At 61.5% G+C, this 55,061-nt stretch carries 58 protein-coding genes (2 of these 58 only partly in view); 22 read left to right on the top strand and 36 right to left on the bottom strand.

Translation table 11 applies throughout. The features are described from left to right. From ACYYKW_RS02755 to ACYYKW_RS02740, 4 genes are all read left to right on the top strand, one after another. Positions 1–459: the 3' end of a putative 2-aminoethylphosphonate ABC transporter permease subunit gene (locus ACYYKW_RS02755; protein WP_464989353.1), read on the top strand. 1,266 nt of this gene lie to the left of the window's left edge; 459 of the gene's 1,725 nt are visible here — the last part of the coding sequence; the start codon falls outside the window, past its left edge; it ends in the stop codon at positions 457–459. 36 nt (positions 460–495) lie between these two features. Continuing rightward, complete coding sequence (locus ACYYKW_RS02750; protein ID WP_093097383.1) at positions 496–1,521, top strand: putative 2-aminoethylphosphonate ABC transporter substrate-binding protein; 1,026 nt, start codon at positions 496–498, stop codon at positions 1,519–1,521. Between the two features lie 143 nt (positions 1,522–1,664). After that, complete coding sequence (locus tag ACYYKW_RS02745; protein WP_464989352.1) at positions 1,665–2,798, top strand: TIGR03364 family FAD-dependent oxidoreductase; 1,134 nt, start codon at positions 1,665–1,667, stop codon at positions 2,796–2,798. Further along, positions 2,795–3,352, top strand: a complete 558-nt coding sequence (locus ACYYKW_RS02740) for a phosphonate degradation HD-domain oxygenase (RefSeq protein ID WP_464989351.1) — start codon at positions 2,795–2,797, stop codon at positions 3,350–3,352. The genes ACYYKW_RS02745 and ACYYKW_RS02740 overlap by 4 nt, the downstream gene beginning before the upstream one ends. A gap of 174 nt (positions 3,353–3,526) precedes the next feature. Here ACYYKW_RS02740 and ACYYKW_RS02735 read toward each other — a convergent pair whose 3' ends face one another. Further along, positions 3,527–4,912 (bottom strand): GTPase/DUF3482 domain-containing protein, encoded by a 1,386-nt coding sequence (locus ACYYKW_RS02735; protein WP_464989350.1) that lies wholly within the window; start codon positions 4,910–4,912, stop codon positions 3,527–3,529. After that, the gene (locus ACYYKW_RS02730; protein WP_464989349.1) at positions 4,905–6,278 is read right to left on the bottom strand and encodes a DUF2868 domain-containing protein; all 1,374 of its coding nucleotides are present in this window, start codon (positions 6,276–6,278) and stop codon (positions 4,905–4,907) included. The genes ACYYKW_RS02735 and ACYYKW_RS02730 overlap by 8 nt, the downstream gene beginning before the upstream one ends. An 85-nt stretch (positions 6,279–6,363) precedes the next feature. On the opposite strand from ACYYKW_RS02730, the gene ACYYKW_RS02725 reads away from it, so the two are divergent. Next, positions 6,364–6,876 (top strand): dihydrofolate reductase, encoded by a 513-nt coding sequence (locus ACYYKW_RS02725; RefSeq protein ID WP_464989348.1) that lies wholly within the window; start codon positions 6,364–6,366, stop codon positions 6,874–6,876. A 90-nt stretch (positions 6,877–6,966) separates the two neighbouring features. Here ACYYKW_RS02725 and ACYYKW_RS02720 read toward each other — a convergent pair whose 3' ends face one another. Beyond that, on the bottom strand, positions 6,967–8,358 hold the full coding sequence (locus ACYYKW_RS02720; protein WP_090287212.1) for an L-cystine transporter: 1,392 nt from the start codon (positions 8,356–8,358) through the stop codon (positions 6,967–6,969). A gap of 239 nt (positions 8,359–8,597) precedes the next feature. Here ACYYKW_RS02720 and ACYYKW_RS02715 point away from each other — a divergent pair, with 239 nt between their 5' ends. After that, on the top strand, positions 8,598–9,653 hold the full coding sequence (locus ACYYKW_RS02715; RefSeq protein WP_464989347.1) for a haloacid dehalogenase-like hydrolase: 1,056 nt from the start codon (positions 8,598–8,600) through the stop codon (positions 9,651–9,653). A gap of 166 nt (positions 9,654–9,819) precedes the next feature. Here ACYYKW_RS02715 and ilvD read toward each other — a convergent pair whose 3' ends face one another. From ilvD to ACYYKW_RS02685, 6 genes are all read right to left on the bottom strand, one after another. Then, positions 9,820–11,661, bottom strand: a complete 1,842-nt coding sequence (gene ilvD / locus ACYYKW_RS02710; protein WP_090287208.1) for a dihydroxy-acid dehydratase — start codon at positions 11,659–11,661, stop codon at positions 9,820–9,822. A gap of 266 nt (positions 11,662–11,927) precedes the next feature. After that, on the bottom strand, positions 11,928–13,160 hold the full coding sequence (locus tag ACYYKW_RS02705; RefSeq protein ID WP_464989346.1) for an MFS transporter: 1,233 nt from the start codon (positions 13,158–13,160) through the stop codon (positions 11,928–11,930). Continuing rightward, a complete protein-coding gene (locus tag ACYYKW_RS02700) occupies positions 13,153–14,130 on the bottom strand; it encodes a diiron oxygenase (protein WP_464989345.1) in 978 nt (325 codons plus the stop codon). Before ACYYKW_RS02700 ends, ACYYKW_RS02705 begins: the two co-directional genes overlap by 8 nt. Beyond that, entirely contained in the window at positions 14,127–15,200 is a 1,074-nt protein-coding gene (locus tag ACYYKW_RS02695) for a SagB family peptide dehydrogenase (protein ID WP_464989344.1), read from the bottom strand. Before ACYYKW_RS02695 ends, ACYYKW_RS02700 begins: the two co-directional genes overlap by 4 nt. A gap of 444 nt (positions 15,201–15,644) precedes the next feature. Beyond that, the gene (locus ACYYKW_RS02690; RefSeq protein WP_093429813.1) at positions 15,645–16,841 is read right to left on the bottom strand and encodes a class I SAM-dependent rRNA methyltransferase; all 1,197 of its coding nucleotides are present in this window, start codon (positions 16,839–16,841) and stop codon (positions 15,645–15,647) included. Positions 16,842–17,004: 163 nt separating this feature from the next. Beyond that, a complete protein-coding gene (locus ACYYKW_RS02685; RefSeq protein WP_464989343.1) occupies positions 17,005–17,544 on the bottom strand; it encodes a type 1 glutamine amidotransferase domain-containing protein in 540 nt (179 codons plus the stop codon). A gap of 228 nt (positions 17,545–17,772) precedes the next feature. Here ACYYKW_RS02685 and ACYYKW_RS02680 point away from each other — a divergent pair, with 228 nt between their 5' ends. Genes ACYYKW_RS02680 through ACYYKW_RS02670 form a run of 3 tightly spaced genes read left to right on the top strand, consistent with a single transcriptional unit; the run spans position 17,773 to position 19,790 of the window. After that, positions 17,773–18,585 carry an HDOD domain-containing protein gene (locus tag ACYYKW_RS02680; protein WP_464989357.1) on the top strand — a complete coding sequence of 271 codons (813 nt, stop codon included), beginning with the start codon at positions 17,773–17,775 and terminating at the stop codon, positions 18,583–18,585. Between the two features lie 12 nt (positions 18,586–18,597). Next, positions 18,598–19,410: a bifunctional DNA-formamidopyrimidine glycosylase/DNA-(apurinic or apyrimidinic site) lyase gene (mutM, locus tag ACYYKW_RS02675; RefSeq protein ID WP_464989342.1), complete on the top strand. Its 813-nt coding sequence runs from the start codon at positions 18,598–18,600 to the stop codon at positions 19,408–19,410. Positions 19,411–19,466: 56 nt separating this feature from the next. Beyond that, complete coding sequence (locus tag ACYYKW_RS02670; RefSeq protein WP_090287190.1) at positions 19,467–19,790, top strand: multidrug transporter; 324 nt, start codon at positions 19,467–19,469, stop codon at positions 19,788–19,790. Positions 19,791–19,919: 129 nt separating this feature from the next. Here the strand turns inward: ACYYKW_RS02670 and ACYYKW_RS02665 are convergent, their stop codons facing one another. The 5 genes from ACYYKW_RS02665 to ACYYKW_RS02645 form a co-directional block, all read right to left on the bottom strand. Next, positions 19,920–20,171 (bottom strand): YfhL family 4Fe-4S dicluster ferredoxin, encoded by a 252-nt coding sequence (locus tag ACYYKW_RS02665; protein ID WP_003195146.1) that lies wholly within the window; start codon positions 20,169–20,171, stop codon positions 19,920–19,922. A gap of 102 nt (positions 20,172–20,273) precedes the next feature. Further along, positions 20,274–20,753, bottom strand: a complete 480-nt coding sequence (gene coaD / locus ACYYKW_RS02660; RefSeq protein WP_042606545.1) for a pantetheine-phosphate adenylyltransferase — start codon at positions 20,751–20,753, stop codon at positions 20,274–20,276. Between the two features lie 115 nt (positions 20,754–20,868). Further along, complete coding sequence (locus tag ACYYKW_RS02655) at positions 20,869–22,464, bottom strand: GMC family oxidoreductase (protein WP_464989341.1); 1,596 nt, start codon at positions 22,462–22,464, stop codon at positions 20,869–20,871. Between the two features lie 134 nt (positions 22,465–22,598). Further along, positions 22,599–23,144 (bottom strand): twin-arginine translocation pathway signal protein, encoded by a 546-nt coding sequence (locus tag ACYYKW_RS02650; protein WP_093097417.1) that lies wholly within the window; start codon positions 23,142–23,144, stop codon positions 22,599–22,601. A 29-nt stretch (positions 23,145–23,173) separates the two neighbouring features. Beyond that, the gene (locus ACYYKW_RS02645; protein ID WP_464989340.1) at positions 23,174–24,604 is read right to left on the bottom strand and encodes a coniferyl aldehyde dehydrogenase; all 1,431 of its coding nucleotides are present in this window, start codon (positions 24,602–24,604) and stop codon (positions 23,174–23,176) included. Positions 24,605–24,751: 147 nt separating this feature from the next. Between ACYYKW_RS02645 and ACYYKW_RS02640 the strand changes: the two genes are divergently transcribed. Next, on the top strand, positions 24,752–25,423 hold the full coding sequence (locus ACYYKW_RS02640) for a TetR/AcrR family transcriptional regulator (protein ID WP_007913599.1): 672 nt from the start codon (positions 24,752–24,754) through the stop codon (positions 25,421–25,423). 30 nt (positions 25,424–25,453) lie between these two features. Next, positions 25,454–26,308, top strand: coding sequence for a sulfurtransferase (locus ACYYKW_RS02635; RefSeq protein ID WP_464989339.1), 855 nt, complete (start codon positions 25,454–25,456; stop codon positions 26,306–26,308). Positions 26,309–26,406: 98 nt separating this feature from the next. On the opposite strand, the gene ACYYKW_RS02630 is transcribed toward ACYYKW_RS02635, so the two are convergent. From ACYYKW_RS02630 to ACYYKW_RS02615, 4 genes are all read right to left on the bottom strand, one after another. Then, entirely contained in the window at positions 26,407–27,402 is a 996-nt protein-coding gene (locus tag ACYYKW_RS02630) for a hydrolase (protein WP_464989338.1), read from the bottom strand. 67 nt (positions 27,403–27,469) lie between these two features. Beyond that, positions 27,470–28,084: a 16S rRNA (guanine(966)-N(2))-methyltransferase RsmD gene (gene rsmD / locus ACYYKW_RS02625; RefSeq protein WP_090287180.1), complete on the bottom strand. Its 615-nt coding sequence runs from the start codon at positions 28,082–28,084 to the stop codon at positions 27,470–27,472. Next, the gene (locus ACYYKW_RS02620) at positions 28,084–29,574 is read right to left on the bottom strand and encodes a M16 family metallopeptidase (RefSeq protein WP_464989337.1); all 1,491 of its coding nucleotides are present in this window, start codon (positions 29,572–29,574) and stop codon (positions 28,084–28,086) included. The genes rsmD and ACYYKW_RS02620 overlap by 1 nt, the downstream gene beginning before the upstream one ends. Then, positions 29,567–30,922, bottom strand: a complete 1,356-nt coding sequence (locus ACYYKW_RS02615; RefSeq protein WP_093097431.1) for a M16 family metallopeptidase — start codon at positions 30,920–30,922, stop codon at positions 29,567–29,569. Before ACYYKW_RS02615 ends, ACYYKW_RS02620 begins: the two co-directional genes overlap by 8 nt. A gap of 344 nt (positions 30,923–31,266) precedes the next feature. Here ACYYKW_RS02615 and ftsY point away from each other — a divergent pair, with 344 nt between their 5' ends. The 4 genes from ftsY (at position 31,267) to rpoH (ending at position 35,420) form a co-directional block, all read left to right on the top strand. Continuing rightward, on the top strand, positions 31,267–32,760 hold the full coding sequence (gene ftsY / locus ACYYKW_RS02610; protein ID WP_464989336.1) for a signal recognition particle-docking protein FtsY: 1,494 nt from the start codon (positions 31,267–31,269) through the stop codon (positions 32,758–32,760). Then, positions 32,757–33,428, top strand: a complete 672-nt coding sequence (gene ftsE / locus ACYYKW_RS02605; RefSeq protein ID WP_003229148.1) for a cell division ATP-binding protein FtsE — start codon at positions 32,757–32,759, stop codon at positions 33,426–33,428. The genes ftsY and ftsE overlap by 4 nt, the downstream gene beginning before the upstream one ends. Then, positions 33,425–34,450, top strand: a complete 1,026-nt coding sequence (ftsX, locus tag ACYYKW_RS02600) for a permease-like cell division protein FtsX (protein ID WP_093097439.1) — start codon at positions 33,425–33,427, stop codon at positions 34,448–34,450. Before ftsE ends, ftsX begins: the two co-directional genes overlap by 4 nt. Positions 34,451–34,565: 115 nt before the next feature. Continuing rightward, positions 34,566–35,420, top strand: a complete 855-nt coding sequence (rpoH, locus tag ACYYKW_RS02595) for an RNA polymerase sigma factor RpoH (RefSeq protein WP_007913617.1) — start codon at positions 34,566–34,568, stop codon at positions 35,418–35,420. Between the two features lie 207 nt (positions 35,421–35,627). Here the strand turns inward: rpoH and mtgA are convergent, their stop codons facing one another. Further along, positions 35,628–36,350 carry a monofunctional biosynthetic peptidoglycan transglycosylase gene (gene mtgA / locus ACYYKW_RS02590; RefSeq protein WP_093097442.1) on the bottom strand — a complete coding sequence of 241 codons (723 nt, stop codon included), beginning with the start codon at positions 36,348–36,350 and terminating at the stop codon, positions 35,628–35,630. A gap of 74 nt (positions 36,351–36,424) precedes the next feature. Here mtgA and ACYYKW_RS02585 point away from each other — a divergent pair, with 74 nt between their 5' ends. From ACYYKW_RS02585 to trmB, 4 genes are all read left to right on the top strand, one after another. Then, positions 36,425–36,805: a DUF423 domain-containing protein gene (locus ACYYKW_RS02585; protein WP_093097444.1), complete on the top strand. Its 381-nt coding sequence runs from the start codon at positions 36,425–36,427 to the stop codon at positions 36,803–36,805. A gap of 71 nt (positions 36,806–36,876) precedes the next feature. Continuing rightward, entirely contained in the window at positions 36,877–37,077 is a 201-nt protein-coding gene (gene thiS / locus ACYYKW_RS02580; RefSeq protein WP_172833235.1) for a sulfur carrier protein ThiS, read from the top strand. A gap of 189 nt (positions 37,078–37,266) precedes the next feature. Continuing rightward, positions 37,267–38,061: a thiazole synthase gene (locus ACYYKW_RS02575; RefSeq protein ID WP_090287163.1), complete on the top strand. Its 795-nt coding sequence runs from the start codon at positions 37,267–37,269 to the stop codon at positions 38,059–38,061. A 9-nt stretch (positions 38,062–38,070) separates the two neighbouring features. Continuing rightward, entirely contained in the window at positions 38,071–38,796 is a 726-nt protein-coding gene (gene trmB / locus ACYYKW_RS02570; RefSeq protein ID WP_093097446.1) for a tRNA (guanosine(46)-N7)-methyltransferase TrmB, read from the top strand. 129 nt (positions 38,797–38,925) lie between these two features. On the opposite strand, the gene ACYYKW_RS02565 is transcribed toward trmB, so the two are convergent. The 9 genes from ACYYKW_RS02565 to ACYYKW_RS02525 form a co-directional block, all read right to left on the bottom strand. Beyond that, on the bottom strand, positions 38,926–39,249 hold the full coding sequence (locus tag ACYYKW_RS02565) for a DUF3392 domain-containing protein (RefSeq protein ID WP_003229134.1): 324 nt from the start codon (positions 39,247–39,249) through the stop codon (positions 38,926–38,928). A gap of 27 nt (positions 39,250–39,276) precedes the next feature. Continuing rightward, positions 39,277–40,482 (bottom strand): radical SAM family heme chaperone HemW, encoded by a 1,206-nt coding sequence (gene hemW / locus ACYYKW_RS02560; RefSeq protein ID WP_464989335.1) that lies wholly within the window; start codon positions 40,480–40,482, stop codon positions 39,277–39,279. Further along, positions 40,479–41,075: an RdgB/HAM1 family non-canonical purine NTP pyrophosphatase gene (gene rdgB / locus ACYYKW_RS02555; RefSeq protein WP_464989334.1), complete on the bottom strand. Its 597-nt coding sequence runs from the start codon at positions 41,073–41,075 to the stop codon at positions 40,479–40,481. The genes hemW and rdgB overlap by 4 nt, the downstream gene beginning before the upstream one ends. Next, positions 41,072–41,506, bottom strand: coding sequence for a DUF4426 domain-containing protein (locus ACYYKW_RS02550; protein ID WP_464989333.1), 435 nt, complete (start codon positions 41,504–41,506; stop codon positions 41,072–41,074). Before ACYYKW_RS02550 ends, rdgB begins: the two co-directional genes overlap by 4 nt. Before the next feature lie 25 nt (positions 41,507–41,531). Continuing rightward, positions 41,532–42,152, bottom strand: a complete 621-nt coding sequence (gene metW, locus ACYYKW_RS02545) for a methionine biosynthesis protein MetW (RefSeq protein WP_090287153.1) — start codon at positions 42,150–42,152, stop codon at positions 41,532–41,534. Between the two features lie 7 nt (positions 42,153–42,159). Next, the gene (metX, locus tag ACYYKW_RS02540) at positions 42,160–43,299 is read right to left on the bottom strand and encodes a homoserine O-succinyltransferase MetX (protein WP_464989332.1); all 1,140 of its coding nucleotides are present in this window, start codon (positions 43,297–43,299) and stop codon (positions 42,160–42,162) included. 266 nt (positions 43,300–43,565) lie between these two features. Further along, positions 43,566–44,156, bottom strand: coding sequence for a YggT family protein (locus tag ACYYKW_RS02535; RefSeq protein WP_090287149.1), 591 nt, complete (start codon positions 44,154–44,156; stop codon positions 43,566–43,568). 11 nt (positions 44,157–44,167) lie between these two features. After that, a complete protein-coding gene (gene proC, locus ACYYKW_RS02530; protein ID WP_093097457.1) occupies positions 44,168–44,986 on the bottom strand; it encodes a pyrroline-5-carboxylate reductase in 819 nt (272 codons plus the stop codon). A 23-nt stretch (positions 44,987–45,009) separates the two neighbouring features. Further along, entirely contained in the window at positions 45,010–45,696 is a 687-nt protein-coding gene (locus ACYYKW_RS02525) for a YggS family pyridoxal phosphate-dependent enzyme (RefSeq protein WP_464989331.1), read from the bottom strand. 56 nt (positions 45,697–45,752) lie between these two features. Between ACYYKW_RS02525 and ACYYKW_RS02520 the strand changes: the two genes are divergently transcribed. Continuing rightward, positions 45,753–46,787 carry a type IV pilus twitching motility protein PilT gene (locus tag ACYYKW_RS02520; RefSeq protein ID WP_090287143.1) on the top strand — a complete coding sequence of 345 codons (1,035 nt, stop codon included), beginning with the start codon at positions 45,753–45,755 and terminating at the stop codon, positions 46,785–46,787. Positions 46,788–46,924: 137 nt separating this feature from the next. Here the strand turns inward: ACYYKW_RS02520 and ACYYKW_RS02515 are convergent, their stop codons facing one another. Continuing rightward, a complete protein-coding gene (locus ACYYKW_RS02515) occupies positions 46,925–47,542 on the bottom strand; it encodes a C40 family peptidase (protein ID WP_090287140.1) in 618 nt (205 codons plus the stop codon). Positions 47,543–47,790: 248 nt separating this feature from the next. Between ACYYKW_RS02515 and ACYYKW_RS02510 the strand changes: the two genes are divergently transcribed. Continuing rightward, on the top strand, positions 47,791–48,225 hold the full coding sequence (locus ACYYKW_RS02510; RefSeq protein ID WP_464989330.1) for an NINE protein: 435 nt from the start codon (positions 47,791–47,793) through the stop codon (positions 48,223–48,225). 93 nt (positions 48,226–48,318) lie between these two features. Here the strand turns inward: ACYYKW_RS02510 and ACYYKW_RS02505 are convergent, their stop codons facing one another. The 7 genes from ACYYKW_RS02505 to gshB all read right to left on the bottom strand — a co-directional run bounded on the left by ACYYKW_RS02505 (position 48,319) and on the right by gshB (position 54,433). Continuing rightward, entirely contained in the window at positions 48,319–49,590 is a 1,272-nt protein-coding gene (locus ACYYKW_RS02505) for a dihydroorotase (protein WP_336356896.1), read from the bottom strand. Further along, positions 49,587–50,591: an aspartate carbamoyltransferase catalytic subunit gene (locus ACYYKW_RS02500; protein WP_007913665.1), complete on the bottom strand. Its 1,005-nt coding sequence runs from the start codon at positions 50,589–50,591 to the stop codon at positions 49,587–49,589. The genes ACYYKW_RS02505 and ACYYKW_RS02500 overlap by 4 nt, the downstream gene beginning before the upstream one ends. A 27-nt stretch (positions 50,592–50,618) precedes the next feature. Further along, positions 50,619–51,125: a bifunctional pyr operon transcriptional regulator/uracil phosphoribosyltransferase PyrR gene (gene pyrR, locus ACYYKW_RS02495; protein WP_464989329.1), complete on the bottom strand. Its 507-nt coding sequence runs from the start codon at positions 51,123–51,125 to the stop codon at positions 50,619–50,621. 80 nt (positions 51,126–51,205) lie between these two features. Beyond that, positions 51,206–51,643, bottom strand: a complete 438-nt coding sequence (ruvX, locus tag ACYYKW_RS02490) for a Holliday junction resolvase RuvX (RefSeq protein WP_041476809.1) — start codon at positions 51,641–51,643, stop codon at positions 51,206–51,208. Then, the gene (locus ACYYKW_RS02485) at positions 51,643–52,215 is read right to left on the bottom strand and encodes a YqgE/AlgH family protein (RefSeq protein WP_090287133.1); all 573 of its coding nucleotides are present in this window, start codon (positions 52,213–52,215) and stop codon (positions 51,643–51,645) included. The genes ruvX and ACYYKW_RS02485 overlap by 1 nt, the downstream gene beginning before the upstream one ends. Positions 52,216–52,408: 193 nt before the next feature. Then, positions 52,409–53,308: an energy transducer TonB gene (locus ACYYKW_RS02480; protein ID WP_090288664.1), complete on the bottom strand. Its 900-nt coding sequence runs from the start codon at positions 53,306–53,308 to the stop codon at positions 52,409–52,411. Positions 53,309–53,461: 153 nt separating this feature from the next. Further along, positions 53,462–54,433 (bottom strand): glutathione synthase, encoded by a 972-nt coding sequence (gene gshB, locus ACYYKW_RS02475; protein ID WP_090287131.1) that lies wholly within the window; start codon positions 54,431–54,433, stop codon positions 53,462–53,464. Between the two features lie 225 nt (positions 54,434–54,658). Here gshB and pilG point away from each other — a divergent pair, with 225 nt between their 5' ends. Further along, positions 54,659–55,061, top strand: partial view of a twitching motility response regulator PilG gene (pilG, locus tag ACYYKW_RS02470; RefSeq protein ID WP_090287129.1) — the 5' portion only. The gene runs 2 nt beyond the window's last position; 403 of the gene's 405 nt are visible here — the first part of the coding sequence; it begins with the start codon at positions 54,659–54,661; the stop codon is cut by the window's right edge — 1 of its three bases falls inside, at position 55,061.

The following is a 55,061-nucleotide window of genomic DNA, read 5'->3' as shown; positions in this document are numbered from 1 at the left end:
GGCAACCCGCTGCACGTGCTGTACGGGACGATGACGCTGCTGATCGTCTGCACCATTGCGCACTATCTGACCACCGCACAAATGACCGCGACCACCGCGCTGCGCCAGCTCGACGCTGAGTTCGAAGCGGCGGCGCTGTCGCTGAAAGCGCCGCTGTATCGGCATTACTTGCGCGTGACCGTGCCGATCTGCCTGCCGGCGCTGCTGGACATCGTGCGCTACCTGTTCGTCTCGGCGATGACCACGGTGTCGGCGGCGATCTTCCTCTACAGCCCCGACACCATCCTCGCCGCGGTGGCGGTGCTGAACATGGATGACGCCGGCAACGTCGGCGGTGCGGCGGCGATGTCGACCCTGATTCTGTTCACCTCGGCGGGCGTGTCCTTGCTGCTGGCGTGGGCTTCGCGCGGCTTGCTGCGCCGTTCCCAGGCCTGGCGGCAAACCGCGCCCGGTCACTGATTCCAACCCCGTTCAACTCATCACAGGAAAACGATCATGTTCAAGCCTATGGCCCTGGCCGCTGCTGTGCTCGCCTCTTTCAGCCTGAATGCCTTCGCGGCGAAAACCGAGTTGACGGTGTACACCGCCCTCGAAGCCGAGCAACTGAAGTCCTACAAGGAAGCGTTCGAGAAAGCCAACCCCGACGTCGAGATCAAATGGGTGCGTGACTCCACCGGGATCATCACCGCCAAACTCCTCGCCGAAAAAGCGCGACCGCAGGCTGACGCGGTGTGGGGCCTGGCCGCTTCCAGCCTGGCGATCCTCGATCAGCAAGGCATGCTGCAAAGCTACGCGCCGAAGGATCTCGGCAAGATCGGCGCGAACTACCGCGACGCTGCCAACCCGCCGGCGTGGGTCGGCATGGACGTCTGGGCGGCGACCATTTGCTTCAACACCGTCGAGGCCGAAAAGCAGGGTTTGACCAAGCCAGTGAGCTGGCAGGACCTGACCAAGCCTGAGTACAAGGGCAAGATCGTCATGCCCAACCCGGCGTCGTCCGGCACCGGTTTCCTCGACGTCAGCGCTTGGCTGCAGACCTTCGGCGAGAAGCAGGGCTGGGCCTATATGGACGGCCTGCACCAGAACATCGGCCAGTACGTTCACTCCGGTTCCAAGCCGTGCAAACTGGCGGCGGCGGGGGAATTCCCGATTGGTATTTCCTTTGAATACCCGGCCGTTCAGCTCAAGCGCCAGGGCGCGCCGCTGGACATCATCCTGCCGAAGGAAGGCCTGGGCTGGGAGATCGAAGCGACAGCGGTAATCAAAGGCACGCCGCACGAAGAGGCGGCGAAGAAACTCGCCGATTTCTCTGCCAGTGCCGAGGCGATGGATTTGTATAAAGAGAACTTCGCCGTGCTCGCCCAGCCGGGGATCGCCAAGCCGCAGACCGAACTGCCCGCCGATTACGAGCAGCGTCTGATCAAGAACGACTTCGCCTGGGCCTCGAAGAATCGCGACGAGATCCTGACCGAATGGCGCAAGCGCTATGACGGCAAGTCCGAGAAAGTGGCGGCCAAGTAAGATCTTTATCGACTGACAGGGCCTCATCGCTGGCAAGCCAGCTCCCACAGGGTTTTGCGGTGGACACGTAATTTGTGAACACCTCGATACTTGTGGGAGCTGGCTTGCCAGCGATTACGGTCGCGCATTCAGAGTACCTCTTAATGACACACCCCAAAGACCTGCTCATCGTCGGCGCCGGCATCCTCGGCCTGTCCCACGCCTACGCCGCGGCCAAGCGCGGCCTTAAGGTCGCCGTATTCGAACGCACCGCCACGCCACTCGGCGCCTCGGTGCGCAACTTCGGCCAGGCGCTCGTGACCGGCCAGCCGCCCGGCACCATGCTCGAACTGGCCAAGGCCAGTCGCGAGATCTGGGGCGACTGGGCGCAACTCGCCGGCTTGCAGATCAAGCGCAACGGCTCTTACCTGTTTGCCCGCAGCGAAGCCGAAGATCAGCTGCTCGAAGCGTTCTGCGCCGGTCGTGCGCAGGAGCACGACTACAACGTCGAGCTGCTGCGCGGTGCCGCATTGCGTGATCTGTACGGCGGTCAATTCAGCCATCACCGCGCCGCGCTGCATGGCAGGGATGATCAACAGTTGTACTCACGCGAAGCGATTCCGGCGCTGATCGACTACCTGCGCCGCGACCTCGGTGTCGAATTCCACTTCTCCACCCTGGTACGCGACGTTGAGCCAGGGCGGTTGCACAGTACCGCCGGCAGTTTTACCGCGCCGCAGATCATCGTCTGCTCCGGCCACGATTATCAGACCTTGCTCGCCGAGCCGATTGCCGCGCTCGAACCGCAAATCTGCCGCCTGCAAATGCTCCGCGCCAAACCGCACACGGAACTGAACCTGCAACACGCCTTGCTTACCGGTCTGAGTTGCGTGCACTACGGCGCCTTCGCCGATCTGCCCGAAGCGGCGGCGGTGCAGGCGCAGATCCTGCGCGAGCAACCGCACCTGCATGACAACGGCATCCACCTGCTGATCAGCCCGACGCCGTATGGCGAACTGATCATTGGCGACTCGCACCATTACGGCAGCGATCCGTTGCCGTTCAACGCCGAGCAAGTGGATAACTGGATGCTCGAACTGGCCGAGCAGACCCTCGGTTGCAAGGTGCAAGTGGTCGAGCGCTGGCAGGGCGTCTATGGTTCTCGCGGGCCGGGTCCGTTTTCATTGCTGCGCCCGGCACCGGGCTTGAGCGTGGCGCTGATGCACACCGGCGTCGGCATGAGCGTCGGCCCGGCCATGGCCGAGCGCAACATTGCGCAGTGGCTGGAGGAGGCATGAATCCGGAGCAAGTTGTGGCGCGGGTGTTCGGCTTGTATGAACGTTTCGGCGCCAGTGATTACATCGGCGAACCAGTGTCGCAGCTTGAACACATGTCGCAGGCAGCCGAGCTGGCCATGGCTGAGGGCTGCGATGATGAAGTGGTGCTCGCGGCGTTCTTTCACGACATCGGCCATTTGTGTGCCGAGGGTGCGCAGAACATGGGCGGTTATGGCGTCGTCAGCCATGAGCGGCTGGGTGCGGATTATCTGCGTGAGGCGGGTTTCAGCGAACGGCTGGCGCGGCTGGTGGAGTATCACGTTCAGGCCAAGCGTTATCTGACGCTGCGTGAACCGGGGTATTTCGAGCGCTTGAGTGAAGCGAGTCGGCGTACGTTGGGGTATCAGGGCGGGGTGATGACGGAGGCCGAGGCGGATGTGTTTGCGCGGGATCCGTTGTGTGCGGTCAGCCTGCGGATGCGCCAGTGGGATGAATTGGCGAAGGAGGTGGCGGTGCCTGTGGTGGATCTTGAGTTTTTGAAGCGCAAGGCCGTGACGTTGTTGGCAGCCATGTGATTGCTGCCCTCACCCCAGCCCTCTCCCGGAGGGAGAGGGGGCTGACCGAGATGTTCTTTGGTCATACAACGGGCTGAGGTATCGAGTCGAACTCAGATTATGAAAAGCACAAAAATCGGCTCCCTTTCCCCCTCGCCCCCTTGGGGGAGAGGGCTGGGGTGAGGGGGTAGCGATCTAAAGCTCAAGCACCTTACCGACCAGCGCCTCAACCTGCTCCTGCCTTTCGGCCTGATTCAGCTTCGGATGCGGATTGAGCGACGACCACTGCGGATGCGCCCGCGCCTTGTTCAAGGCTTCCGGCAACTTGCCTTCGCGCCAGGTTTTATCCACAGGTGTTGCAACCTGAACCGCGTCCATCGCCGCATGCCCACGCTGATCCAGCGCCAGTACCAGTTGCCGCTGCCGCAACGCCAACAGCCGCACCACGCCGTCATCCACGGTCAATTCCCGCTGACCCTTGATCTTGCCGAGCAAACGGCTGCCATAACCGCGCGCCGTTTGCAGTGCGCCGCCGGCGATCGCCCCGGCCAGCGCCGCTGCGCCGAGGGTGATGCCGCCGACCAGCAGATCGACGCCGGCCCCGGCGGCCGCGCCTGCCGCGATCCCGCCGCCGACCCGTACGCCGAGCTGTTTCAGGGTTTCCGGGTTGAACAGGTCATCGCCCCAACGGCCGTCGAGCAACGGCAAATCACTGGCTGCCGCGTCCTGCGGACGGAATGCGTAGAGCTTGAGCAACGCCTCGACGCATTTCTGCTCACGCTGACGGACCGCCTTGCGCAGTTCGCTGATTGCCTGCTGTTCCTGCTCGGCCTCGCTGACCACGCTGCGTCGGCAGGCGGCGCAGTCGATCAATAACTCGGCAATCAAGCGTGCGGCGCTCTGCTGGCGGGCGACGCGCTGGGCCTGTTGATCGGCGATCAATCTCTCGAGTTGCGGGCGGGCGGTTTCCAGCAGCAGCGCCAGGCTTTCATACAAGCGCCGCTCGCCATCTTCCGGCGGCGCCACGCTGTCGAAACGCACCAGCGCATGCAGACCCAAGCGTGCCAGCGCTTCACGCCAATCGGGTTCGCGATGGTTGGCGCTGCTGACGAAATTCAATACCGGCAGCAGCGGTTTTCCGCAACTGGCGAGCACTTCCAGTTCGTCGCGGTACTTGGCCAATACCGGTTCGCGGGCGTCGATCACGTAAAGGCCGGCGTCGGAAGCGAGCAGTTGTCGCAGCACCTTGGCTTCCTGCTCGAAGCGCTGGCGCGCCTCGCTGCCATCGAGGAACCGCGCCAACCGCGCCGGGCCGTCGAGGCGTTCGCCGGGGCGCTCCAGGCGTTCGAGAAAATCCAGCAGGGCGATCGCATCTTCCAGCCCCGGCGTGTCGTAGAGATCGAGCAGCGGCTCGCCGTCCACCGACAACCGTGCGCCTTCGACATGTCGTGTGGTGCTCGGGCGATGGGAGACTTCGCCGAAGCCGACATCGCGGGTCAGCGTGCGCAGCAGGGAGGTCTTGCCGACGTTGGTGTGGCCGACCACCGCGAGTTTCAGCGGCGCTTTGCGCAGATCAATCATGGCCCGTCTCCAGCCAGTTCAGCGGCGCGCAATCGGCGAAAGGTAGTTCCAGCTGTTGCAGGGCGACATGCCAGTCACCCAAGCGATCGGCATCCAGTGCTTCGCCGGGCGGCGCCTGCAGCAGCCAGACGCGGGTGGCGCCGGCATTGCGCGCCAGTTCGGCGATCAGCGCGAGGCTGCCGCGATCCGGCGAGCGCCGTGGATCACAGGCAATCGCCAGGCGTGCCGGGGGAAAACGGCTGAGTTGTTCGAGCAGTTTGTGCCGCGATTCGCGGCTGTCGAGGATGCCGGCGTTGCTGACGCTTTTCGGTAACGCGGGCGGCCATGGGCGTTGTTCGTCAAGTTCGATGGCGACCAGCAGCGCGCCTTCGCTGGCGAGTTCGCCGACGCTGCTGTCGACGCGGTGCAGTTGCGCAGGCGCAGGGTCGTTGACGCCGAGGCGTTCGCTGGTCGGCATCAACCGCTCGCGCAATTGCGCGTAGCCGGGCAGATTGAGGTCCAGACGCAGCGCGGCTTTGCCGCTGTTCCAGCGCCACCAGCAAAGCAGCGCGAGCAGCAAGCGCGGCAGCACGCCGTAAACCACCAGCACCCCGACCAGCCAGGTCGCCCAGGCCTGCCGGGCACTTTCGATATCCAGCGCCGCGTCGCCGCTGGCGCGAATCATCTCGACTGTCGGCACATTGAAGCCGAGCAGCGCCGGCAGGCTGCCCAACGTCCGGGTCAGGTGGATAAACGTTTCTGCGCTGAGAATCGTGGTTTCCCAGACGAAGCCGTAGCGTCGGGTGGCCATCAGCATCAGCAGGACGACCAAGGCACTGAGCATGGCCAGCAACCACAAACCATTGACCAGCGTGCCGAGTGCCCAGCGATTGAGTTTGCGGCGTTGCAGCAGCAACAGCAGTGCCGGCGCCAGTTGCGCAGCTTTGGCGTCACGGGCGAGTTTTTCGCTGAGCCAGAGCCACACGCGGCCCAGCGTCGCGCCGTGTTCGCCGGCAAACACCAGGCCCAGCGCCCAGCTCAGCAGCAGAATCAGGTTCAGACCGAGCAGGCTGCCCAAGGCCCAGAATACGTTGACCGGGGTTTGCCCCAGCGCGGCGAAGGCCAGCCCGGCACCGCTCAATACCGCGAAAATGCTCAGCAGCACCCACGCCAGGCGAGCGCCTTGCAGCCAGTGCTTGAGTGCCGGCGTCAGCCCGTCGCGGTCGGCCAGCCAGCGCGCCCGGCGCTGAATGCGGCTCGGCAGATCGCCGCCAGCGGTGCGCGCCAGACGATTGGCTTCCAGGTCATCCAGGGGGCCTGCGTATTCTTCGCGCAGGCGGATGGTTTCGGTAAGCCAGAGGTTTTGCAGTGGAGTCAGTTCAGTCACGCGGCGTCCCGTCGCTTAAATGAGCGTTGAGCATAACCGCTGTGGCGCTTATCGGGGTAAGCGCGGCTCTGGTATCCTCGCCGGCATGACTAAATCACTGCCCCTCAGCCTGATCGCAGCGCTCGGTGAAAACCACGTGATCGGCGTCGACAACAGCATGCCCTGGCACCTGCCGGGGGACTTCAAATACTTCAAGGCCATGACCCTCGGCAAGCCGATCATCATGGGCCGCAAGACCTGGGATTCGCTCGGCCGACCGCTGCCGGGGCGCTTGAACCTCGTCGTCAGCCGCCAGACCGATTTGTCGCTCGAAGGCGCCGAAGTGTATCCATCGCTGGACACCGCCGTCGCTCGCGCCGAAGAATGGGCGAAAGAGCAAGGCGTCGATGAGTTGATGCTGATTGGCGGCGCGCAGTTGTATGCGCAAGGGCTGGCCCAAGCGGATCGTCTGTACCTGACCCGCGTCGCGCTGAGCCCGGAAGGGGATGCGTGGTTTCCGGAGTTTGATTTGAGCCAGTGGACACTGGTGTCGAACGTTCCGAACGCGGCTGAGGGCGACAAACCCGCGTACAACTTCGAAATTTGGGAGAAGGCTTAAGAGCATCGCGAGCAGGCTCACTCCTACAGGGGGAACGCATTCCAAATGTAGGAGTGAGCCTGCTCGCGATAGTGGTCTGTCAGGCGCTAATCAAGCCTGAGCGAGTTCCGCATGCTCATCGGCATCCAGCAGCTCTTTATCGGTCTGCTGCATCACCTGACTGGTAATCGCACCCGCGGTGATCGAACCACTGACATTCAACGCCGTACGGCCCATGTCGATCAACGGCTCAACCGAAATCAGCAGCGCCACCAGCGACACCGGCAAACCCATCGCCGGCAGCACGATCAGTGCGGCGAAAGTCGCGCCGCCGCCGACACCGGCCACGCCCGCCGAACTCAAGGTCACAATCGCCACCAGCGTCGCGATCCACAGCGGGTCGAGCGGGTTGATGCCCACGGTCGGTGCAACCATGACTGCCAGCATGGCTGGGTAGAGGCCGGCGCAACCGTTCTGGCCGATGGTCGCGCCGAAAGATGCGGCAAAACTCGCCACTGACGATGGAATGCCCAGGCGCCGGGTCTGCGCTTCGATGCTCAGCGGAATGGTCGCTGCGCTCGAACGGCTGGTGAACGCGAAGGTCAGCACCGGCCAGATCTTGCGGAAGAAACGCAGCGGGTTGATCCCGGCCGCCGATACCAGCACGCCGTGGACCACGAACATCAGGCCCAGACCCAGATACGACACCACGACAAAACTGCCGAGCTTGATGATGTCCTGCAGGTTGGAGCCAGCGACCACTTTGGTCATCAGCGCCAGCACGCCGTACGGGGTCAGTTTCATCACCAGCCGCACCAGACGCATCACCCAGGCTTGCAGGGTGTCGATGGCGTTGATCACTTTCTGACCTTTCTCGACGTCATCCTTGAGCAGTTGCAGGGCAGCCACGCCGAGGAACGCGGCGAAAATCACCACGCTGATGATCGAGGTCGGCTTGGCTCGCGCCAGGTCGGCGAACGGGTTCTGCGGAATGAACGACAGCAGCAGTTGCGGCACATTCAAGTCGGCGACCTTGCCGGCGTAGTCGTTCTGAATGGTTTGCAGACGGGCCATTTCCTGAGTGCCGGCGACCAGTCCCTCGGCGGTGAGGCCGAACAGATTGGTCAGGCCGATGCCGATCAGCGCGGCAATCGCCGTGGTGAACAGCAGCGTGCCGATGGTCAGGAAGCTGATCTTGCCCAGCGACGAAGCGTTGTGCAGACGCGCCACCGCGCTGAGGATCGAGGCGAACACCAGTGGGATGACGATCATCTGCAGCAACTGCACGTAGCCGTTGCCGACCAGATCGAACCAGCCGATCGAGGCTTTCAGTACCGGATTGCCGGCACCGTAAATCGTGTGCAGCGCCACGCCGAACGCCACGCCGAGCACCAGCGCCAGCAGGACTTTTTTCGCCAGGCTCCAGGTGGTGTGACGGGTTTGCGCCAGACCGACGAGCAGGGCGAGGAACACCAGCAGGTTGAGAATCAACGGTAGATTCATGAGGACTCCAGAAAAGACTTTGCCAACAGCCGTCCGGGGCTGCTGCGAACCGGCAAGCCTAACAGCTTGATTTGCAATGATTTAATACCGAAATGGCTGGGGGGCCGTCGTTTTTGGAATAAGCCCGTGTCGTTGCCGGCGATGTTTCTGGCGCGATACGGACGCGTGCGGTCGCAGACAGGCGGGGGTTGTCACACTTATTTGTTAGCGTCGAACTCTTTCGATCGGGGAGTAGCGCTATGAGAATTGCACGCACGTTGTGGGCGGTCGCACTGGCGGCGGGCCTGGCTGGTCAGGCCTTGGCCACGGACCTCAAGCACTGGCCGGCGGATCAGGCCAAGGCGCTGGACGCGATGATCGCGGCCAATGCCAATAAGGGTAACTACGCGGTGTTCGACATGGACAACACCAGTTACCGCTACGACCTCGAAGAATCCTTGCTGCCGTTCATGGAAAACAAGGGCCTGATCACCCGCGACAAACTTGACCCGTCGCTGAAACTGATGCCGTTCAAGGACACCGCCGAGCACAAGGAAAGCCTGTTCAGTTACTACTACCGCCTCTGCGAAGTCGACGACATGGTCTGCTATCCGTGGGTGGCGCAAGTGTTCTCCGGTTTCACTCTCAAGGAACTCAAGGGCTACGTCGATGAGCTGATGGCTTCGGGCAAACCGGTGCCGGCGACCTATTACGAAGGCGATGTGGTGAAGACACTCGACGTCAACCCGCCGAAGATCTTCACCGGCCAGCAAGAGCTGTACAACAAGCTGATGGAAAACGGCATCGAGGTTTACGTGATGACCGCTGCCTCTGAGGAACTGGTGCGCATGGTCGCGGCGGATCCGAAGTACGGCTACAACGTCAAACCGCAGAACGTCATTGGCGTCAGCCTGCTGCTGAAAAACCGCGAGACGCAAGAACTGACTACTGCGCGCAAGCAGATCACAGCGGGCAAGTATGACGAGAAGGCCAACCTCGGCCTGGAGCTGACGCCGTACCTGTGGACCCCGGCAACTTGGATGGCCGGCAAGCACGCGGCGATCCTCACCTACATCGATGAATGGAAAAAACCGGTACTGGTCGGCGGCGACACCCCGACCAGCGACGGCTACATGCTGTTCCACGATGTCGACGTGGCCAAGGGCGGCATCCACTTGTGGATCAACCGCAAGGACAAGTACATGACGCAAATCAACGGCATGATGGCCAAGCACGCCGCGGCGCAGGCCAAAGAAGGGTTGCCGGTGACGGCGGATAAAAACTGGGTGATCGTCAAGCCTGAAGATATTCAGTAAGCCCGGGTTGCTCCGATCGCGAGCAGGCTCACTCCTACAATTGGATGCGTTCACCTGTAGGAGTGAGCCTGCTCGCGATGGGGCCCTCATGCTCACTGACTAAATCGGCCAGACAAAAAAATGCCCCGCACGTTGGCGGGGCATTTTTTTGTCTGCGATTGGACGCTTACAAGCCGTCGAGCATCGCTTTGTTGCGCACTGCGCCCTTGTCGGCGCTGGTCGCCAGCAAGGCGTAGGCCTTGAGGGCGGTGGTCACTTTGCGTGGGCGTTGTTCGACCGGTTTCCAGCCTTTCTTGTCCTGCTCGGCGCGGCGTGCCGCCAGTTCTTCGTCGCTGACCAACAGGTTGATCGAGCGGTTCGGAATGTCGATCAGCACTTTATCGCCATCCTGCACCAGACCGATCGCGCCGCCAGCGGCTGCTTCTGGCGAAGCGTGACCGATGGACAGGCCCGACGTGCCGCCAGAGAAACGGCCATCGGTCAGCAAGGCACAGGCTTTGCCCAGGCCTTTGGACTTCAGGTACGAAGTCGGGTAGAGCATTTCCTGCATGCCCGGGCCGCCTTTCGGGCCTTCGTAGCGAATGATGACGATGTCGCCTTCTTTCACTTCGTCGGCGAGGATGCCACGCACGGCGCTGTCCTGGCTTTCGAAGATCTTGGCGTTTCCTTCGAAGACGTGGATCGACTCATCGACGCCGGCGGTTTTCACCACGCAACCATCCTGCGCGATGTTGCCGTACAGCACGGCCAGGCCACCTTCTTTCGAGTAGGCGTGCTCGAAGCTGCGGATGCAGCCGTTTTCACGGTCGTCGTCCAGGGTTTCCCAGCGAGTCGACTGACTGAACGCAGTCTGCGTCGGAATGCCTGCCGGGCCGGCCTTGAAGAAATGATGCACAGCCTCGTCGCTGGTCTGGGTGATGTCCCACTTGGCGATGGCTTCTTCCATGCTGCGGCTGTGCACGGTCGGCAGGTCGGTGTGCAGCAGGCCGCCACGGGCCAGCGAACCGAGGATGCTGAAAATGCCGCCGGCGCGGTGCACGTCTTCCATGTGGTACTTCTGAATGTTCGGTGCCACCTTGCACAGCTGCGGAACGCTGCGCGAGAGGCGATCGATGTCGCGCAGGTCGAAATCGATCTCGGCTTCCTGGGCGGCGGCGAGCAAGTGCAGGATGGTGTTGGTCGACCCGCCCATGGCGATGTCGAGCATCATCGCGTTCTCGAACGCCTTGAAGTTGGCGATGTTGCGCGGCAACACCGACTCGTCGTTCTCGCCGTAGTAACGCTTGCACAGCTCGACGATGGTGCGGCCAGCCTGCAGGAACAACTGCTCGCGGTCGCTGTGGGTGGCGAGGGTCGAACCGTTGCCCGGCAAGGCCAGGCCCAGTGCTTCGGTCAGGCAGTTCATCGAGTTGGCGGTGAACATGCCGGAGCACGAACCGCACGTCGGGCAGGCGCTGCGCTCGTACTCGGCGACTTTCTCGTCAGAAGCGCTGGAGTCGGCGGCGATCACCATGGCGTCGACCAGATCGAGACCGTGGGAAGCGAGTTTGGTCTTGCCGGCTTCCATCGGGCCGCCGGAAACGAAGATCACCGGAATGTTGAGGCGCAAAGCTGCCATCAACATGCCTGGGGTGATCTTGTCGCAGTTGGAGATGCAGACGATGGCGTCGGCGCAGTGGGCGTTGACCATGTACTCGACGGAGTCGGCGATAATCTCGCGGCTCGGCAGCGAATAGAGCATGCCGTCGTGGCCCATGGCGATGCCGTCATCCACGGCAATGGTGTTGAATTCCTTTGCCACACCGCCGGCGCGTTCGATTTCTCGGGCGACCAGTTGGCCCAGATCCTTCAGGTGTACGTGGCCCGGGACGAACTGGGTGAACGAGTTGGCAATGGCGATGATCGGCTTTTTGAAGTCGTCATCCTTCATCCCCGTGGCGCGCCACAGTGCGCGGGCGCCGGCCATGTTGCGGCCGTGGGTGGATGTTTTGGAACGATAATCTGGCATGGAACACTCCGGGCGGCTAATCAGGTGCTAATCAGGTGCTAAAGGGGAGTGAGCTTCTATGGACCTCTGGAACATGCGGAAATAGCCGTGTGTTTCGGAAGCTGCCGATGACGTTGCGGGATCGCCGCTGGTCTCAGCCTGAGCTCATAAACCCGCCGGGGATGAATGGCGATGAATGAAGCGATTCTACACCGCTGGCGTCTGGAGGGAATGGCGCAACGTGCTGCGCCGTGCAGACGGTCGGTGTGGAATGACGACTGGCAGCTTCAATCGCCGTCGGACTGCGCCGAGGCTCCGGCAGCAAGATTGCTCGCACGCCGGCTGAGCCGGTGGTTAAGCAGCAGCGCTGTTGCGCTCAACAGCACGAAGCAGTAGCCCAGCGTCGCTTGCAGATTGCTCGGGTTGAGGCTGATCAGTGCGCTGATCAGACCGCCACAAATGAAGATGATCGTGCTGCCCGCCGAAGCCGAGGTACCGGCGTTTTCAGGGAACAGGCTCATGGCCCGCGATGTCGCGGCGGGGCGGGCGATGGTGGTGCCGGCGGTGCAGATCAGCATCGGGATCAGCACCGTGACCGGGGCCAGCGCATGCTCGGCGGCCAGATACAGCATTGCCAGCCCCGCCAGCAATATCAGGCCGAGCCCGGTGACTATCTGCTGCAACGGGGTGATGCGCCGGTTCAGCACGGCGGCAAGAATGCCGCCGACGACGTAGGCGGCACCGTACACCAGCAGGATCAAGGAGAAGTCATAGGGGGCGAGCTGCAATTGATCCATGAAGATCAACGGCGAGATCACGATGAAGGAAAAATGGCAGGCGAAGGCAAACGCCGAGATCAGCCAGTAACCGACAAATTCAAAGTCGCCCAATACGCGGCGATAGGAGCGGATGAAGCCGACCCGCGCATTGCTGTCGGCCGGACGGCTGTTTTGCAAAAACACCCAGGCCTTGACCAGCACCACGGCAGACAGTGCTGTGAACACCCAGAAGCTGCCGCGCCAGCCCAGCGTTGCCTGCAGGAAAGTGCCGGCCAGCGGCGACACCGAGATGAAAATTCCCGTAGCCGTGACCATCAGGATGCGCAGCCGGTCGCGCTCAGCCCCTTCGAACAGATCCTGCACCAACGCCTGGGACAGCACGAAGCATCCGCACCCCACTGCTTGCATGACCCGGAACATCAGGAACAGCGTAAAATCGCTGGTCATCACACAACCGACTGCGCCGAGCATCGACACGCTCATGCCCGCCAGCAGCAAGCCCTTGCGGCCTATAACGTCTGATAGCGGACCGATCAATAACTGGGCAAACGCGATGCCCACCGCAAACAGGCTGATCGACAGCGCGATGTCTGCCGGTGAACGGGCAAAGTGCGCCGCCAATGCCGGAAACGAGGGCAGCAGCACATCCAGCGGGAACACGCCAAGCAGCACCATCGTCAGCAACAAGCCCACCGCTGCGCGGCGCTGTCTGGCGGTTACCACGGATGTCGCGTTATCCATCGATCAGTCCTGCCCTGGCGAAAAGTGTCCGGTTATGGGCCAGTGCAAAAAAACCGGCCTTGCTCAGTGCATCCAGTGTGGCGACGGCACCTGATCGCGCTCGAGTACGGTTGGCTTGCACCGTGGCCATGCCGCTGACGACTTCCATCACGTCCACCTCGGCAATGCCTGCTCCACGCAGGCTCTGCTGCAGCCAGCGTTCGTCGGCCTCGAAAAAAATGCCGATGATTTCCAGCACGGTTCTGCTCACGAACGTGCGCTGACGGCTGAGCATCGACAGCCACAGGTAATGGAACACTTCGGCGAAATAACGACTGTGGCGGGCCTCATCGGTCAGATGGTCGCGCAGCATGTCGCTTACGCTGGATACCAGGCTGTCGCGACAAACGTCCAGCAGCTCGCGGGCGATGATGGTTTCCGAGACGAAGCCCAGCAGAAACCATGCCAGTGGTCGGTGCTTTTCCGGGGTGCGGGCGATCAAGGCATTGAGACGTGCGATGCGCTTCGGCAATACCGGACGTCCGCTGATGCCATAGAAGCCGGCGATCTGCTCAGCCAGCCGATTGGAGAACAACGCGTGGTAGCCCTCGTCGGTATAGAGCTGCAATGCCGCGTGTTTCATCGCCAGCGGAACGAAAACCGGCAGCTCACGGTGCACGATCACTTCCACGGCGCGATTGACGATGCGGTGTTCGAGCAGGGTGGTGTAATCGAGAAAGTGCACCAGGTGGTTGGCGGACAATCGGTGCTGCACGTCGCGCCCCGCCGCCTGGATCGCCGGGTGCGCCAGATAGGGAATGAAGGCCGGGGGGAACCAATGACGGGTTTGCAGTTGCAGGGCCACGTCCTCCGGTAACAGGTAGTCATGGGTGCTGCTGCGCACCGAGGCGCGGCTTTCCCAATCCTTGAGGGTGAACTTCAGTGCCCATGACACTGGCGCTTCATCCGGCTCGGCAGTCGTCAGGCTCATGCGTGGCCCTCGCTCAACAGTTCGTGCATCTCGTCGCACATCGCCTGGCCGGCACTGTGTCCACAGCCGACGAAGAACAGCGGTTGTTCGGCGCTGCCCTCAAGTGACAGCAGGGCTTCGACCTGCCGATCGGCAAACGCACCGGTTAGCCAGGTATTGAGGCCAAGCGCGGTGGCGACCAACTGGAAGGATTGCGACAGGTGACCGGCTTCGACGAAGGCCATGCGGTAGGCCCGTGAATGCTCATATTTCCACCAGAGCCGGTCGAAACGAGCAGTGATGAACACGCCAAGCGGCAGGTTGTTGATGAAATGCTGGCCAGCGAGCAACTGGCCCAGGGCGGGTTCTGGCAAGGGATTGACCGGGCTCAGTGAGTGCTCGGCGGGATGGTAGCTGTAGACGCCCGGCTCCAGGTCATCGACGTTCTGCACCAGCAGAAAGGCTTCGCAGGCATTCAGTCCGCCAGCGGAAGGGCTGCTTCGACGGGCGCCGAGTCCGTGGGCGATGCTGTCGTCGCGGTCATGCTCGCGTTCTTCGAGATAACCGAAAGATAGATAAAGCAGCGTACCGAGATCATCCAGCGTGACCGCTGCGCCTGTGTAGGTCCGACAGGTTTTGCGCTGCAGCAGGGCGTGCGTCAGGCTCTCGTCTTTCAAGGCGCGAGGCCGGGGCAAGGCAATGCGTCGCTCTGCCTCGCATCCCGGACGATCAGTCGTCGGTGGCGGTGCGGCGAGCACTTCATTGCAATGCGCCAGATAGTGACTGGCCCACTCTTGGATATCCTGAGGCGTATGTTCACACGGAATATTTTGTGTGCCGATATGATAAATCTTCGACAATTCGTCCCAGCCCCAGGATGAGTTGTCGAGTTTTGAAATAGTTAGAATGCCTGCGTTTAATAGTTCTGTGTCTATGATGTTTAGCGGGTCGAAGAGTTCAGAGTTGTCGATCAAGTGCGCCAGGCGAATTGTATGGTCGAGATCAAGTTCATGTTGGGTATGGTTTTTATAGTTCCATATGACTTGTCCGCAAGGGCGCGGCAATATGAAAAGATAGGGATTGATGTGCATGGGGGCGATTCACTCTGGGTAAATTCGAAAGGACGCCGGGTTGCCGGCACTCCCCGGCGTCCTGCCTTACTTAACGGGCTTTAGCGGCAACCAGAAAAGCCAGGTTTGCGAGCTTTTTACTTTCCAGAGAAATGCTTTTCATAATGTGAACTCCATGTTCATTGATAGTTGAAGTCACCTCGTGGTGACAACTTCATAATAGTTTGTAATGGATTATTGGCAAGCGGATATTGGGTAGGAAAAGTCCAGTAATTTTGTCAGAGCTGTCGTTGCGCTTAATTAAACTTGTAGGCAATGTTTCATTAGTTAGCGGGTGCAGAGAAACGTCCTGCATCACTGGAGGAAAGTAATTGTAGGAAGTTTGCAGAACAGGTCAAAAAACACACCAGGGCGGCGTGCAAAACAAACGGGGGAGCCTGCTGACTCCCCCGTTATCAGCAGGAATCAGCTGTTGGGCAGCAAGCGGCAGGTAATGCTCTTGATGTAGCGAGTTTCGGCGATGGCCGGGTGCACCGGATGGTCCGGACCCTGACCGCCACGCTCCAGCAACTGAATGTTGCGATCCAGGTGACGGGCGCTGGTCAGCAGAATGTTCTGCAGGTCGTCCTCGGGCAGGTGCATCGAGCACGACGCGCTGACCAGGATACCGTCCTTGTTGAGCAGGCGCATGGCTTGCTCGTTCAGGCGGCGGTAGGCGCCTTCACCGTTTTTCATGTCTTTCTTGCGCTTGATGAAGGCGGGCGGGTCGGCCACGATCACGTCGAAGCGCTCTTCGCTGGCTTTCAATTCTTTCAGGGCTTCGAAGACATCGCCTTCGATGCAGGTCATTTTGTCGGCGAAACCGTTCAGCGCCGCGTTACGCTCAACGCCGTCGAGGGCGAACGCCGAAGCGTCGACGCAGAACACTTCGCTGGCGCCGAACGCGGCCGCTTGCACACCCCACCCGCCGATGTAGCTGTAGAGGTCGAGGACGCGTTTGCCTTTGGCGTAAGGGGCGAGGCGGGCGCGGTTCATACGGTGGTCGTAGAACCAGCCGGTTTTCTGCCCCTGAATCACCGGCGCTTCGAATTTCACGCCGTTTTCTTCCAGCGCAACCCACTCCGGGACCAGACCGAACACGGTTTCGACGTAACGGTTGAGACCTTCGGCATCACGGGCGGCGGAGTCGTTCTTGAACAGAATGCCGCTTGGCTTGAGCACTTGGGTCAGGGCGGCGATCACGTCGTCCTTGTGCGCTTCCATGGTTGCCGAAGCGATCTGCACCACCAGAATGTCGCCAAAACGGTCGACCACCAGCCCCGGCAGCAGGTCGGAATCGCCGTAGACCAGGCGATAGAACGGCTTGTCGAACAAGCGCTCGCGCAGCGACAGCGCCACGTTCAAACGGTGCACCAGCAAGGATTTGTCCAGCGCAACTTTGATGTCGCGCGACAGCAGGCGGGCACAGATCAGGTTGTTCGGGCTCATCGCGACGATGCCCAGCGGCTTGCCACCCGCAGCTTCGAGGATGGCCTGATCGCCAGCATTGAATCCGTGCAGCGGGGTCGCGGCTACATCGATTTCGTTGCTGTAGACCCACAGATGACCGGCGCGCAGGCGACGGTCGGCGTTGGCTTTGAGGCGCAGGCTAGGCAGGGACATGACGTCGCTCCGGAAAAAAGAGCGGGAGTATAGCGTGTTGAGGTTTGCGCAGGGCCGGGGATGCGATGAAACGCTGATGACGCCTTCGCGAGCGGGCCCGCTCCCACATTGGTATTGCGAATACCTGTGGGAGCGAGCCTGCTCGCGAAAGCGATTTCAGCGCTTACGCCGCCAGTGCGTCAATCAGTGCCTGACTGAATGCCGGCACATCGTCTGGCTGGCGGCTGCTGATCAGGTTGCCGTCCTTGACCACTTCCTGATCGACCCAGTTGGCACCGGCGTTGACCAGATCGTCCTTGACGGTTTTATAGCTCGTCATGGTCTTGCCATTGACCAGTCCGGCGGAGATCAGCAGCCAGCTGCCATGGCAGATCACGGCAATCGGCTTGCCGGCCGAGGCGGCGGTCTTGACCAGATGCTGGGCATCCTGGTCGATACGGATGGTGTCGGAGTTCTGCACACCGCCCGGCAGCAGCACGGCATCGTATTGATCGATACCCACGGCCTGGAAGGTGTTGGTGACGGTAAAGTCGTCCGCCGGTTGGTCATGGTTCCAGCCTTTGACCGTTCCGGCCTCGGTGGAAAGGATATCGACCTGCACGCCAGCCTGCTCCAAAGCATCTTTGGGGCCGGTCATTTCAACCTGTTCGAAACCATCGGTGACCAAAATAGCGACGCGTTTGCCATTGAGGGAAGTTGCCATCGGTAAGCTCCTGAGTCTGTGGAGATTTTTCCTTCGCAATAGACCTTTCAGATCCTGTGCGCCCTACAGAGTCCGAAGCCTGGGCTTGAATGAAAGTTCCGGCGATGTGCCCGTCGGTGTGTCGCCCTGCGGTTTCAGCGGTTAGAATCGCCGCCTGTCCCAGAGTGTGTACTTATGTCCCAAGAGCTGACCACCGAACAGATTCAACAATCGCTGCAAGGCATCAGTGTGCCGGCGCAACCGCAGATCATGGTGGATCTGCAAATGGAGCAGTACATGCCCGACCCGGATCTGGAGGTGATCGCCAAGCTCATCTCCCAGGACCCGGGCCTGTCCGGCGCGCTGCTGAAGATCGTCAACTCTCCGTATTACGGCCTGAGCAACAAGATCACTTCGATCCAGCGTGCGGTGAACCTGCTGGGCAGCCGTTCGATCATCAACCTGATCAACGCGCAGTCGATCAAAGGCGAAATGAACGACGACACCATCGTCACCCTCAACCGCTTCTGGGACACCGCCCAGGACGTGGCGATGACCTGCCTGACCCTGGCCAAGCGCATCGGCACCCAGGCCGGCGACGAAGCCTATGCGTTGGGGCTGTTCCACGATTGCGGCGTGCCATTGATGCTGCAGCGCTTCCCCGATTACATGACCGTACTGGAAGAGGCCTACGCCAGCGCCAGCCCGGAATGCCGTGTGGTCGACACGGAAAACCGCGTGTTCAACACCAACCATGCCGTGGTTGGTTACTACACCGCGAAATCCTGGCGGTTGCCGGAGCATGTCAGCGCGGCCATCGCCAATCACCACAACGCTTTGGCGATTTTCAGCGACGAGTCGTCGAAGAACAGTCAGCTGAAGAACCTCCTGGCGATTCTGAAAATGGCCGAAAACATCTGCGCGTCGTATCGGGTGCTGGGCAACCAGACCGAAGACTTCGAGTGGAACGCCGTCGGCCCGCTGGTGCTCGATTACGTAGGCCTGTCGGACTACGACTTCGAAATCCTCAAGCAAACGATCCGCGACCTCGGCGCGCATTGAATCGAGGACAGCATGCCTGAACTGCCGGAAGTCGAAACCACCCGCCGTGGCATTGCCCCGCATCTGGAAGGCCAGCGCGTCAGCCGGGTGATCGTGCGGGATCGGCGGTTGCGCTGGCCGATCCCCGAAGACCTCGATGTGCGCCTGTCAGGGCAGCGCATCGTGCTGGTCGAGCGCCGCGCCAAATACCTGTTGATCAATGCCGAAGTCGGCACGCTGATCAGCCATCTGGGCATGTCGGGCAATCTGCGCCTGGTCGAAGCCGGGTTGCCGGCGCTCAAGCACGAGCACGTCGACATCGAACTGGAGTCGGGACTGGCGCTGCGCTACACCGATCCACGGCGTTTCGGTGCGATGTTGTGGAGCAGCGATCCGCTCAATCATGAATTGCTGATTCGCCTGGGGCCGGAGCCGTTGACCGATCTGTTCGACGGCGAGCGGTTGTTTCAGCTGTCACGCGGGCGGGCGATGGCGGTCAAGCCGTTCATCATGGACAACGCGGTGGTGGTCGGGGTCGGCAACATCTATGCGACCGAAGCGCTGTTCGCCGCCGGCATCGACCCGCGCCGAGCGGCCGGGGGGATTTCCCGAGGGCGCTATCTGAAGCTGGCAATCGAGATCAAGCGCATCCTCGCCGCAGCGATCGAGCGCGGCGGCACCACGCTGCGTGATTTCATCGGCGGCGACGGGCAGCCGGGGTATTTCCAGCAGGAGCTGTTTGTCTACGGCCGCGGCGGTGAACACTGCAAGGTCTGCGGCACTGGCCTGCGCGAGCTCAAGCTCGGCCAGCGCGCCAGCGTGTTCTGCCCGCGCTGCCAGACCTGAAAAAATCCTTGGGTCTATAGTGAGAAGTCTCACTGCTCAGCCCGAAGGATCGCGCCATGAAATGCCCGCAAGTCCTCTTCGTCACACTGCTGTTGTGTTCCAGTCTGGTCGCCCGGGCCTCGGAAAGCGGCAGCGGTGATCCGCGCTACACCATCCAGAACCCACCGGCCTACGCCATGCTCGGCGACCTGCTGATCGCCCGGCCGTTATTGGTCGTGGCGACGGTGATTGGTGCCGGCGCGTTTGTCGTGTCGTTGCCGTTCACCGCGCTGGGTGGCGGGGTCGGCGATGCGGGGCAGGCGCTGGTGGTGGACCCGGCGAAGGCGGCGTTTGTGCGCTGTCTGGGGTGTACGGGGGAGGGGTTTGAGCAGCGCGAGTGAGCTGATCAGATCAGATTTCAGCAGTGTGGCTGATGGCCCTATCGCCAGCAGGCTGGCTCCCACATTGGAATGCATTTCAAATGTGGGAGCCAGCCTGCTGGCGATGAAGACCTGACAGGCGCTGAAAAATCAGGCCTTGCCCGTGATCTTGCGGTACTTCTCCATCAACTGCTCTTCAGTCTCAGGATGCGCTTCGTCCAGCGGAATGCAATCCACCGGACAGACCTGCTGGCACTGCGGTTCGTCGTAGTGGCCGACGCACTGGGTGCACAGGTTGGGGTCGATCACGTAGATCTCCTCGCCCTGGGAAATGGCGGCGTTCGGGCACTCGGGTTCGCAGACGTCGCAGTTGATGCAATCGTCGGTGATGATCAGGGACATGCTAACTCCAGCCGGGGCGGCAGGCCCGGGCGCTATAAATCAATGCGCGCAATTGTGCCGCATTGGCGCCCGCAGTGCACGCGGGCGCCGTTTGAACGGTAGTTACTTTTTGAAGCGCAGGGTCAGCGCGTCGGCCACGGCCGGGTGGACGAACTTGCTGATATCGCCGCCCAGCGCGGCAATTTCGCGCACCAGCGTCGAGGAAATGAACGAATAACGTTCCGACGGCGTGAGAAACAGACTCTCCACATCCGGCGCCAGCTGACGGTTCATGTTGGCCAGCTGAAATTCGTATTCGAAGTCCGACACCGCGCGCAAACCACGCAGGAACACATTGGCGTTCTGCTCTTTGGCGAAATGCGCCAGTAGCGTCGAAAAGCCGACCACTTCCACGTTCGGCAAGTGCCGGGTGACTTCGCGCGCCAGTTCCACGCGTTGTTCCAGCGGGAACAGCGGGTTCTTTTTCGGGCTGGCGGCGACGGCAATGATCACATGGTCGAACAGGCGCGAGGCGCGTTCGACCAGATCGCCATGGCCCTTGGTAATAGGGTCGAAGGTACCTGGGTACAACACTCGGTTCATCGCGTCGTCCTGGCGGGAGTCCGTTGGGGAGTCGGATGGTATCGCAGCCTAACCGGTCGGCCAAGTCGCGTGTTTGGTAGGAAAGCACTATAGACGCCGGCAATCGTCGGTTTTTTCATGGGTTTCTCAGCCGATCGGCGAGGGACGTCGCCAGTTGCGCAGTCAGGCCATACACCGACAATTGCGGGTTGGCGCCAATGCTGGTGGGGAACAGCGAGCCGTCATGGATCGACAGGTTGGCCAATTGATGATGGCGCCCGAGGCTGTCGGTCACCGCGCTTTTGGCATCCTCGCCCATGGCGCAGCCGCCCATCACATGGGCGCTGCCCAGGCGCGTGCGATACAGCTCAAGGCTCAGGCCGTCGATCAGGCTGCGCGCTTCGCCCAAGGTTTTCACGTAGCGCGCGTCGGCGTGCATCGGCATGACGGATTTGGCACCACCGGCGAACTGGATTTCAGCCATGACGTGAAAGGCCCGGCGCAAACCGTCCCAGGCATAAGGCGAAACTTGATAGTCGAGCACCGGCGAACCGTCGCCGCGCAGCTCGACCGCGCCACCCACGCTGTCCGGATGAAAACCGTCACGCAGCAAGGCAAGCATGGCATGGGTGTGCGGCAGGTCGGCCATGTGCTGCGCATTTTCTTCACCGAAGCCGCCGAGCAACGTCGCCGCGAGCGCCGGGTGCAGTGGCGGCACTTCGAGTTTGAAGGCCATCGGCCCGGTGATGCCGTCCTTCCACTGGAAATGGTCGGAATAGATCGACTGTGGCGCACCGTAGAACGGGTTGATGACGTCGTCGAAGCGCGCGGCGGACATGTTCACCGGGTGCAGAAAGGTGCGTTTGCCAAGATTTTCGTGCGGGTCCGGCGCGTCCGAGCGCAGCAGCAGCGCCGGGCTGTTGATGCCGCCGCCAGCCAGCACGTAATGCCGCGCTTGCACAGTGATGCGACGGCCGGTCGGCTCGACGCAGCGCTCGTCCATGGCCACGCATTGCAAGCCGGTCACCTTGTCACCGCTGATCAGCAGTTTTTCCGCGCGCGCCAGATAGAGCAGCTCGCCACCCTTTTCCAGGGTCGCCGGGATGGTCGTGACCAGCATCGATTGCTTGGCGTTGGCCGGGCAGCCCATGCCGCAATAGCCGAGATTCCAGCAGCCGCGCACGTTGCGCGGGATCACATGCCAGCTGTAGCCGAGCTGTTCGCAGCCTTTGCGGATCACGTCGTTATTGGCGTTCGGCGGCACCAACCATGGCGCAACACCGAGGCGTTGCTCCATTTTTTCGAACCACGGTGCCATTTCGGCCGGGCTGTGGCCTTTCACGTTGTGTTCCCTGGCCCAGTGTTCGAGGGTCGGATCGGGTGTGCGAAAGCTCGAAGTCCAGTTGATCAGCGTCGTGCCGCCGACCGCCCGGCCTTGCAGAATGGTGATCGCACCGTCCTTGCTCATGCGCCCGATGCCTTCCTGATAAAGGCTGCTGTAGGCCTGGGCCTCAAGCAGTTTGAAGTCGGAGCTGGTTTTCAGCGGGCCTTCTTCGATCAGCAGGACTTTGTAACCGGCCGCGCTGAGGATTTCCGCAGTGGTACCGCCGCCAGCGCCGCTGCCAATGATCGCTACGTCGGCTTCAAGGGTCAGGTCGTCGGTCAGTTGCGAACCGTTGTAGGTTTTCCAGCCGCGGGCGAGGCCTTCGCGGAAAGGATCGGGTACGGGCATCGGTCGGGCTCTCTTTTATTATTTTTGGATGCAAGGTGTGGCGACTGGCCCCTTCGCGAGCAGGCTCGCTCCCACATTTGAAGTGCATTCCTTATGTGGGAGCGAGCCTGCTCGCGAAGGGAGCGGCGCGATTCTCAAACCGTGGGCGGGCCGGGATATCCGCAGTGCCCCCAGGATTCCGGGCGCGTGTACCACGCCATCATCACCATCTGTTGCAGCGAGCTATGGCCCATGCGCAACAGGCTCAACGAGCTGTTTTCCCAGCGCTCGAGGAAATGCCGCATGGCCGCAGGGCTGGCGTTTTCCCAACTGCCCCAGATGCCGGTGAGCGGCCCGCGCGTGACCGCCATGCCCAGCACGTCGAACAGTTGTCGGGTGAGCTTGAGCATTTCCGGCGACAGGTGATCGAGGCTGTAGTCCAGCGACTTGAGCGTGCCATCGACCGCAGTCGGCAGCTTCTCGGCCGCGACGGCGCCGTCGAGCATCACCGGAATCAGCGCGCGCAGAAACAGCAGATCGCCGTCGCGCAGTGAGATAAAACCGTTGGCCGCGATGCTCGCCGAGCAGCCACTGAGGCTGGCGCCGAGACCGGCGGTGGCGAGGAACGCTGTGGCGCCGAGGCTGAATTTAAGCAGGCCACGGCGCGACAGCGCGGGTGTTTCAGTCAGGCTTGGGTGCATTGTTTTTATTACCCGGCGGTGACCAGCGTTTAGCGAATGAACAGTTTTTGAATCAGCTTCTGCAGGGTTTTGCCGTAGGGCGGGTAGATCAGCCTGGCGGCGTTGAAACGCTGTTTGATCAGCACGCCTTTGGCTTTGCTGAACGTCAGGAAACCTTCGTGGCCGTGGTAATGACCCATGCCGGACGCACCGATGCCGCCGAACGGCATGTCGTCCTGCGCGACATGCAGCAGCGTGTCGTTGAGGCACACGCCGCCGGAATGGGTTTCATGCAGCACGCGCTGCTGTTCGCGTTTGTCGTAGCCAAAGTAGTAAAGAGCCAGAGGACGTGGGCGCTGATTGATGTAAGCAAATGCCTGCTGCAAATCCCGATACGGCACGATTGGCAGCAGTGGACCGAAGATTTCGTCCTGCATCACGGTCATGTCATCGCTGACATTCAGCAGCACGCTGTGCGGCATGCGTCGGCCCTGGCCCTGTTCGAACAGCGGAATCAGCAGCGCACCCTTGCTGGTCGCATCGCTGACGTAGCTGTTGAGACGCGCCAACTGACGGTCGTTGATGATCGCCGTGTAGTCCGGATTGTCGGCGAGCGTCGGGTAAAAACCTTGCACGGCCTGGCGGTAGGCTTCGACGAAAGCGCCGACGCGATCTTCCGGCACCAGCACGTAATCCGGGGCGACGCAGGTCTGCCCGGCGTTCAGGGTCTTGCCGAAGGCGATGCGCTCGGCGGCGTCCTTGAGCGGCACATCCTGCGAGACGATGGCCGGGGATTTGCCGCCCAGTTCGAGAGTCACCGGGGTGAGGTTTTCCGCCGCGGCGCGCATCACATGTTTGCCGATGCTGGTGGCGCCGGTGAACAGCAAGTGATCGAAGCGCAGGCGGGAAAACGCCACGCCGATATCGGCCTCGCCGAGCACCACGCAGACCAGGTCTTCGGGGAAAATTCGCGCCAGCAATTCCTTGAGCAGCAGCCCGGTGGACGGGGTCGACTCGCTGAGTTTGAGCATCACCCGATTGCCCGCCGCCAGCGCGCCGACCAGCGGGCCGACGGCCAGATACAACGGGTAATTCCACGGCACGATCACGCCGACCACGCCCAGCGGCTGATAGACCACTTTTGCCGAAGCCGGCTGAAACGCCACGCCGACCTTGCGCCGCGAGGCTTTCATCCAGCCTTTGAGATGACGGCTGGCGTAATGAATGCCGTGCAGGCTCGGCATCAGTTCGGCGAGCAGGGTTTCATCGGCGCTGCGATGACTGAAATCCGCGCTGATGGCGGCGATCAAGGCCTGCCGTTCGCTGCTGAGCAGATCCGCCAGTGCCTTGAGCCATTGCTGGCGCTGCGCCGCAGGCGGCATCGGATTGGCGGCGTAGGCGGAACGTTGCGCCTCGAACAACCGATCCAGCTCGGCCAGCGCGGGCTGCAGCGTTTGCAGATAGGCAATATCGGCAGTCATGGTCTGCTCCGGATTTTATTGTAGTGACGAGCTTTTTAGAGTCTATGCTCTAGAAAGTCAAATGACTTCCATGCACCGCAGTGTTTTATCCATTTCCGGTTAGGTCGTAAGATGCCTCCACACGCACTCTGAATTAAAGCTCAAGCCATGGCCCCACGAATAAAAACCAGCGAGCGTATCGTGCTCAACAGCCTCGAACTGTTCAATCAGCAGGGCGAGCGCAGTATCAGCACCAACCACATTGCCGCCCACATGGAGATTTCTCCGGGCAACCTGTACTACCACTTCCCCAACAAGCAGGCGATCATCGCCGTGCTGTTCAGTGAGTACGAAAGCCTGGTCGACAGCTTCCTGCGCCCGCCGCAGGGGCGGGCAGCGACGGTCGAAGACAAGCGTTTCTATCTCAAGGAACTGCTCTCGGCGATGTGGCGCTACCGTTTTCTGCACCGCGACCTCGAACACCTGCTCGACAGCGATCCGGAGCTGGCCGCGCGTTACCGGCGCTTTTCCCAGCGCTGCGTGATTCAAGGCGCAGCGATCTACGAAGGTTTCGTCGCCGCCGGCATTCTCGACATGGACCGCGTGCAGATCGAATCGCTGACCCTCAACGCCTGGATCATCCTGACCTCGTGGGTACGGTTCCTGTGCACCACCCGGGAAAACTCCAACCACCTCAGCGAACAAGCCATCAAGCGTGGCGTGTATCAGGTGCTGGTGCTGGAAGCCGGGTTTGTCACCGAGCAGGCGCGCGACGAGGTCAATGCGCTGTTCGAAGAGTTCTACGTGCCGCTGGCCCAAGCCCTCGAAGACGTCAAATAAGCCTTTTGTGTTGATACCCAGGAGCCCGTTATGCCGATTGCGCAACTGATCAGCCCCGTCGCACTGGACGCCCGCAAGGCGCAGCCGGGGTTGGTGATCCTCGATTGTCGTTTCGCCCTCGAAGACCCGGACTACGGTCAGCGCAGCTACGCCGAAGGGCACATCGCCGGGGCAAGCTTCGCCGATCTCGAACGGGACCTGAGCGGCAAAGTCATCAAGGGCGTGAGCGGCCGTCATCCGCTGCCCGAGCCGGCGGCGCTGATCGAGCGCCTGCAAGGGTGGGGCATCAGCAATGACAGCGACGTGGTCCTCTACGACGACGGCCCGGGGGCCTACGCGGCACGGGCGTGGTGGTTGCTGGCGTGGCTGGGCAAGCGCGACGGCGTGTTCATTCTCGACGGCGGGCTCAAAGCCTGGCATGCGGCGGGGCTGCCGCTGAGTCTGGATCCGCCGACCATCGCCCGCGGCCATTTCAGTGGACAGCCAGACATGAGCCTGCTGCTCAGCGCCGAGCAATTGCAGCAGCGCCTGGGTCAACCGTCATTGACCTTGATCGATGCCCGCGCGCTGCCGCGCTTCAAAGGCGAAGTGGAACCGATTGATCCGGTCGCCGGGCACATCCCCGGTGCGCAGTGCGCGGCGTTCACGGAGAACCTCGGCAGCGACGGGCGCTTTCTGCCGGCAGATCAGCTCAAGCAGCGTTTTGCGGCGAAACTGGGCGATCGCTCGCCGTCGGAGTTGGTTGCCTACTGCGGCTCGGGGGTGACGGCGTGTCATAACCTGTTCGCCCTGTGCCTGGCCGGTTATCCGGTGGGTGCTCTGTATGCCGGGTCGTGGAGCGAGTGGATCAACGAACCCTCGCGAGGCATTGCCACGGGCGAATAAACAACGCGTACCCCTGTAGGAGTGAGCCTGCTCGCGATGGCGCCCTGTCAGTCACTTCATCTTTAACTGACACACCGCCATCGCGAGCAGGCTCACTCCTACAGGGGCCGTGTGCGCAACCACTGCGGAATCCGTCGCTCCAGGTAGTAACCCGGCATGCGAACCGAGCCATCGACAAAACCGACATGCCCGCCGCGCGGCTGCAGCTCGAAGTGCGTGCAAGCCGACAGCTCATCGGCCTGCGGCAGACTGTGCGGGAATACGAACGGATCGTCCGCCGCCTGGATGATCAGGGTCGGCGTGCGAATCTCGCCGAGAAAATAGCGACTCGAGGCGCGGCGATAGTAATCCTCGGCGTCGTCGAAACCATGCAGTGGTGCGGTCACGCGGCCGTCGAAATCCCAAAACGTGCGCATGTTTTCCAGCGAACCAAGCGCCGCCAGTTTCGCCAGGCCATCCTCGCGACCGTCATGCTGAAACTGCCGCTGCTTGTTCTTGATGTAAGCGACCATCTCGCGCATGAAGTGCGCCTGATAAACCTTGGAGAAACCCTGGCCGATACGGTCGGCGCACTGATCGAGGCGGAATGGCACCGAGACCGCCACCGCGCCCTGCAGGCCACTGGCGCTGCCGCTCTCGCCCAGATGCTTGAGCAGAACGTTGCCACCGAGCGAGTAGCCGACAGCAAACAACGGCGCCAGCGGGCGTTTCGCATGCAAGTGTTTGATGGTCTCGGCCAGATCTTCGCTGGCGCCGGAATGGTAGCTGCGCGGCAGCAGGTTCGGTTCGCCCGAACAGCCACGCCAGTTCAGCGCAACGCTGGCCCAGCCCTGATCAGCCAGGGCCTTTTGGATGCCGGCCACGTAAGGCGAGTTGGAAGAGCCGGTCAACCCGTGCAACACCAGCACCAACGGCGCCTCGGCGCTGTGCGGGCCGTGCCAGTCGAGGTCAAGAAAATCGCCGTCTTCCAGCCATAGGCGCTCACGCTCGCGCTCGATGTGCACGGTTTTGCGCCACAGCGGGCCCCACAAAGTCTGCAAGTGCGGATTTCCGAGGCCGAAGGCGGGGACGAAGCGTTCAGACGAAGGGGGCACGATGGTTCTCGATGTGCGTAGGACAAGGGAGCAGGCTCCCTTGTCACAGGTTGTCGCTCGCTACAGGTCAGGCGTCGATGTGCGTCGAACGCTGCCACAGCGCGTAGTAGACCCGACCGGACTTTTGTTCGCGGTGCAGGCGCCAGTTGCCCGGCAGGCCGAGGGTCGACGGCGCGGTTTCGCTTTCAGTGTAGATCCACGAATCGGCCGCCAGCCACTGCCGCTCTTCCAGCAGCGTGCACACCGCCGGCAGCAGGTTCTGGTTGAACGGCGGATCGAGGAATACCAGATCGAACGGCGTAGCGGTCTGGGTTTCCAGATAGCGCAAGGCGTCGGCGGTCTGCACCTGGCCGTTGGTGCAGCGCAGAGTGCCGAGGTGTTCCTTAAGGCTGGACACGGCGATGTTGCTCGCGTCCAGTGCCTGGCCCATCGCCGCGCCACGGGACAGCGCTTCGAGAAACAGCGCGCCGCTGCCGGCGAACGGGTCGAGCACCTTGGCCCCTTCAACGTACGGCGCCAGCCAGTTGAACAGGGTTTCACGTACGCGGTCCGGCGTCGGGCGCAGGCCCGGCGCGTCGGGGAAGCTCAGCTTGCGGCTGCGCCATTGGCCGCCAATGATGCGCAACTGGTTCACACCGTTGTGGACGTTATGCGCAGGTTTTTTTGGGGAACGAGTCGCCATTAATGCTCCGGAACCCCGAGCGGTTGCTCGGCAGGTTTATCAGATGGGGCCGGTAACGGCTTTTGCGGCACGGTCGGGCCAGCGGTGACGATGACCATTTTGTCCGTGCTCAGGTGTTTGTTCAGCGCGTCGCGCACTTGCTCGACGGTCAGGCTCTGCGACTGACGCATGAAATCGTCGAGATAACTCAGCGGCAGATTATAGAAGCCCATCGCCCCGAGCTGGCCGACGATATCGGCATTGCTCGCAGTGGACAGTGGGAAGCTGCCGGCCAGTTCGCGTTTGGCGTCGTCGAGCTCTTTTTGCGTTGGCCCGGTTTTCAGGTAATCGGCAAGTACGTCCTGCACCAGCTTCAGGGTGCCTTCGCTCATTTCCGCGCGGGTCTGCAGGTTGATCATGAACGGGCCGCGGGCCTGCATCGGGCTGAATGCCGAGTACACGCCGTAGGTCAGGCCACGTTTCTCGCGCACTTCACTCATCAGGCGCGTGCCGAAACCGCCACCACCAAGGATCTGGTTGCCCATCGACAGCGCAGCGTAATCCGGGTCGTCGCGGTCGATGCCCAGTTGCGCGAGCATCAGGTTGGTTTGCTTCGACGGGAACTCGATGTGATTGACGCTGGCTTTCGGCTCCTGTGGTGCTGCGATTTTCGCCAGCGCCGGGCCTTTTGGCAGTGCGCCGGACACTTGATTGGCAATCGCCTCGGCTTCGGCGCGCGACAAGTCACCGACCAGCGCAATCACCGCGTTACCGGCGGCGTAAGCCTTGGCGTGGAAATCACGCAGCTGCGCCAGGGTGATCTTCGGCACGCTTTGCGCGTTGCCGTCGCTTGAATGCGCGTACGGGTGATCGCCGTACAAGCGTTTCATCAGCTCGAGGCTGGCGAGTTTGCCGGGGTTCTGTTTCTGGTATTCGAAACCGGCCAGCATCTGGTTCTTGATGCGCGCGAAGGAGTCGGCGGGGAAGGTCGGTTTGCCAACCACTTCGGCAAACAGCTTCAGCGCCGGTTCACGTTTGTCGGCCGCGCTCAGACTGCGCAACGAAGCGAGCGCCATGTCCTTGAACGCGCCGTTGCCGAAATCCGCACCGAGGCCTTCAAAACCCTGCGCGATGGCGCCGACATCTTTGCCGGCCACACCTTCGTTGAGCATCGCGTTGGCCAACACCGCCAGCCCCGCTGCGTTGCCGTCCTGACTGCTGCCGGCGGCGAAGATCAGACGCATGTCGAACATCGGCAACTCGTGGGCTTCGACGAACAGCACCTTGGCGCCTTCGGCGGTGCTCCAGGTCTGTACGTCAAGCTTGCGGCTGGCCGGTGCCTTGCCGTCGAGTTCGGCCAGCGATTGCAGTTTCTGCGTGGACTTGGCGTTATCCAGCGCTTCGCTGGCATGGCTGTCAGCGCTTGGCGACAGATAAACCGCCGCCGAGCCGATCACCGCGACAGCGATCAGGCCAAGCAGCATCAGGCGTGGGGCTTTGCGCTCACTCATGAGTCGTCTCCAAAGGCAGGACGTGGGCGACGCTGAGACGTTCGCGGGTGAAATACTTTTTCGCGGCGTTCTGGATATCTTGCGGGGTCACGCTTTCCAGGTCGGCCAGCTCGGTGTCCATCAGCTTCCACGACAGACCGACCGTTTCCAGTTGGCCGATGGCGGTGGCCTGACTGGTGATCGAATCACGTTCGAAGACCAGACCGGCAATCACCTGCGCACGCACGCGCTCCAGCTCTGCGGCCGACGGCGCGGTGGTTTTCAGTTGCTCCAGCAGTTTCCACAACCCGGCCTCCGCCTGAGCGATGGTCTTTTTCTTTTGCGTGTTCGGAGTGGCGGACAGGGTGAACAGGCTGTCGCCACGGGTATAGGCGTCATAGTCCGAGGAGCCGCCGGACACCAGTTCTTCACCACGTTCGAGCTGTGTCGGAATACGACCGCTGTAGCCACCATCGAGCAGTGCCGAGATCAGGCGCAGGGCGTTGACCGAGCGCTTGTCTTCAGCGGTGGCGATGCTGGGTACGTTGAAGCCGAGCATCAGGCTCGGCAGCTGGGTTTGCACGCGCAGGGTGATCTGGCGCTCGCCCGGTTCAGCCAGTTCCAGCGGCTTTTTCGCCGGGGGCACGTCGCGCTTGGCGATCGGGCCGAAATAGCGCTGGGCGAGGTTTTTCACCTCGTCCGGGGTGACGTCGCCGACCACCACCAGCGTGGCATTATTCGGCACGTACCAGGACTGATACCAGTGGCGCAGCTCTTCGACCTTCATGCGGTCGAGGTCAGCCATCCAGCCGATGGTCGGCGTGTGATAGCCGCTCGCCGGGTAGGCCATTGCCTTGTAACGCTCGTAAGCCTTGGACATCGGCTTGTCATCGGTGCGCAGCCGACGCTCCTCCTTGATGACTTCGATTTCCTTGGCGAATTCGTCGGCCGGCAGGCGCAGGTTGGCCATGCGGTCGGCTTCCAACTCGAAGGCCACGCCCAGACGATCACGGGCCAGCACCTGGTAGTACGCGGTGAAGTCGTCACTGGTGAAGGCATTCTCTTCGGCGCCCAGATCCCGCAGGATCAGCGAGGCTTCGCCGGGGCCGACTTTCTCGCTGCCCTTGAACATCATGTGCTCGAGGGCGTGAGACAGACCGGTCTGGCCCGGGGTTTCGTAGCTGGAGCCGACCTTGTACCAGATCTGCGAAACCACCACCGGCGCGCGATGGTCTTCGCGCACAACGACCTTGAGGCCGTTGTCGAGGATGAATTCGTGGGTCGGTTGCGGGTCGGCCGCCAGGGCCGAAAGGGGCAGGCAGACTGTGCAAAGCAGCAGGCCTGCAGCGCGGCGGGCTAGAGCATTCATTCGTTTTTTAACCTGTTGGGCTGCCTGCCTGGTCTTAGCCTAGGCGGGCGAGGAGGTGCTAGGATACTGATCCGTTTTACCGGCGACCACGTCTATCAGGCTTCGAACGCTGATTGGGCTGTATGGGTTCATGGCAGAAGGCTGCGTTTTATAGACCAGAGTGCGCTTTTTCGCCGTTTTTTACCGGTTTAACCCTTCGTTAAAACGATCCTTGAGGTGCCTTTGGCGCCTCGACAAAATGTTGCGCGTGAACAAGCTGGGTGAAACACAGTCTGTTCTGCATCGAATATTTATTTGCCGGGGCGCCTTGTTGGCGCGTCGCTACCGTGAGATAGCCGTCCTCCATGTTTGGTTCCAACGACGACAAGAAGAGCCCAGCTGCGGCTGGCGAGAAGAAAAGCCTGTTCGGATGGCTGCGGAAAAAACCGCAGGAACCCGTCGTCGAACAGCCGCCCGCAATTCCTGAGCCTGCAGCGCCAGTTATAGAAGAAGAGCCGGCGCCGATTGTGCTGCCGATCACTGAACCCGTGCTGCAACCGGAGGCTGAAGCCGAACCTGAAGCGCCGGCCGCTGCCGAACTGCCGCTGACGCCGACCGCCGAGCCGTGGCTGACCTTGCCGGTGGCAGAAGAACCGGTGGCCTTCGTTGAAGAGGCAGCGCCGCATGTGACGCCGGCGATTCCGGAAGTGGCGGGGGCGCCTGCTGTCGAGCCCGAGCCGGTGGTGGAAGCGGTCATCGAGCCGGCGCCGGTTGTTCCTGCGCCAGTGGCTCCGGTCGTGCAAGCGCCCGAGCCAGCACCTGAACCTGCTCCTGCTCCAGTGCCTGCGTCGGTTGTCGCTGCGCCAGTCGTGCCGGATGAAGCGCCTGCCGAACCCCCTGTAGAAGCCCCGCGCACCGAAGAAACCAAAGCCGGTTTCTTCGCCCGCCTCAAGCAAGGCCTGTCCAAGACCAGCGCGAGCATCGGCGAGGGCATGGCCAGCCTGTTCCTCGGCCGCAAAACCATCGATGACGATTTGCTCGACGACCTCGAAACCCGTCTGCTTACCGCCGACGTCGGTGTCGAAGCCACCACGCAGATCATCCAGCGCCTGACCCAGAAGGTTGCGCGCAAAGAGCTGGCCGACGCCGATGCGCTGTACAAGTCGCTGCAGGCCGAACTGGCCGCCATGCTCAAGCCGGTCGAACAACCGCTGAAGATCGCCTCGCAGAACAAGCCGTTCGTGATTCTGGTGGTCGGCGTCAACGGCGCCGGCAAAACCACTACCATCGGCAAACTGGCGAAGAAGCTGCAACTGGAAGGCAAGAAAGTCATGCTCGCCGCCGGTGACACCTTCCGTGCCGCGGCAGTCGAGCAATTGCAGGTCTGGGGCGAGCGCAACAAGATTCCGGTGATTGCCCAGCACACCGGTGCCGATTCGGCGTCGGTGATCTTCGACGCCGTGCAGGCCGCCAAGGCCCGTGGCATCGATGTGTTGATCGCTGACACCGCCGGTCGTCTGCACACCAAAGACAACCTGATGGAAGAGCTGAAAAAGGTTCGCCGGGTGATTGGCAAACTCGACGCCGACGCGCCGCACGAAGTGCTGCTGGTGCTCGACGCCGGCACCGGGCAGAACGCGATCAACCAGGCCAAGCAATTCAACCAGACCGTCGAACTGACCGGCCTGGCCCTGACCAAACTCGATGGCACAGCCAAGGGTGGGGTGATCTTCGCCCTGGCCAAGCAGTTCGGTCTGCCGATCCGCTACATCGGCGTCGGCGAAGGCATTGATGACTTGCGTACTTTTGAAGCCGAACCCTTTGTCCAGGCATTGTTTGCCGAGCGGGAGCGTTCATGATTCGTTTCGAACAGGTCGGTAAACGCTACCCGAACGGTCACGTCGGCTTGCATGAGCTGAGCTTTCGAGTGCGTCGTGGCGAGTTCTTGTTTGTCACCGGCCACTCTGGTGCCGGTAAATCCACGCTGTTGCGCCTGTTGCTGGCGATGGAGCGGCCGACCAGTGGCAAACTGCTGCTCGCCGGGCAGGACCTGAGCACCATCAGCAACGCGCAGATTCCGTTTCTGCGCCGGCAGATCGGCGTGGTGTTCCAGAATCACCAGTTGCTGTTTGATCGCACGGTGTTCAACAACGTCGCCTTGCCGTTGCAGATCCTCGGCCTGTCCAAGGCCGAAATCGCCAAGCGCGTCGATTCGGCGCTGGAGCGCGTAGCGCTGTCGGATAAAACCGATCTGTACCCGGGCGACCTGTCCACCGGTCAACAACAGCGCGTCGGCATCGCCCGCGCCATCGTCCATCGCCCGGCCTTGCTGCTGGCGGACGAACCGACCGGTAACCTCGACCCGCGTCTGGCGGCGGAAATCATGGGTGTGTTCGAAGACATCAACCGTCTGGGCACCAGCGTGCTGATCGCCAGTCACGACCTGGCACTGATCGCGCGCATGCGTCACCGCATGCTCACACTGCAACGCGGCCGCTTGATTGGCGACGGGGAGGCCGGAGTATGAGTGCGACACGCAGCCCGAAGGTTTCCGAACGTGTGGCGCCGAAAGCCGCCGATCCGCAGCCGCCGAAAAAGAAAAAACACGACGATGATGACGGCCCGGACTTCGCCACGCTGTTCCGCGCCTGGATTGAAAGTCATCGTGCCAGCCTGCTCGACAGCCTGCGCCGCCTCGGCAAACAGCCGATCGGCAGCTTTTTCACCTGCATGGTGATGGCCGTGGCGTTGAGCTTGCCGATGGGCTTGTCGCTGCTGCTGAACAATGTCGAACGTCTCGGCGGTTCGTGGCAGCGCGCGGCGCAGATCTCTTTGTACCTGCAACTCGATGCGACGCCAGAGCAGGGCGAGTCGTTGCGCGAGCAGATCAAAGGCATGCCCGGCGTCGCTGATGCTGAATATGTCGGCCGCGATCAGGCGCTCGAGGAATTCCAGCAGCAGTCCGGCCTCGGCGAAGCCCTGCGCGAACTGCCCGAGAACCCTTTGCCCGGTGTGGTGCTGGTGACACCGAACGAAGTCGACAAGCCGACACTCGAAGCATTAAGACAAAAACTTTCCGAGTTGCCCAAGGTACAACAGGCGCAACTTGATCTAGTCTGGGTCGAGCGTCTGGCCGCCATCCTCAAGCTGGGCGATCGGTTTGTCTTCGGTCTGACGGTGCTGCTGGTTTCTGCATTACTTTTGGTGATAGGCAATACCATTCGTCTTCATATTGAAAACCGCCGCACCGAGATAGAAGTGATTAAACTCGTCGGCGGCACTGACAGTTATGTAAGGCGTCCCTTCCTTTATATGGGCGCGTTGTATGGCTTCGGTGCAGGGCTGTTGTCCTGGGGTGTATTGGCGTTCGGCCTGAACTGGCTGAACGATGCGGTGGTCGGACTGGCCGGCTTGTACGGCAGTGATTTCGCCCTGGCCGGTGTGCCAGTGGCGGACGGTTTGTCGCTCTTGCTTGGCGCGGTGCTGTTGGGTTATATCGGTGCATGGATTGCAGTCGCACGTCATCTCAGGGAGCTGGCGCCGAAGTAGAATCTTTTTTGCGCGTGATTGACCTTGCGGTTTTTATGGGAACTTGTACCTGAGTTCCCGGTCAATTTTTCGCAGTGCCGAGAGGCACGAGTATGTAAGTGGGAGGTTTTTTCGCATGACCAATTCTTTGCAACCTGCGTACGCGTTGGTTCCGGGTGCGAACCTGGAAGCCTATGTGCACACCGTGAACAGCATTCCATTGCTGACGCCGGAGCAGGAGCGTGAACTGGCCGAGAGTCTCTACTATGAGCAGGATCTGGGGGCGGCTCGGCAGATGGTGCTCGCCCACCTGCGATTTGTCGTACACATTGCCCGTAGCTATTCCGGCTACGGTCTGGCTCAGGCTGACCTGATCCAGGAAGGTAACGTCGGCCTGATGAAGGCCGTGAAGCGCTTCAACCCGGAAATGGGTGTGCGTCTGGTGTCGTTCGCCGTGCACTGGATCAAGGCGGAAATTCATGAGTTCATCCTGCGCAACTGGCGCATTGTGAAAGTCGCGACCACCAAGGCCCAGCGCAAGCTGTTCTTCAACCTGCGCAGCCAGAAGAAGCGTCTGGCGTGGCTGAACAACGAGGAAGTCCACCGTGTGGCGGAAAGCCTCGGCGTCGAACCGCGCGAAGTGCGCGAGATGGAAAGTCGCCTGACCGGCCATGACATGGCCTTCGACCCGGCCGCGGAAGCGGACGACGACAGCGCTTTCCAGTCGCCGGCCAATTACCTGGAAGACCACCGGTACGACCCGGCGCGTCAGCTGGAAGATGCCGACTGGAGCGACAACTCCAACAGCAACCTGCACGAAGCGCTGGAAGTGCTGGACGAACGCAGCCGCGACATCCTCTACCAGCGCTGGCTGGCCGAAGAAAAAGCCACGCTGCACGACCTGGCGCAGAAGTACAACGTGTCGGCCGAGCGGATTCGTCAGCTTGAGAAAAGTGCGATGAACAAGCTCAAATTGTCGATCGCCGCTTAACCGGCGCCCCCGGCGAACAAAAACGCCCCGATCAGCGATGATCGGGGCGTTTTTTATTCGCATATTTCAGGGCGGCATCAATCCTTGTGGGAGCTGGCTTGCCAGCGATGGCGTCCTTTCAGTCATGTAGATGTTGGCTGAACTACTGCTATCGCGGGCAAGCCCGCTCCCACAGGGGTTTTCAGTGTCTACAAGAACAGTGACTGGCTATCGGGACCACGGCGCCCGCCGCGAATCATTGAGGCCCAACAAATAACTATCGCCACCCAACTGACTCATCTGCTGCCGAATCCACCCGGCCCGGCGCGATACATAACCGGTTGGCCGGCTTGCGCTCCATACCCGCGGATTAGGCAACACCGCCGCCAGATAACTCGCCTGCTGTCGCGACAGCGACTTCGCACTCACGCCAAAGTGATGACGAGCCGCCGCTTCGGCGCCAAACACGCCGTCATCCCATTCGACGCTGTTCAGGTACACCTCGAGAATCCGCTGCTTGGGCCAGAACACCTCGATCAGCGCGGTAAACCAGGCCTCGAGCCCCTTGCGCAGATAACTGCGTCCGGCCCAGAGGAACAGGTTTTTCGACACTTGCTGGCTCAGGGTACTGGCGCCGCGAATCGAACCGCCCAGTTCGTTGTGGGCGAGGGCGGCCTGGATCGCGCGCAGATCAAAGCCCCAGTGCTCGGGGAATTTCTGGTCTTCGCCGGCAATCACCGCCACTTTCAGATCGTCGGAGATCTCGTCCCACGGCTTCCAGGTGCGCTGCAGGTCGATCGGCTCGCCGTCGATCCACGATTCGATCTTGCGCTCGACCATCAGCGCGGTGCCCGGTGGCGGCACGAAGCGAAACAGCAGCACCAACAGAATGCTGCCACCGGCGAACCAGAGCAGAGCCTTCACAAGACGACGGAATATGGAACGCAGCATAGAGATGGCTTGGCCGAACCGGTGGAGCGGGCCATTATACAGACCCTGCCGATTGCGTCTGACTGGAGTTCCCAATGCTGCGTGGCTTTTTGATGCTGGCCGCTTTTTTCGGTTTCACCGGGGTCGCGTTGGGCGCGTTCGCCGCCCACGGCCTGAAAAATCGCCTGACCCCGGAATACCTGACGATTTTCCACACCGGCGTCACCTATCAACTGGTGCACACCCTCGCGCTGTTCGGGGTCGCGCTTCTGGCCACGCAGATTCCGGGGCGGCTGATCACTTGGGCCGGCGTGTCCTTTGCCGTCGGCATTCTGTTGTTCTCCGGCAGCCTGTACGTGTTGACCATGACGGGTATCAGCAAGCTCGGCATCATCACCCCATTCGGCGGCCTCTCGTTTCTGATCGGTTGGGTTTGCCTCGGCCTCGCCGCCTGGCGTTTGCAGCCAACCGCTTGACGCTTGGTACTGACCTTTAGGTCATGATCGGGCTAGAATGCCAGCCCCTAAAAATGATGGCGGCGTTGTGCATGCGCATTCAATTGAACGGCGAACCCCTTGAATTGCCCGACGGCGAGACCGTTGCGGCGCTGATTACCCGCCTGGAACTGACCGGACGCCGGGTAGCAGTCGAACTCAATCTGGATATCGTCCCGCGCAGCCAGCATGCCGACACCACGCTGAACGACGGCGATAACGTCGAAGTAGTACACGCCATCGGCGGCGGCTGATCCAAACACTGTGAAAACTGCTGCGCTCGTAAATACTGCGTTAAAAACAGGCTCGGAATGCTCATTTACAACCAGTAAACTCCGCTTCCTCGCCTGTTTTTGCCTTGTCTTTACTTCGCTCGCGACGTTTTCACAGCGTTTGGTTATTGAAGAATTCTGCAAGACCCTCACTCCTAAAGAGGATTCCTTATGAGCATCGTTCGTAGCGACAAGCCTTTTGTGCTGGCCGGTCGTACCTACCAGTCGCGTTTGCTGGTCGGTACCGGCAAGTACCGTGACATGCAAGAAACCCGTCAGGCCATCGAAGCCTCGGGTGCCGAGATCGTCACCTTCGCCGTGCGCCGTACCAACCTCGGTCAGATCGAAGGCGAGCCGAACCTGCTCGACGTGCTGTCGCCGGAGCGCTACACGTTCCTGCCGAACACCGCCGGTTGCTACGACGCCGTCGAAGCCGTGCGCACCTGCCGCCTGGCCCGTGAGCTGCTCGACGGCCACAACCTGGTGAAGCTGGAAGTGCTGGCTGACCAGAAAACCCTGTTCCCCAACGTGATCGAAACCCTCAAGGCCGCGGAAACGCTGGTCAAGGAAGGCTTCGACGTGATGGTCTACACCAGCGATGACCCGATCATCGCCCGGCAACTGGCGGAAATCGGCTGCATCGCCGTAATGCCGCTGGCCGGCCTGATCGGTTCGGGTCTGGGCATCTGCAATCCGTACAACCTGCAAATCATTCTCGAAGAAGCCAAGATTCCTGTGCTGGTCGATGCCGGGGTCGGCACTGCGTCCGACGCAACCATCGCCATGGAGCTGGGTTGCGATGCGGTGTTGATGAACTCGGCCATTGCCCACGCCCAGCAGCCAGTGATGATGGCGCAAGCCATGCAACACGCCATCGTCGCGGGTCGTCTGGCCTACCTCGCCGGCCGTATGCCGAAAAAACTCTATGCCAGCGCCTCTTCGCCGCTGGATGGTCTGATCAAGTAAGAGCCATTGATGACTGAATCGAACGACACGCCTGTCCAGCCGGACGAAGGCGACGAGCGCCAACACCGCCGCATCAAGAGTTTCGTGATGCGCGCCGGGCGCATGACCGAAGGCCAGCAACGCGGTCTGGACCAAGGCGCGCCGCTGTACGTGCTGCCGTTGGCTGATGCGCCGGTCGATTACGACCAGGTCTTCGGCCGCTCGGCACCGCGCTCGCTGGAAATCGGTTTCGGCATGGGCCACTCGCTGCTGGAAATGGCGGCGGCCGCGCCGGAGCAGGACTTTATTGGCGTTGAAGTGCACCGTCCGGGTGTCGGCGCGCTGCTCAACGGCGTACTGACGCAGGGCCTGACCAACCTGCGGGTCTACGATTGCGACGCGATCGAAGTGCTCAACCGTTGCATCGCCGACAACAGCCTTGACCGTCTGATGCTGTTTTTCCCGGACCCATGGCACAAGAGTCGTCACCACAAGCGTCGTATCGTTCAGGCGTCCTTCGCTGAACTGGTGCGCAGCAAGTTGAAGGTCGGCGGGATTCTGCACATGGCCACCGACTGGGAACCGTACGCCGAGTACATGCTGGAAGTGATGAGCGTCGCCCCGGGCTATCGCAACCTCGCCGAAGACGGCAAATGCGTACCGCGCCCGGCCGAACGCCCGATCACCAAATTCGAACGCCGCGGCGAACGACTTGGTCATGGCGTGTGGGATCTGAAGTTCGAAAAGATCGCCTGAGCCTCACGCAGTCCCCAATGTAGGAGTGAGCCTGCTCGCGATAGCGGTGGATCAGTCAATATTTATGCCGACTGACATACCGCTATCGCGAGCAGGCTCACTCCTACAGTGTTTTTTGGTGTATTGAATTTAGCGGCGGTCGGCGACTACGCCGATCAATACGAGCACCACCAGCAACACTGGCGCCAGGCTGTAGTTGTTGAACTGGCTCAAGCCCTTGACTACCCACGGCGTGGCGTAGATCAGTGCGGCGCCGCTGCCGATCACGCACAGCAAGGCCATCAGCGGTACGCGCAGGGCGCCGGCGATGCTGCCCAGGCGTTGCTCGACCCAACCTTTGAAATCCGCACCGAACAGCACCAGCAGGCAACCGACCAGTGCCAGGGCGATTTCCGAGAGGTTGCTGCGGCTCCAGCGGGAGACGGTGGCGAGCAGGTCGAGTATCAAATCCATGGGTTTATCCTTAGGCCGCCGTTGGGCTCAGCTCAGAAATTGTTGCAGCAAGTCGTTGAGGAACAATTGTCCGCGCTCGGTGGCCGCCAGACGTGACGGTTCGACCTGCATCAGGCCGCTTTGTTCGGCCTCGCGCCGGCCTTCGGCAAGCGTGTCCAGTGACAGGCCGGTGCGCTCGGGGTAGAGGCGTGATTCGACGCCCGCGGTCAGGCGCAACGCGTTCATCAGGAAGTCGAACGGCAGCTCATCGTTGCTCAGGGCTTTCTCGCCGGCCTGGAAGTTTTTCGCCGGGTTGAGATAGTCCTTGGGCAGTCGCGTTTTCCAGGTGCGCACGATGCGCCCGTCCGGGTGGCTGAGCTTGCCGTGCGCACCCGCGCCGATGCCGATGAAGTCGCCGAAGCTCCAGTAATTGAGGTTATGCCGCGCCGGTTTGCCGGGCTGGGCATAGGCCGAGACTTCGTACTGCGCGTAACCGTGCTCGGCCAGCAGCGCTTGCCCGGCCTCTTGAATATCCCACAGCGTGTCGTCTTCCGGCAGCACTGGCGGTTGGTTCCAGAACACCGTGTTCGGCTCCAGCGTCAGCTGATACCAGGAAATGTGCGTCGGCTGCAGTTCGATGGCCTGGCGCAGATCGCTCAAGGCATCGTCCAGCGATTGATCGGGCAGGCCATGCATCAGGTCGAGGTTGAAGTTATCGAACCCGGCCTGGCGCGCCATACCGGCGGCGCGCACCGCTTCGTCGCCATTGTGGATGCGCCCGAGCGCCTTGAGTTTTTCCTGCTGGAAGCTCTGGATGCCGATCGACAACCGGTTGATGCCGAGCTTGCGGTAGGCGACGAATTTCTCTTGTTCGAAAGTACCGGGGTTGGCTTCCAGCGTGATTTCGATGTCGTCGGCAAACGAAATGCGCTGCTCGACGCCCTTCAACAAACGTCCAAGGGCTTCGGCACTGAACAGGCTGGGCGTCCCACCGCCGAAGAAAACCGAGGTCAGCTTACGGCCATACACCGCATGCAGATCCTGATCGAGATCGGCCAGCAGCGCATCGACGTATTCCTGCTCCGGCAGCACGGGGCTCGCGGTGTGCGAGTTGAAGTCGCAATACGGGCATTTGCGCACGCACCACGGAATATGGATGTACAGCGACAGGGGCGGCAGCGTTGGCAGCGGGGCCCGAGGCGAGGAGGCGGCGCCGCCGACAATCAGCGACGACGCAGAAGCGTCACGGCTCATTGCAAACCCAGACGCTGGCGCAGCAGCACCATGGCGCGGGCGCGGTGGCTGATCTGGTTCTTGTCCGCCGGGCTCAGCTCGGCGCTGGACACGTTACGTTCCGGCACCCAGAACAGCGGGTCATAACCAAAACCGTGTTCGCCGCTGGCCGCGGTCAGAATCCGCCCCTGCCAAAGGCCTTCACACAGAATCGGCAACGGATCGTCAGCGTGACGCACCAGCGCCAGCACGCAGACGAACTGCGCGCCGCGCTCGGCTTCCGGCACATTTTTCAAAGCGTCGAGCAGTTTGGCGTTGTTCGCCGCATCGCCCTTGCCATCGGCGTAACGTGCGGAATAAATGCCCGGCGCACCACCGAGGCAATCCACCGCCAGACCGGAATCGTCGGCCAGCGCCGGCAGCCCGGAAATGCGTGCAGCGTTGCGTGCCTTGAGAATCGCGTTTTCGACGAACGACAGGCCGGTCTCTTCCGGCTCGACCTTGCTCCACTCGCCGATCGAGCGCAGTTGCACCGAGTCGCCGAGCATCGCTTGAAGTTCTTTGAGTTTGCCGGCGTTATGGCTGGCCAGTACGAGCTGCTTGATGTTCATCATTCGCCGGGAAAAAGTTCTTGGTTGAAATTGAGGGTGTTGATCTTGTCGCCGTTCTGCACCTTGATTTCAAAGGTACGGGTTTCCTGCTGCGGCACCGGGTATTGGGCGATGTAGTAGATCGCGCCCTGTTCGGTAACCTGGCGGAAATTCAGCGGCACGCTGGCGCTGGTCAGGTCCTTGACCGTGCCGGTGACACTGGCGATCAGCGGTTTGCCGTCCTTGATCACCGAGACGTTGATCACGCCCTGGTGCTTGCTGCGGATCAGCTCGGCAGCCCTGGCGATGTCCGGTTGCAGGAACGTCGAGTTGAAGGTGTTGTAGTGCACCGTGAGGTCGCCGAAGGTTTCCTGGCGCTCGCCTTTGATGACGTCCGCCGCCAGGGCGCTGGCGCTCAGGCAGGCAGTCAATAACAACAACGCTAGACGACTCATGTTCGTGCTCCTCGAATAACCCGGCTCAGACCGCGACCTTGTGGTCGGCCAACAGCGGGCTGCTGACCCGGTAGATACCGATCTCACCTAACAGATTAGGCCATAGCTTACTGGCCCACCCGTGGCGGTGCTGTTGATCCACGGCAAGCCGATCAATGACCTTGGCGTCACGTTCGCGGCACAGTGCTTCAAAGTCTTCAAACGTACAGAAGTGGATGTTCGGCGTGTTGTACCAGGTGTACGGCAGAAACTCGGACACCGGCATGCGGCCCTTGCTCGCCAGGTACCAGCGGCAGCGCCAGTGGCCGAAGTTCGGGAAAGTGATGATGCACTGACGGCCGACGCGCAGCATTTCGTCGAGGATCTTGTCCGGGTAGTGCACGGCTTGCAGGGCCTGGGTCATGACGACGATGTCGAAACTGTTGCTGGCAAAATTGCCCAGTCCCTTGTCCAGATCCTGCTCAATGACGTTGATGCCTTTGGCTACGCACTCGGCAATGTTCTCGGCGTCGTTTTCCAGGCCATAGCCGGTGACTTGCTTGTTGTCGCGTAGCCAGCTCAGCAGCTCGCCATTACCGCAACCCAGGTCGAGGACGCGGCTGCCGGCGGGGATCCATTCCTGGATGATTTCCAGATCAGCTCTCATGGCTTTCTCACAGCGTGATGCGGTTCATGTAATTGCCGAACGCCTGCAAATAACGCGGGATCGGAATCAGAAAGGCGTCGTGGCCCTGCGGTGCGTCGATTTCCAGATAACTGACGTCCTTGCGCGCAGCCATCAGCGCGTCGACCAACTCGCGCGAGCGGGCCGGGGAGAAACGCCAGTCGGTGGTGAACGACATCACGCAGAATTTCGCCGTGGCGTTTTCAAAGGTTTTCGCCAGATCATCGTTGAAGTTCGCCGCCGGATCGAAGTAATCCAGCGCCTTGGTCATCAACAGATAGGTGTTGGCGTCGAAGCGTCCGGAGAACTCTTCGCCCTGGTAGCGCAGGTAGCTTTCGACCTGGAACTCGACACTGTGGAAGTCGTAGTTGAGCTTTTCGCTCTTCAGACCCCGGCCGAATTTTTCGCCCATCGAGTCGTCGGACAGGTAGGTGATGTGCCCGACCATGCGCGCCAGCATCAGCCCGCGCTTGGGGATCACGCCCTGTTCCTGGAACGAACCACCGTGGAACTCCGGGTCGGTGAGAATCGCCTGCCGCGCCACTTCGTTGAATGCAATGTTCTGCGCCGACAGCTTCGGCGCCGAGGCGATGGCCAGGCAGTGACGCACGCGGTCCGGGTAAGTGATGGTCCACTGCAACGCCTGCATGCCGCCGAGGCTGCCGCCGATCACCGCCGCCCACTGGGCGATGCCGAGCAGGTCGGCCAGGCGTGCCTGGCTGTGCACCCAGTCTTCCACGGTGAGCACCGGGAAGTCGGCGCCGAACGGCTTGCCGGTCTCCGGGTTGACGCTGCTCGGGCCGGTGGAGCCGTTGCAGCCGCCGAGGTTGTTCAGGCTGACCACGAAGAACTTGTCGGTGTCGATCGGCTTGCCAGGGCCGATGCAGCTGTCCCACCAGCCGGGCTTGCGGTCGTCGACGCTGTGATAGCCGGCCGCATGATGATGGCCGGACAGGGCGTGGCAGATCAGGACCGCGTTGCTCGCCTGCGCGTTCAGCGTGCCGTAGGTTTCGTAGATCAGGTCATAGGCGGCCAGCGAACGACCACAGGCCAGCGCCAGCGGTTCGCTGAAGTGCGCGGTTTGCGGCGTGACCAGACCAACAGAATCGGGGGGAAAGGCAGTTGGCATCGACCCTGCTCTCGTTGAAATGAGGCGTAAGTCTAAAGACCGGGGTCGGTAGCGGCAAGCGGCCCTCACCCTAACCCTCCCGAAGCGTCGGACCGCCCGGAGGGAGAGGGGACTGACCGCGGTGATCTTCAGAGTGACGCTGGCCCGAGATATTGGGTCGACTCAGGTCTTGAAAACAACCCGATCGGCTCCCTCTCCCTCGGGAGAGGGCTGGGGTGAGGGGCGCAGGCGACGCCTACATCAAGACGTACACCCATCCCCCGACCTCACATCAGCAAACGCAGAATCTCCGGCATCATCGTCATCGCCGCCAGATTGTTGATCACCAGCATGTCGATCAGCTTCAGCGCAAGGAAGGCGAAGATCGGCGACAGGTCCAGACCGCCCAGGTTCGGCAGGAAACGGCGGAACGGTGCCAGCGCCGGCTCGCAGATCTGGTTGACCAGTTCAGCGCCCGGATTGTGACTGCCCGGTGCTACCCACGAGAGGATCACGCTGATGATCAGGGCGAAGAAGAAAATCTTCAGGAACAGCGCGGTGACGCCGATCAGCGACCAGATCAACAATTGCAGCGGGTTGCCAGTGGTGCCGTAGGTCAGCAGCAGGGTCAGTGCCATCAGCAGCAGCTGCACCAGGATCGCCAGCACCAGCGACGACATGTCGAGGCCGAACAGGCTCGGGATGATCCGGCGCAGCGGTTTGAGCAGCGGCTGGGTGGCTTTGACAATGAACTGGCACAGCGGATTGTAGAAATTCGCTCGTACCAGTTGCAGGACAAAGCGCAGCAGCACGATCAGCAGGTACAGGCTGCCGAGGGTTTGCAGCACGTAAACCGCTGCGGTGTTCAATCCGATCATGTAAGGCTCCTTTATTTGCCCAGTTGTTCGGCCATTTCGGCCGAGCGGTGCGCGGCGGCGCCGAGTGCGGTTTCAACCAGCGCTTCGAAGCCGCCAGCCTGGAATGATTTGATTGCAGCTTCCGTGGTGCCGTTGGGCGAGGTCACGCGGCGGCGCAGTTCGGCTGCATCGACTTCGCTGGAAACTGCCATGTGCGCGGCGCCCAAGGCGGTCTGCACGGTCAGTTGCTCAGCGATTTCTTTTGGCAGGCCAAGTTTGACGCCAGCGGCGGTCATGGCCTCGATCAGCAGGAAAAAATACGCTGGGCCGGAGCCGGACACCGCGGTCACTGCATCCAGTTGCTGTTCTTCCTCCAGCCACAAGGCGATGCCGACGGCAGACAGCAGTTCTTCGGCTTGCTGACGCTGCTCGGCGGTCACTTCACTGGTCGCGTACAAACCGCTGACGCCCTGACGCAGCAGCGCCGGGGTGTTGGGCATGCAGCGCACGATCGGCTGTTCGCCGAGCCAGGCGGTCATGCTTGCGCAGGTGATACCCGCGGCAATCGACACCACCAGTTGATCGGATTTCAGGCTCGGGCGAATTGCCTCACAGACGGCTTTCATCGCCTGTGGCTTGACCGCCAGCACGATGACATCGACGCCGTCGATCGCCTGAGCGTTGTCGGCAAAGGTTTCGATGCCGTGTTCGGCGCTGACCTTGGCGCGGGTTTCTTCGCCCGGATCGCTGGCGCGGATCTGCGCCGCTTCCAGACCTTTGGCGCGCAGGCCGCCGATCAAGCTGGCCGCCATGTTGCCCGCACCGATAAACGCAATACGTGTGTTGCTCATGTGTGGTCCTTATCTGGAAACGTTCAAGACTGGGAATAATCTCGGGCGCCAAACAGCGCGGTACCGATCCGCACCCAGGTGGCGCCTTGCGCAATGGCCGACTCGAGGTCGTGGCTCATGCCCATCGAAAGTGTGTCGAACGGCAGGTCGATGCTCGCCTGCAAACGCTGCACGGCAGCAAAAGCGGCATCCTGCTCGGCGCGATCATCGGTTGGCTCGGGAATCGCCATCAGTCCGCGCAGTTTCAGCCGCGGCAGTGCGCTGATGGCCGCGGCCAGCGCTGGCAGGTCGGCCGGGGTGCAGCCCGATTTGCTTGCTTCGCCGCTGACATTGACCTGGATGCAGATATTCAGCGGCGGCAACTCGGCCGGGCGTTGTTCGGACAAGCGTTGAGCAATTTTCAGGCGATCCACGGAGTGCACCCAGTCGAAATGCTCGGCGATGGCGCGAGTCTTGTTCGATTGAATGGGGCCGATGAAGTGCCAGATCAAGGGCAGGTCGGCCAGTTCCAGCTGTTTGCCGAGGGCTTCCTGCAGGTAGTTCTCGCCGAAGTCACGCAGGCCAGCGGCATACGCTTCGCGCAGGGCTTCGGCGGGTTTGGTCTTGCTCACGGCCAATAGCTGGACGCTGTTTTCGGCACGCCCGGCAGCAGCCGTCGCGGCCTGAATGCGTGAACTAACGAGGGCGATGTTGTCTGCTATCGTGGACATCAAGAGGCGCCGGCGGTCTGTAGGTTCGCGGCATTCTACTGGAATTGAGGGACGCTATGGATATCACTGAACTGCTGGCCTTCAGCGCCAAACAGGGCGCTTCCGACCTGCACCTGTCGGCCGGGTTGCCGCCGATGATCCGCGTTGACGGCGATGTGCGGCGGATCAATCTGCCGGCGCTGGATCACAAGCAGGTGCACGAGCTGATCTACGACATCATGAACGACACCCAGCGGGTCGACTTCGAGAAACATCTGGAAACCGACTTTTCCTTCGAAGTCCCCGGTGTGGCGCGGTTCCGGGTCAATGCGTTCAACCAGAACCGTGGCGCCGGCGCGGTGTTCCGTACCATTCCTTCAAAGGTGCTGAGCATGGAAGACCTCGCCATGGGCGACGTCTTCCGCAAGATCACCGACGCACCGCGCGGGTTGGTGCTGGTCACCGGGCCGACCGGCTCGGGCAAATCGACCACGCTGGCCGCGATGATCGATTACCTCAACACCCACCGTCACCATCACATCCTGACCATTGAAGACCCGATTGAATTCGTCCACGAATCGCGCAAATGCCTGATCAATCAGCGCGAAGTGCATCGTGATACCCGCAGCTTCGCTACCGCGTTGCGTTCAGCGTTACGTGAAGACCCGGACGTGATTCTGGTTGGCGAGATGCGCGATCTGGAAACCATTCGCCTGGCGCTGACCGCTGCCGAGACCGGGCATCTGGTGTTCGGCACATTGCACACGACCTCAGCGGCGAAGACCATCGACCGCGTGGTCGATGTGTTTCCCGGCGACGAGAAGTCGATGGTCCGTTCGATGCTCTCGGAATCACTGCTGGCGGTGGTCTCGCAGACGCTGATCAAGAAGATCGGCGGCGGACGAGTGGCGGCGCATGAAATCATGCTAGGCACTGCGGCGATTCGTAACCTGATCCGCGAAGATAAGGTCGCGCAGATGTATTCAGCGATTCAGACCGGTGGGTCGTTGGGCATGCAGACACTCGATATGTGCCTGAAGGAGTTGGTGACCAAGGGCTTGATCAGTCGCGAGAGTGCACGGGAGAAAGCGCGCACCCCCGATAATTTCTGAAGAGCTGAGGCGCGCCTGCCGGCGCTATCGTGAGCAGGCTCACTCCTGCATTGACGGTATGCCAACTGAAGGGACGCGATCAATGTAGGAGTGAGCCTGCTCGCGATGAGGCCGGCACGGGCGATGCAAGTGTCAGATCAGCGCTGAACTACGCGCAACTGGCCTTGTTCTTTCGGCAATACCCGCTTGGCGACGACGTAATGCTTCTGCCAATACGGCTTGTTCAGCGTGTCGATGCTCACCGCTTTACCGCGGCGCGGGGCGTGGATGAAGCGGTCGTTGCCCAGGTAGATGGCCACGTGGTTGACCCGACGGCTCTTGATATTGAAGAAAATCAGATCGCCCGGTTTCAGATCCTTGCGCTCGACTTTCTCGCCGTGACCGCTGGCCATGGCGTTGGAGGTGCGTGGCAGGTCGAAAGTGGCGTCGTTGAACGCGTATTTCACCAGGCCGCTGCAATCGAAACCTTTACTTGGGCTGCTGCCGCCCCAACGATAGGGTGTACCGAGGACGTTTACCGCACGGCTGAGCACATTGCTGCTTTCTTTGCTCGCCATTGGTGGCACCAGCTTGCTGTGGCTCTTGCTGCTCAGCGTGGTGGTTTTGCTCTTGCTGCTTTTGCTCGAAGGAGCCGAAGCATGGGATTTAGGGGTGAAGCCGTTGACGTTGGGAAGACGTTGCTCACGATTGGTGGCGTGGGCGGCCAGTGGCATTAACAGGCAGATGGTTAGCCATGTCTTGAAAAATGGTCGCATTAGGCGTGGCTCTTGAGTGATAGCGCGCAACTTTATAACAGCTTTTTTTGCCGCTCCGAGGCCGTTCATCGATTCATTCGGCTGGCTACGGAACCAAAAACGCTCAAAAAGTACGCAATTGTCCGACAGAAGTCAGGTTCTACAAGGGGTTCGCGCTAGCAACGGTAACATTTGCCATACGTCGGCAGCCTGTAAAAAAGTCACAATGAAATGAAGAATATTTATCTATCGAGTGCAATGAGGTCTTAATGAACAGCTATCAGCTACCCCGCGTGAAGAAAAAAGACACTCACAGCAAAGTCATCGGCTACCTGTTGTGGATCTTTGGTTTCACCGGTGCCCACCGCTTTTATTACGGCAAGCCGGTCACCGGGACGATCTGGTTTTTTACCTTTGGTTTGCTGGGGATTGGCTGGCTCATCGACGTGTTTCTGATCCCGGCGATGGATCGTGAAGCAGATCTGCGCTTCGCGGCCGGGCCGATCGAATACAACGTGGCGTGGATTCTGCTGACATTCCTCGGTGCGCTCGGCGTGCACCGGATGTACCAGGGCAAGTGGATCAGCGGCCTGGTGTACCTGCTGACCGGCGGGTTGTTCTTTCTGGGTGTGCTGTATGACTTCTGGACGTTGAATGATCAGGTGTCGGTGCGTAACGCGCAGAATCGCGGCGCTTTTCAATAAGTCATCGCCAGCAGGCTGGCTCCCACAGGGGATTTGTGGCGTTCACAGATCCAGTGTGGGAGCCAGCCTGCTGGCGATTGGAGCAACGCGGTATCAAGCCTGGTGACTGATCCGCCCATCCACCAACGTATAGCGCACCACACCCGGCAGACTGTGGCCAATGAACGGGCAGTTCTCGCCCTTCGACAGCCAGCGTTCACCGGCGACCGTCGATGCCTGTGGATCGAACAGGACGATATCCGCCGCGCCGCCGACCGCCAGCTTGCCCGCCGGCAAGCGCAGCGCCTCGGCCGGGCCTGCGCTCAGTCGCGCGAGCAAGGTCGGCAGATCGAGCAAGCCATCCGCAACCAGGGTCATCGCCAGCGGCAGCAGCAGTTCGACGCTGCTGATGCCCGGCTCGGTCGCGCCGAACGGCGCCAGTTTGGCGTCGCGCTCGTGGGGCTGGTGATGGCTGGAAATCGCCGAGACCACGCCGGATTTCACCGCCTCGCGCAGGCCATCGCGGTCAGCGCGGGTGCGCAGCGGTGGCTGTACGTGATAGAGGCTGCTGAAGTCGATCAGCGCTTCGTCGGTCAGAATCAACTGATACAGCGCCACATCCGCCGTCACCTTCAAACCACGGGCCTGAGCCTGGGCGATCAGGGCGACGCCGCGGGCGCTGGTCAGTTGGCTGAAGTGCGCACGCACGCCGGTCTGCTCGACCAGCAGCAGGTCGCGGGCGAGGGCCACGGTTTCTGCGGTTTCCGGAATCCCTGGCAGGCCGAGGAAACTCGCCACTGCGCCTTCGTGAGCCAGGCCGCCATCGGCGAGATCGTGGTCCTGTGAGTTGAAAATCACCGTCAGGTCGAAAGTCGCCGCGTATTCCAGCGCCCGGCACAGGGTGCGGGTGTTGCGAAAGCTCTCCAGACCGTTGCCGAAGGCCACACAACCGGCGTCACGCAAGGCCACCAGTTCGGCCAGTTGCTCGCCGTCCAGGCCCTTGCTCAGCGCACCGATCGGGAACACCTTGGTGTTGCCCGCTTCGCGGGCGCGGTCGAGAATCAGCTCGGCCACTGCCGACGTGTCGAGCACCGGTTTGGTCTGCGGCGGGCAGCACAGGCTGGTCACGCCACCGGCCGCGGCGGCGCGGGTTTCGCTGACGATCGAGCCCTTGCGGCTGTAGCCCGGCTCGCGCAGGGCGACGTTCAGGTCGACCAGCCCAGGCGCGGCAACCAGACCGCTGGCATCGATGGTTTCGACGGCTGTGAAACCGGCGGGCGCCGCGCCGAGGGCGACGATCTTGCAGGCTTCAACGTGAATGTCGGTGACTTGATCCAGCCCGCTGGCAGGATCGATGACGCGTGCGCCGAGGATGCTGAGCTTCACTGGGCGTTCTCCTGCTCGAATTGACGTTGCGCGGTCTGCCCGCTCATGGCCATGGACAGCACGGCCATGCGGATGGCGATGCCGTAAGTGACCTGATTGAGAATCACCGAGTGCGGGCCGTCGGCCACGGCAGACTCGATTTCCACGCCACGGTTGATCGGCCCCGGGTGCATGACGATGCAATCGGGTTTGGCTCCGGCCAGGCGCGCAGTGGTCAGGCCGAACAGGCGGTAGAACTCGCCTTCGCTCGGCAACAGGCCGCCGGTCATGCGCTCGCGCTGCAGGCGCAGCATGATCACCACGTCGACGTCTTTCAGGCCTTCGGTCATGTCGGTGTAGACCTTGACGCCGTACTGCTCGATGCCGATCGGCAGCAGGGTTTTCGGCGCGATTACGCGAATGTCCGGGCAACCGAGGGTTTTCAGCGCGAGCATGTTCGAGCGCGCCACCCGCGAATGCAGGATGTCGCCGACGATCGCCACCGAAAGGTTTTCAAAACCGCCCTTGTGCCGTCGGATGGTGAGCATGTCGAGCATGCCTTGCGTCGGGTGGGCGTGGCGGCCGTCGCCGCCGTTGATGATCGCCACCTGCGGGCAGACATGTTCGGCGATGAAGTGCGCCGCGCCGGAATCACCGTGGCGCACGACGAACATGTCGGCGGCCATGGCTTCGAGGTTGCGCAGGGTGTCGAGCAGGGTTTCGCCTTTACTGGCCGACGAGGTCGAGACGTTCAGGGTGATCACGTCTGCCGACAGCCGCTGGGCCGCCAGTTCGAAGGTGGTGCGGGTGCGCGTGGAGTTTTCGAAGAACACGTTGCACACGGTCTTGCCGCGCAGCAACGGGACTTTCTTCACCGCCCGGGCGCCGACTTCGAGGAACGAGTCGGCGGTGTCGAGGATTTCCGTCAGCAACTCGCGGCGCAGGCCGTCGAGCGAGAGGAAGTGGCGCAGCTGGCCCTGATCATTGAGCTGCAGCGGGCGCTTGGTATCTAGAGGCGTCATCGCGAAGGGGACTCTCAATAGGGCGGATTAAAGGGTCAGGTCTTGCAGTTCGAGGGCCAGCGGCTCGGGGCCGGAGAGCTTCACGCGCTGGTGGGCGGCCAGCGTCAGGGTGGCGCCGACCACGTTCGGGCGGATCGGCAGCTCGCCGGCGTCCAGATCCAGCAGGCAGACCAGCGTGACGCTGGCCGGGCGGCCGTAATCGAACAGTTCGTTCATTGCGGCGCGGATGGTGCGGCCGCTCATCAATACATCGTCGATCAGCACCAGATGCTGGCCTTCGATCTCGAAGGGCAGGGCGGACGGGCGCACTTGTGGGTGCAGGCCGTTCTGGCTGAAGTCGTCGCGGTAAAAGGAAACGTCCAGCGTGCCCAGTGGCGCATCGCTGCGCAGTTCCTTGAGCAGCGCCTGTGCGACCCAGATGCCGCCGGTGCGGATGCCGATGTAACGCGGTTCGCTGATGTCACGCTGGGCAAGGTGCGCCTTGAGGCGGGTCACCATCTGGCTGATCAGATCGGCGGGATTGGGCAGGCTCATGGTTGCTCCTTCGTGAATCCGGGCCGCGTCCTGCCGGACAGGCCCGGTTTATAACCAAAAGAAAAGCGCCGAAGCGCTTGTCAGGATTCAAACAATGCAGTGTTTTCATCGAGCCAGCCCTGCAGCAGCAGGGCGGCGGCGATGGCGTCCACCGGGTTGTCGCGGTAACTGCCTTTCTGGCCGCCACGCACCAGGCGCTCGCCTTTGGCTTCGAACGTGGTCAGGCGCTCGTCGTGGGTATAGAAGGGCAGGTTGTAGCGGCCATTCAGGCGCCGGGCGAACTTCTCCGCGCGCACGCACATGTCGCTGGGCGTGCCGTCCATGTTCAACGGCAGGCCGACCACCACGGCGTCGGGTTTCCATTCCTTGATCAACGCTTCGACCTGATCCCAGTTCGGCACGCCATTTTGCGCTTTCAACGTGCACAGCTCGCGGGCCTGGCCGGTAATCACCTGGCCGACCGCGACGCCGATCTGTTTGGTGCCGTAGTCGAAGCCGAGAATCAGGCGCAGGGCCATCAGGCGTGACCCGCCTGGCTGGTGAGCAGGTTCAGATCGATGCCCAGATGCCGCGCCGCTGCTTCAAGGCGCAATTCGCTGCTGGTGTTGAACAAAATGTCGGCGTTGAACGGGCAGGTCAGCCAGGCGTTATCGGCCAGTTCGGCTTCCAGTTGCCCGGCTTCCCAACCGGCGTAACCGAGGGTGATCAGGCTTTTTGCCGGGCCGACGCCGTCAGCGATGGCGAAGAGCACATCCTGCGAGGTCGACAAGGCCAGATCGCCGTCCAGTTGCGCGGTGGCCTGGAAAGTCTGGCCGGCGGGATGCAGGACAAAACCGCGATCGGTCTGCACCGGGCCGCCGATGAAGATCGGTACGTGCTGGCACAGTGCTGGCGGCTCGATGTCCGGGCGCAATTGCTCGAGGATGTCGGCCAGACTCAACTCTTGCGGTCGGTTGACCACCAGCCCCATCGCGCCATTGGCCGTGTGCTCGACGATGTAGGTCAAGGTGTGGGCAAAGTTCGGGTCGGCCATGTGCGGCATGGCGATCAGGAAGTGATGCTTGAGGTAGCTGGGGCTGACGTTTTTCATGTGCGCTAGTGTGGCGTTCGAGGGGCGAACTGACAAGGTCGAGATGTCTGGGTAGTGCTGCAAAAAACTGCGAGCATTGCTGATCCTTGTGGGAGCGGGCTTGCCCGCGATGGCGTCAGGTCAGTCGCCATAGATGTTGGATGTGCCGGCCCCATCGCGGGCAAGCCCGCTCCCACAGGGTTTTATGGTGTATTCAATTGCTCGAGAGTTTGTCGCCGCGAGCAAATTTCCAGGTGCGGATGATTTCCAGACGATCGACATCCGACAGATCGCCGGTAAACGGCGCAAACGGTGCCGCCAGCCTGACGATTCGCTGCGCGGCCTGATCCAGCAGCGGCTGGCCGGAGGATTCCAGTACCAGCACTTCGTACAACGAGCCGTCGCGGTTGATCGAGACCATCAGGCGCAGGTTGCCGTAGATCTGCTTGCGCCGGGCTTCTTCGGGGTAGTTGAGGTTGCCGATGCGCTCGACCTTTTTGCGCCAGTCGTCCTTGTACCAGGCGCCCTTGTCGCGCATGGTCGAGGCGGCGCTCAAGCGGTGGATGCGCGGGCGTTTGGCGTACAGCTGTTGTTCCCTGGCCAGTTCGGCTTCGAGGCTGGCAATGTCGCTGGACAGCTGCGAACTGTCGAATTCCGGCGCGTCGACGGTCGGTTTGACCTCGGTCTTGCGCTCTTCCTTCTTGGTCGGGGCCTTTTTCGGCTGCGGCGCGACGGTGGTCACCGCAGCCTTGGGCGCGGCCTCGGGCACTGCGGGCTTGGCGGCCGGCGGCGGGGTGACCTTCTTGACCTGATTGTCCTGGAATGGCGCCACTTCGGTGGTCTTGGGCAACGCCTTCTTGTCCAGCGTGCCGCTGCCCTCCTGGTTTTCCTGAGCGAGAAAATCAGCCTTCTCCGGCTTCTTTTCGCTCTTGAACGTGGCGAGGGTGATTTCCAGGGTTTTGCTGATCTGTTTCGGCTCGACCATGCTGAAGCCGACACCGAGCAGCAGCGCCAAATGAATCAGCGCCGCCAGAAACAGGGTAAAGCCGAGGCGATCGGCCGGGCGCACGCCACGATGGGCGAGTTCAGCGGGCAGATCGGACGGGAGGGTCATTACAGAAAAACCAACATCGCGTTTTCATGGGCCCGGCATGATAACGCAATGTTGGTTTTTAGCTGCAAGCTTGAAGCTTCAAGCGACAAGCTGCACAGGGGCAGCTGCAAGTTTCGAGCTGCAAGCTGCAAGTTAAGAGCTTGCCGCCTGTCTTTAAGCTTGAGGCTTGCGGCTCGAAGCTTGCAGCTTGCTTTCGATAGCATTCATGAGCATGCCGCCAATGTCGGTGCCAAAGGCATTGTCGATTTCGCGGATGCAGGTCGGGCTGGTGACGTTGATTTCGGTCAGGTGCTCGCCGATCACGTCCAGACCGACGAACAGCAGGCCTTTCTCGCGCAGGGTCGGGCCGACCTGAGCGGCGATCCAGCGGTCCTTGTCGGTCAGCGGACGGGCTTCGCCACGACCACCAGCGGCGAGGTTGCCACGGGTTTCGCCGAGGGCCGGAATCCGCGCCAGGCAGTAATCCACCGGCTCGCCGTCGATCATCAGGATGCGCTTGTCGCCATCGACGATGGCCGGCAGGTAGCCCTGAATCATGATCTGCTGCTTGCCGTGCAGGGTCAGGGTTTCGAGGATCACCGAGAGGTTCGGGTGGCCGGCGGTGTGACGGAAGATCGACGAACCGCCCATGCCGTCCAGCGGCTTGAGGATCACGTCGCCGTGATGATCGGCGAACTGGCGCAGCACGTCCGGGCGACGGCTGACAATGGTCGGCGGCGTGCACTGCGGGAACAGCGTGGCGAACAGTTTTTCATTGCAGTCGCGCAGGCTCTGCGGCTTGTTCACCACCAGCACGCCGGCGGCTTCGGCCTGTTCCAGCAGGTAGGTGGAATAGACGAACTCCATGTCGAACGGCGGATCCTTGCGCATCAGAATCACGTCCAGGTCGCTCAGCAGCTTGTCCTGCTCGGCGTCCAGTTCGAACCATTTTTCCGGGTTGGCGAAGACTTTCAGCGGCGCCATGCGCGCCCGCGCCTGACCTTCGGCCTGATACAAATCCTTCTGTTCCATGTAGAACAGTTCCCAGCCGCGCTTCTGCGCCGCCAGCAGCATGGCCAGCGAGCTATCCTTTTTATAGGAGATGCTGGCGATAGGGTCCATGACAATCCCGACGCGAACGCTCATTGGGTTTTCCTCGAAAATTGGCTACCGGATCGGTATTGAAAAAGTGCCGCCAGAGTGGCGCCGGGCGGGTTTTCGGTCAAGGAAAAACCCGTCGATAGATTGCATCTGGAGACTGTGCTAAAAAGGCTGGCAGAGCGCGCCGACCCTTGGGTATCAAGGGTTTGAGGCCATTATTGAGTGCAAAACGGACAAATTGATTCGCAAAGGCGACGGTAGAGCCCTCTTATGGAACAGCAGTCCAGCGCCTTGAAGGTCATGGTGATCGACGACTCGAAAACGATTCGCCGCACCGCCGAAACATTGCTGAAGAATGTCGGTTGCGAAGTGATCACCGCCATCGATGGTTTCGACGCACTGGCGAAGATCGCCGACCACCATCCCGGGATCATTTTTGTCGACATCATGATGCCGCGTCTGGATGGCTATCAGACCTGCGCCTTGATCAAGAACAACAGCGCCTTCAAGGCCACGCCGGTGATCATGCTGTCTTCCAGGGACGGGCTGTTCGACAAGGCCAAGGGGCGGATCGTCGGCTCCGATCAGTTTTTGACCAAACCGTTCAGCAAGGAAGAACTGCTCAGCGCGATCCAGGCCCATGTTCCGGGCTTCGCCGCCGTTGTGTCGCAGT

It is taken from the genome of Pseudomonas sp. 15C (genome assembly GCF_055484735.1).
Note: the sequence above shows the minus strand (reverse complement) of the source record. Positions and strands in the feature narration are given on the sequence as shown.

Coding starts and splice junctions, on each gene's coding strand:
- ACYYKW_RS02750 (WP_093097383.1), top strand. CDS start 496: ATGTTCAAGCCTATGGCCCTGGCCGCTGCTGTGCTCGCCTCTTTCAGC.
- ACYYKW_RS02725 (WP_464989348.1), top strand. CDS start 6,364: ATGACTAAATCACTGCCCCTCAGCCTGATCGCAGCGCTCGGTGAAAAC.
- ACYYKW_RS02510 (WP_464989330.1), top strand. CDS start 47,791: ATGAACAGCTATCAGCTACCCCGCGTGAAGAAAAAAGACACTCACAGC.
- ruvX (WP_041476809.1), bottom strand. CDS start 51,643: ATGGCCCTGCGCCTGATTCTCGGCTTCGACTACGGCACCAAACAGATC.
- ftsY (WP_464989336.1), top strand. CDS start 31,267: ATGTTTGGTTCCAACGACGACAAGAAGAGCCCAGCTGCGGCTGGCGAG.
- trmB (WP_093097446.1), top strand. CDS start 38,071: ATGACTGAATCGAACGACACGCCTGTCCAGCCGGACGAAGGCGACGAG.
- ftsX (WP_093097439.1), top strand. CDS start 33,425: ATGAGTGCGACACGCAGCCCGAAGGTTTCCGAACGTGTGGCGCCGAAA.
- ACYYKW_RS02705 (WP_464989346.1), bottom strand. CDS start 13,160: ATGGATAACGCGACATCCGTGGTAACCGCCAGACAGCGCCGCGCAGCG.
- ACYYKW_RS02635 (WP_464989339.1), top strand. CDS start 25,454: ATGCCGATTGCGCAACTGATCAGCCCCGTCGCACTGGACGCCCGCAAG.
- ftsE (WP_003229148.1), top strand. CDS start 32,757: ATGATTCGTTTCGAACAGGTCGGTAAACGCTACCCGAACGGTCACGTC.
- ACYYKW_RS02485 (WP_090287133.1), bottom strand. CDS start 52,215: ATGAAAAACGTCAGCCCCAGCTACCTCAAGCATCACTTCCTGATCGCC.
- ACYYKW_RS02685 (WP_464989343.1), bottom strand. CDS start 17,544: ATGGCAACTTCCCTCAATGGCAAACGCGTCGCTATTTTGGTCACCGAT.
- ACYYKW_RS02720 (WP_090287212.1), bottom strand. CDS start 8,358: ATGAATCTACCGTTGATTCTCAACCTGCTGGTGTTCCTCGCCCTGCTC.
- ilvD (WP_090287208.1), bottom strand. CDS start 11,661: ATGCCAGATTATCGTTCCAAAACATCCACCCACGGCCGCAACATGGCC.
- ACYYKW_RS02500 (WP_007913665.1), bottom strand. CDS start 50,591: ATGACGCCTCTAGATACCAAGCGCCCGCTGCAGCTCAATGATCAGGGC.
- ACYYKW_RS02740 (WP_464989351.1), top strand. CDS start 2,795: ATGAATCCGGAGCAAGTTGTGGCGCGGGTGTTCGGCTTGTATGAACGT.
- ACYYKW_RS02520 (WP_090287143.1), top strand. CDS start 45,753: ATGGATATCACTGAACTGCTGGCCTTCAGCGCCAAACAGGGCGCTTCC.
- ACYYKW_RS02645 (WP_464989340.1), bottom strand. CDS start 24,604: ATGACTGCCGATATTGCCTATCTGCAAACGCTGCAGCCCGCGCTGGCC.
- ACYYKW_RS02700 (WP_464989345.1), bottom strand. CDS start 14,130: ATGAGCCTGACGACTGCCGAGCCGGATGAAGCGCCAGTGTCATGGGCA.
- rpoH (WP_007913617.1), top strand. CDS start 34,566: ATGACCAATTCTTTGCAACCTGCGTACGCGTTGGTTCCGGGTGCGAAC.
- coaD (WP_042606545.1), bottom strand. CDS start 20,753: ATGAACCGAGTGTTGTACCCAGGTACCTTCGACCCTATTACCAAGGGC.
- mutM (WP_464989342.1), top strand. CDS start 18,598: ATGCCTGAACTGCCGGAAGTCGAAACCACCCGCCGTGGCATTGCCCCG.
- ACYYKW_RS02670 (WP_090287190.1), top strand. CDS start 19,467: ATGAAATGCCCGCAAGTCCTCTTCGTCACACTGCTGTTGTGTTCCAGT.
- ACYYKW_RS02650 (WP_093097417.1), bottom strand. CDS start 23,144: ATGCACCCAAGCCTGACTGAAACACCCGCGCTGTCGCGCCGTGGCCTG.
- metX (WP_464989332.1), bottom strand. CDS start 43,299: ATGCCAACTGCCTTTCCCCCCGATTCTGTTGGTCTGGTCACGCCGCAA.
- proC (WP_093097457.1), bottom strand. CDS start 44,986: ATGAGCAACACACGTATTGCGTTTATCGGTGCGGGCAACATGGCGGCC.
- ACYYKW_RS02620 (WP_464989337.1), bottom strand. CDS start 29,574: ATGAGTGAGCGCAAAGCCCCACGCCTGATGCTGCTTGGCCTGATCGCT.
- ACYYKW_RS02585 (WP_093097444.1), top strand. CDS start 36,425: ATGCTGCGTGGCTTTTTGATGCTGGCCGCTTTTTTCGGTTTCACCGGG.
- ACYYKW_RS02515 (WP_090287140.1), bottom strand. CDS start 47,542: ATGCGACCATTTTTCAAGACATGGCTAACCATCTGCCTGTTAATGCCA.
- ACYYKW_RS02565 (WP_003229134.1), bottom strand. CDS start 39,249: ATGGATTTGATACTCGACCTGCTCGCCACCGTCTCCCGCTGGAGCCGC.
- ACYYKW_RS02640 (WP_007913599.1), top strand. CDS start 24,752: ATGGCCCCACGAATAAAAACCAGCGAGCGTATCGTGCTCAACAGCCTC.
- ACYYKW_RS02735 (WP_464989350.1), bottom strand. CDS start 4,912: ATGATTGATCTGCGCAAAGCGCCGCTGAAACTCGCGGTGGTCGGCCAC.
- rdgB (WP_464989334.1), bottom strand. CDS start 41,075: ATGATGAACATCAAGCAGCTCGTACTGGCCAGCCATAACGCCGGCAAA.
- gshB (WP_090287131.1), bottom strand. CDS start 54,433: ATGAGCGTTCGCGTCGGGATTGTCATGGACCCTATCGCCAGCATCTCC.
- ACYYKW_RS02745 (WP_464989352.1), top strand. CDS start 1,665: ATGACACACCCCAAAGACCTGCTCATCGTCGGCGCCGGCATCCTCGGC.
- ACYYKW_RS02575 (WP_090287163.1), top strand. CDS start 37,267: ATGAGCATCGTTCGTAGCGACAAGCCTTTTGTGCTGGCCGGTCGTACC.
- ACYYKW_RS02615 (WP_093097431.1), bottom strand. CDS start 30,922: ATGAATGCTCTAGCCCGCCGCGCTGCAGGCCTGCTGCTTTGCACAGTC.
- hemW (WP_464989335.1), bottom strand. CDS start 40,482: ATGAGCCGTGACGCTTCTGCGTCGTCGCTGATTGTCGGCGGCGCCGCC.
- ACYYKW_RS02665 (WP_003195146.1), bottom strand. CDS start 20,171: ATGTCCCTGATCATCACCGACGATTGCATCAACTGCGACGTCTGCGAA.
- ACYYKW_RS02480 (WP_090288664.1), bottom strand. CDS start 53,308: ATGACCCTCCCGTCCGATCTGCCCGCTGAACTCGCCCATCGTGGCGTG.
- ACYYKW_RS02695 (WP_464989344.1), bottom strand. CDS start 15,200: ATGCACATCAATCCCTATCTTTTCATATTGCCGCGCCCTTGCGGACAA.
- ACYYKW_RS02690 (WP_093429813.1), bottom strand. CDS start 16,841: ATGTCCCTGCCTAGCCTGCGCCTCAAAGCCAACGCCGACCGTCGCCTG.
- pyrR (WP_464989329.1), bottom strand. CDS start 51,125: ATGAGCCTGCCCAATCCCGCCGATCTGATCAGCCAGATGGTGACCCGC.
- rsmD (WP_090287180.1), bottom strand. CDS start 28,084: ATGGCGACTCGTTCCCCAAAAAAACCTGCGCATAACGTCCACAACGGT.
- ACYYKW_RS02655 (WP_464989341.1), bottom strand. CDS start 22,464: ATGCCCGTACCCGATCCTTTCCGCGAAGGCCTCGCCCGCGGCTGGAAA.
- mtgA (WP_093097442.1), bottom strand. CDS start 36,350: ATGCTGCGTTCCATATTCCGTCGTCTTGTGAAGGCTCTGCTCTGGTTC.
- ACYYKW_RS02525 (WP_464989331.1), bottom strand. CDS start 45,696: ATGTCCACGATAGCAGACAACATCGCCCTCGTTAGTTCACGCATTCAG.
- metW (WP_090287153.1), bottom strand. CDS start 42,152: ATGAGAGCTGATCTGGAAATCATCCAGGAATGGATCCCCGCCGGCAGC.
- ACYYKW_RS02550 (WP_464989333.1), bottom strand. CDS start 41,506: ATGAGTCGTCTAGCGTTGTTGTTATTGACTGCCTGCCTGAGCGCCAGC.
- ACYYKW_RS02535 (WP_090287149.1), bottom strand. CDS start 44,156: ATGATCGGATTGAACACCGCAGCGGTTTACGTGCTGCAAACCCTCGGC.
- thiS (WP_172833235.1), top strand. CDS start 36,877: ATGCGCATTCAATTGAACGGCGAACCCCTTGAATTGCCCGACGGCGAG.
- ACYYKW_RS02715 (WP_464989347.1), top strand. CDS start 8,598: ATGAGAATTGCACGCACGTTGTGGGCGGTCGCACTGGCGGCGGGCCTG.